General features: G+C 61.8%; 57 protein-coding genes and 1 riboswitch (2 of these 58 cut by a window edge). Of the genes, 45 read left to right on the top strand and 12 right to left on the bottom strand.

Annotation, left to right across the window (positions count from 1 at the left end):
- The 8 genes from PUT78_RS06565 to PUT78_RS06600 form a co-directional block, all read left to right on the top strand.
- Positions 1–503: the 3' portion of a FliH/SctL family protein gene (locus tag PUT78_RS06565; RefSeq protein ID WP_274351439.1), read on the top strand. Its footprint begins 88 nt before the window's first position; only the last 503 of its 591 coding nucleotides appear in the window; the start codon falls outside the window, past its left edge; the stop codon is at positions 501–503.
- Positions 504–505: 2 nt separating this feature from the next.
- On the top strand, positions 506–778 hold the full coding sequence (locus PUT78_RS06570) for a FliM/FliN family flagellar motor switch protein (RefSeq protein WP_274351440.1): 273 nt from the start codon (positions 506–508) through the stop codon (positions 776–778).
- 4 nt (positions 779–782) lie between these two features.
- On the top strand, positions 783–1,520 hold the full coding sequence (gene fliP, locus PUT78_RS06575) for a flagellar type III secretion system pore protein FliP (RefSeq protein ID WP_274351441.1): 738 nt from the start codon (positions 783–785) through the stop codon (positions 1,518–1,520).
- Between the two features lie 78 nt (positions 1,521–1,598).
- Positions 1,599–2,696 (top strand): redox-regulated ATPase YchF, encoded by a 1,098-nt coding sequence (ychF, locus tag PUT78_RS06580; RefSeq protein WP_274351442.1) that lies wholly within the window; start codon positions 1,599–1,601, stop codon positions 2,694–2,696.
- 69 nt (positions 2,697–2,765) lie between these two features.
- Positions 2,766–4,613, top strand: a complete 1,848-nt coding sequence (locus PUT78_RS06585; protein ID WP_274351443.1) for a sensor histidine kinase — start codon at positions 2,766–2,768, stop codon at positions 4,611–4,613.
- On the top strand, positions 4,610–5,986 hold the full coding sequence (locus PUT78_RS06590) for a sigma-54-dependent transcriptional regulator (protein ID WP_274351444.1): 1,377 nt from the start codon (positions 4,610–4,612) through the stop codon (positions 5,984–5,986). Before PUT78_RS06585 ends, PUT78_RS06590 begins: the two co-directional genes overlap by 4 nt.
- 198 nt (positions 5,987–6,184) lie before the next feature.
- Positions 6,185–7,159 (top strand): TAXI family TRAP transporter solute-binding subunit, encoded by a 975-nt coding sequence (locus tag PUT78_RS06595; RefSeq protein ID WP_274351445.1) that lies wholly within the window; start codon positions 6,185–6,187, stop codon positions 7,157–7,159.
- 151 nt (positions 7,160–7,310) lie between these two features.
- Entirely contained in the window at positions 7,311–9,524 is a 2,214-nt protein-coding gene (locus PUT78_RS06600; RefSeq protein WP_274351446.1) for a TRAP transporter permease, read from the top strand.
- 384 nt (positions 9,525–9,908) lie between these two features.
- Here PUT78_RS06600 and PUT78_RS06605 read toward each other — a convergent pair whose 3' ends face one another.
- Positions 9,909–11,462, bottom strand: coding sequence for a trimethylamine methyltransferase family protein (locus PUT78_RS06605; RefSeq protein WP_274351447.1), 1,554 nt, complete (start codon positions 11,460–11,462; stop codon positions 9,909–9,911).
- 365 nt (positions 11,463–11,827) lie between these two features.
- On the opposite strand from PUT78_RS06605, the gene nadA reads away from it, so the two are divergent.
- The 6 genes from nadA (at position 11,828) to PUT78_RS06635 (ending at position 18,454) form a co-directional block, all read left to right on the top strand.
- The gene (gene nadA, locus PUT78_RS06610; protein WP_274351448.1) at positions 11,828–12,877 is read left to right on the top strand and encodes a quinolinate synthase NadA; all 1,050 of its coding nucleotides are present in this window, start codon (positions 11,828–11,830) and stop codon (positions 12,875–12,877) included.
- A 4-nt stretch (positions 12,878–12,881) separates the two neighbouring features.
- Positions 12,882–14,444, top strand: a complete 1,563-nt coding sequence (locus PUT78_RS06615; protein WP_274351449.1) for an L-aspartate oxidase — start codon at positions 12,882–12,884, stop codon at positions 14,442–14,444.
- The gene (gene nadC / locus PUT78_RS06620) at positions 14,441–15,292 is read left to right on the top strand and encodes a carboxylating nicotinate-nucleotide diphosphorylase (protein ID WP_274351450.1); all 852 of its coding nucleotides are present in this window, start codon (positions 14,441–14,443) and stop codon (positions 15,290–15,292) included. Before PUT78_RS06615 ends, nadC begins: the two co-directional genes overlap by 4 nt.
- Before the next feature lie 156 nt (positions 15,293–15,448).
- Positions 15,449–16,117 carry a DUF1007 family protein gene (locus PUT78_RS06625; RefSeq protein WP_274351451.1) on the top strand — a complete coding sequence of 223 codons (669 nt, stop codon included), beginning with the start codon at positions 15,449–15,451 and terminating at the stop codon, positions 16,115–16,117.
- The gene (locus PUT78_RS06630) at positions 16,099–17,028 is read left to right on the top strand and encodes a nickel/cobalt transporter (protein ID WP_274351452.1); all 930 of its coding nucleotides are present in this window, start codon (positions 16,099–16,101) and stop codon (positions 17,026–17,028) included. The genes PUT78_RS06625 and PUT78_RS06630 overlap by 19 nt, the downstream gene beginning before the upstream one ends.
- A gap of 43 nt (positions 17,029–17,071) precedes the next feature.
- Positions 17,072–18,454: an MATE family efflux transporter gene (locus PUT78_RS06635; protein ID WP_274351453.1), complete on the top strand. Its 1,383-nt coding sequence runs from the start codon at positions 17,072–17,074 to the stop codon at positions 18,452–18,454.
- Between the two features lie 273 nt (positions 18,455–18,727).
- Here PUT78_RS06635 and PUT78_RS06640 read toward each other — a convergent pair whose 3' ends face one another.
- Entirely contained in the window at positions 18,728–19,111 is a 384-nt protein-coding gene (locus PUT78_RS06640; RefSeq protein WP_274351454.1) for a hypothetical protein, read from the bottom strand.
- 1 nt (position 19,112) lies between these two features.
- A complete protein-coding gene (locus PUT78_RS06645; RefSeq protein ID WP_274351455.1) occupies positions 19,113–20,315 on the bottom strand; it encodes a pyridoxal phosphate-dependent aminotransferase in 1,203 nt (400 codons plus the stop codon).
- Between the two features lie 113 nt (positions 20,316–20,428).
- Here PUT78_RS06645 and PUT78_RS06650 point away from each other — a divergent pair, with 113 nt between their 5' ends.
- The 3 genes from PUT78_RS06650 to PUT78_RS06660 all read left to right on the top strand — a co-directional run bounded on the left by PUT78_RS06650 (position 20,429) and on the right by PUT78_RS06660 (position 21,675).
- Positions 20,429–20,830 carry a helix-turn-helix domain-containing protein gene (locus PUT78_RS06650; RefSeq protein ID WP_274351456.1) on the top strand — a complete coding sequence of 134 codons (402 nt, stop codon included), beginning with the start codon at positions 20,429–20,431 and terminating at the stop codon, positions 20,828–20,830.
- Positions 20,831–21,103 carry a succinate dehydrogenase assembly factor 2 gene (locus PUT78_RS06655; RefSeq protein ID WP_274351457.1) on the top strand — a complete coding sequence of 91 codons (273 nt, stop codon included), beginning with the start codon at positions 20,831–20,833 and terminating at the stop codon, positions 21,101–21,103.
- A gap of 62 nt (positions 21,104–21,165) precedes the next feature.
- On the top strand, positions 21,166–21,675 hold the full coding sequence (locus PUT78_RS06660) for a MarR family winged helix-turn-helix transcriptional regulator (protein ID WP_420793475.1): 510 nt from the start codon (positions 21,166–21,168) through the stop codon (positions 21,673–21,675).
- A 99-nt stretch (positions 21,676–21,774) separates the two neighbouring features.
- Here PUT78_RS06660 and PUT78_RS06665 read toward each other — a convergent pair whose 3' ends face one another.
- The 4 genes from PUT78_RS06665 to cobO form a co-directional block, all read right to left on the bottom strand.
- Complete coding sequence (locus tag PUT78_RS06665) at positions 21,775–22,206, bottom strand: hypothetical protein (protein ID WP_274351459.1); 432 nt, start codon at positions 22,204–22,206, stop codon at positions 21,775–21,777.
- Positions 22,207–22,358: 152 nt separating this feature from the next.
- Entirely contained in the window at positions 22,359–23,306 is a 948-nt protein-coding gene (cbiB, locus tag PUT78_RS06670) for an adenosylcobinamide-phosphate synthase CbiB (protein ID WP_274351460.1), read from the bottom strand.
- Positions 23,303–24,112, bottom strand: a complete 810-nt coding sequence (locus PUT78_RS06675; protein ID WP_274351461.1) for a propanediol utilization protein — start codon at positions 24,110–24,112, stop codon at positions 23,303–23,305. The genes cbiB and PUT78_RS06675 overlap by 4 nt, the downstream gene beginning before the upstream one ends.
- Before the next feature lie 291 nt (positions 24,113–24,403).
- Entirely contained in the window at positions 24,404–25,018 is a 615-nt protein-coding gene (cobO, locus tag PUT78_RS06680) for a cob(I)yrinic acid a,c-diamide adenosyltransferase (RefSeq protein ID WP_274351462.1), read from the bottom strand.
- Positions 25,019–25,054: 36 nt separating this feature from the next.
- Positions 25,055–25,272: riboswitch (cobalamin riboswitch) on the top strand.
- 340 nt (positions 25,273–25,612) lie between these two features.
- On the opposite strand from cobO, the gene PUT78_RS06685 reads away from it, so the two are divergent.
- The 7 genes from PUT78_RS06685 to cobJ all read left to right on the top strand — a co-directional run bounded on the left by PUT78_RS06685 (position 25,613) and on the right by cobJ (position 33,579).
- A complete protein-coding gene (locus tag PUT78_RS06685; protein WP_274351463.1) occupies positions 25,613–25,978 on the top strand; it encodes a DUF1636 domain-containing protein in 366 nt (121 codons plus the stop codon).
- A 69-nt stretch (positions 25,979–26,047) separates the two neighbouring features.
- Positions 26,048–27,085 (top strand): cobalamin biosynthesis protein CobW, encoded by a 1,038-nt coding sequence (gene cobW / locus PUT78_RS06690; RefSeq protein ID WP_274351464.1) that lies wholly within the window; start codon positions 26,048–26,050, stop codon positions 27,083–27,085.
- A 7-nt stretch (positions 27,086–27,092) separates the two neighbouring features.
- Entirely contained in the window at positions 27,093–30,341 is a 3,249-nt protein-coding gene (gene cobN, locus PUT78_RS06695) for a cobaltochelatase subunit CobN (protein WP_274351465.1), read from the top strand.
- A complete protein-coding gene (locus tag PUT78_RS06700; RefSeq protein WP_274351466.1) occupies positions 30,334–31,470 on the top strand; it encodes a cobalamin biosynthesis protein CobG in 1,137 nt (378 codons plus the stop codon). Before cobN ends, PUT78_RS06700 begins: the two co-directional genes overlap by 8 nt.
- Positions 31,470–32,099, top strand: coding sequence for a precorrin-8X methylmutase (locus tag PUT78_RS06705; RefSeq protein ID WP_274351467.1), 630 nt, complete (start codon positions 31,470–31,472; stop codon positions 32,097–32,099). Before PUT78_RS06700 ends, PUT78_RS06705 begins: the two co-directional genes overlap by 1 nt.
- A gap of 11 nt (positions 32,100–32,110) precedes the next feature.
- Complete coding sequence (gene cobI, locus PUT78_RS06710) at positions 32,111–32,836, top strand: precorrin-2 C(20)-methyltransferase (protein ID WP_274351564.1); 726 nt, start codon at positions 32,111–32,113, stop codon at positions 32,834–32,836.
- Complete coding sequence (cobJ, locus tag PUT78_RS06715) at positions 32,833–33,579, top strand: precorrin-3B C(17)-methyltransferase (RefSeq protein WP_274351468.1); 747 nt, start codon at positions 32,833–32,835, stop codon at positions 33,577–33,579. The genes cobI and cobJ overlap by 4 nt, the downstream gene beginning before the upstream one ends.
- Positions 33,580–33,689: 110 nt before the next feature.
- Here cobJ and PUT78_RS06720 read toward each other — a convergent pair whose 3' ends face one another.
- On the bottom strand, positions 33,690–34,421 hold the full coding sequence (locus PUT78_RS06720) for a cobalt-precorrin-6A reductase (RefSeq protein WP_274351469.1): 732 nt from the start codon (positions 34,419–34,421) through the stop codon (positions 33,690–33,692).
- Between PUT78_RS06720 and cbiE the strand changes: the two genes are divergently transcribed.
- The 16 genes from cbiE (at position 34,420) to PUT78_RS06800 (ending at position 49,361) form a co-directional block, all read left to right on the top strand.
- Positions 34,420–35,622, top strand: a complete 1,203-nt coding sequence (gene cbiE, locus PUT78_RS06725) for a precorrin-6y C5,15-methyltransferase (decarboxylating) subunit CbiE (protein ID WP_274351470.1) — start codon at positions 34,420–34,422, stop codon at positions 35,620–35,622. The genes PUT78_RS06720 and cbiE overlap by 2 nt on opposite strands.
- Complete coding sequence (locus PUT78_RS06730) at positions 35,619–35,993, top strand: cobalamin biosynthesis protein (protein ID WP_274351471.1); 375 nt, start codon at positions 35,619–35,621, stop codon at positions 35,991–35,993. Before cbiE ends, PUT78_RS06730 begins: the two co-directional genes overlap by 4 nt.
- Entirely contained in the window at positions 35,990–36,775 is a 786-nt protein-coding gene (gene cobM, locus PUT78_RS06735) for a precorrin-4 C(11)-methyltransferase (protein ID WP_274351472.1), read from the top strand. The genes PUT78_RS06730 and cobM overlap by 4 nt, the downstream gene beginning before the upstream one ends.
- Positions 36,772–38,088, top strand: a complete 1,317-nt coding sequence (locus PUT78_RS06740; protein WP_274351473.1) for a cobyrinic acid a,c-diamide synthase CobB — start codon at positions 36,772–36,774, stop codon at positions 38,086–38,088. The genes cobM and PUT78_RS06740 overlap by 4 nt, the downstream gene beginning before the upstream one ends.
- Positions 38,089–38,221: 133 nt before the next feature.
- Positions 38,222–38,947 (top strand): uroporphyrinogen-III C-methyltransferase, encoded by a 726-nt coding sequence (cobA, locus tag PUT78_RS06745; RefSeq protein WP_274351565.1) that lies wholly within the window; start codon positions 38,222–38,224, stop codon positions 38,945–38,947.
- On the top strand, positions 38,944–39,690 hold the full coding sequence (gene cobF / locus PUT78_RS06750; protein WP_274351474.1) for a precorrin-6A synthase (deacetylating): 747 nt from the start codon (positions 38,944–38,946) through the stop codon (positions 39,688–39,690). Before cobA ends, cobF begins: the two co-directional genes overlap by 4 nt.
- A gap of 852 nt (positions 39,691–40,542) precedes the next feature.
- The gene (locus tag PUT78_RS06755; protein ID WP_274351475.1) at positions 40,543–41,394 is read left to right on the top strand and encodes a DUF6544 family protein; all 852 of its coding nucleotides are present in this window, start codon (positions 40,543–40,545) and stop codon (positions 41,392–41,394) included.
- Between the two features lie 267 nt (positions 41,395–41,661).
- On the top strand, positions 41,662–42,033 hold the full coding sequence (locus PUT78_RS06760; RefSeq protein ID WP_274351476.1) for a hypothetical protein: 372 nt from the start codon (positions 41,662–41,664) through the stop codon (positions 42,031–42,033).
- A 173-nt stretch (positions 42,034–42,206) separates the two neighbouring features.
- Entirely contained in the window at positions 42,207–44,717 is a 2,511-nt protein-coding gene (locus PUT78_RS06765) for a heavy metal translocating P-type ATPase (RefSeq protein WP_274351477.1), read from the top strand.
- Positions 44,718–44,729: 12 nt separating this feature from the next.
- Entirely contained in the window at positions 44,730–45,638 is a 909-nt protein-coding gene (locus tag PUT78_RS06770; protein WP_274351478.1) for a WD40/YVTN/BNR-like repeat-containing protein, read from the top strand.
- 38 nt (positions 45,639–45,676) lie between these two features.
- Positions 45,677–46,276, top strand: coding sequence for a hypothetical protein (locus tag PUT78_RS06775; protein ID WP_274351479.1), 600 nt, complete (start codon positions 45,677–45,679; stop codon positions 46,274–46,276).
- 70 nt (positions 46,277–46,346) lie between these two features.
- Positions 46,347–46,469 (top strand): hypothetical protein, encoded by a 123-nt coding sequence (locus PUT78_RS06780; RefSeq protein WP_274351480.1) that lies wholly within the window; start codon positions 46,347–46,349, stop codon positions 46,467–46,469.
- 13 nt (positions 46,470–46,482) lie between these two features.
- A complete protein-coding gene (locus PUT78_RS06785) occupies positions 46,483–46,638 on the top strand; it encodes a hypothetical protein (protein ID WP_274351481.1) in 156 nt (51 codons plus the stop codon).
- Positions 46,638–47,153 carry a hypothetical protein gene (locus tag PUT78_RS06790; RefSeq protein ID WP_274351482.1) on the top strand — a complete coding sequence of 172 codons (516 nt, stop codon included), beginning with the start codon at positions 46,638–46,640 and terminating at the stop codon, positions 47,151–47,153. Before PUT78_RS06785 ends, PUT78_RS06790 begins: the two co-directional genes overlap by 1 nt.
- Positions 47,154–47,339: 186 nt before the next feature.
- Entirely contained in the window at positions 47,340–48,002 is a 663-nt protein-coding gene (locus PUT78_RS06795; RefSeq protein ID WP_274351483.1) for a potassium channel family protein, read from the top strand.
- Between the two features lie 24 nt (positions 48,003–48,026).
- Positions 48,027–49,361, top strand: a complete 1,335-nt coding sequence (locus tag PUT78_RS06800) for a TrkH family potassium uptake protein (RefSeq protein WP_274351484.1) — start codon at positions 48,027–48,029, stop codon at positions 49,359–49,361.
- 25 nt (positions 49,362–49,386) lie between these two features.
- On the opposite strand, the gene PUT78_RS06805 is transcribed toward PUT78_RS06800, so the two are convergent.
- A complete protein-coding gene (locus PUT78_RS06805; RefSeq protein ID WP_274351485.1) occupies positions 49,387–49,590 on the bottom strand; it encodes a hypothetical protein in 204 nt (67 codons plus the stop codon).
- 175 nt (positions 49,591–49,765) lie between these two features.
- Positions 49,766–50,899 (bottom strand): Fic family protein, encoded by a 1,134-nt coding sequence (locus tag PUT78_RS06810; RefSeq protein WP_274351486.1) that lies wholly within the window; start codon positions 50,897–50,899, stop codon positions 49,766–49,768.
- A gap of 260 nt (positions 50,900–51,159) precedes the next feature.
- Between PUT78_RS06810 and PUT78_RS06815 the strand changes: the two genes are divergently transcribed.
- The 5 genes from PUT78_RS06815 to PUT78_RS06835 all read left to right on the top strand — a co-directional run bounded on the left by PUT78_RS06815 (position 51,160) and on the right by PUT78_RS06835 (position 54,204).
- Positions 51,160–51,969 (top strand): AraC family transcriptional regulator, encoded by an 810-nt coding sequence (locus PUT78_RS06815; RefSeq protein ID WP_274351487.1) that lies wholly within the window; start codon positions 51,160–51,162, stop codon positions 51,967–51,969.
- A 169-nt stretch (positions 51,970–52,138) separates the two neighbouring features.
- Complete coding sequence (locus PUT78_RS06820) at positions 52,139–52,750, top strand: LysE family translocator (protein ID WP_274351488.1); 612 nt, start codon at positions 52,139–52,141, stop codon at positions 52,748–52,750.
- A gap of 37 nt (positions 52,751–52,787) precedes the next feature.
- Positions 52,788–52,925: a hypothetical protein gene (locus tag PUT78_RS06825; RefSeq protein ID WP_274351489.1), complete on the top strand. Its 138-nt coding sequence runs from the start codon at positions 52,788–52,790 to the stop codon at positions 52,923–52,925.
- Between the two features lie 170 nt (positions 52,926–53,095).
- Positions 53,096–53,632, top strand: a complete 537-nt coding sequence (locus PUT78_RS06830) for a dihydrofolate reductase family protein (RefSeq protein ID WP_274351490.1) — start codon at positions 53,096–53,098, stop codon at positions 53,630–53,632.
- The gene (locus PUT78_RS06835; RefSeq protein WP_274351491.1) at positions 53,629–54,204 is read left to right on the top strand and encodes a TetR/AcrR family transcriptional regulator; all 576 of its coding nucleotides are present in this window, start codon (positions 53,629–53,631) and stop codon (positions 54,202–54,204) included. Before PUT78_RS06830 ends, PUT78_RS06835 begins: the two co-directional genes overlap by 4 nt.
- 38 nt (positions 54,205–54,242) lie before the next feature.
- Here the strand turns inward: PUT78_RS06835 and PUT78_RS06840 are convergent, their stop codons facing one another.
- A complete protein-coding gene (locus tag PUT78_RS06840; RefSeq protein ID WP_274351492.1) occupies positions 54,243–54,827 on the bottom strand; it encodes a YdeI/OmpD-associated family protein in 585 nt (194 codons plus the stop codon).
- A gap of 21 nt (positions 54,828–54,848) precedes the next feature.
- Positions 54,849–55,085, bottom strand: the 3' portion of a protein-coding gene (locus tag PUT78_RS06845) for a DoxX family protein (RefSeq protein ID WP_274351493.1). 129 nt of this gene lie beyond the right edge of the window; only the last 237 of its 366 coding nucleotides appear in the window; its start codon lies off the right edge, out of view; the stop codon is at positions 54,849–54,851.

Raw genomic sequence — 55,085 nt, forward strand, 5'->3', positions numbered from 1 at the left:
TGCGCGAAACCGCCTATGAGCAGGGCTATGGCGCGGGCTGGCAGGACGCGCTGGAGCAGATTCGCGATGAAGATACCCAGCGCCGGAACGCGGCACTGGAGGCACTTCAGGCGATAAGCTTCACCTATAATGAAGCGCATTCAACGCTGGAACAGTCCTTCCTGACACTGACACAGGCCGTGCTGGAAAGGCTGGTGCCGGAAGCGCTGCGGCTGTCGTTGCCGGGGTTGGTTCTGGACAGCATGCAGCAGATGATCACCCGCGACACCCGCACCGCGCTTCAGATCCTCTGCGCCCCCGGCATGCGTGCAGTGCTGGAGGATGTGACCACGGCAGTCCCCGGTCTGGAAGCCGAAATTCTGGAAGAGCCAAGCTACAGCGAGGCCCAGATATCCCTGCGTGTGCAGGACTATCAACGCAACATTGATCTGGACGCGATTCTGGCACAGCTCCATGCAGCTTTTGACCAGCAGGTCACCGCCAGAGAACAGAAAGAGGCATGACCATGGAAGACCGAGATATGAACACCGCCATACTGGAACAGGTGCCGGTGGAAATTGCCGTATCCGTCGGGCGCGCAAGGCCCATGGTGCGTGAACTGATGCGGCTGGACCGTGATTCCGTGTTGCCGCTGAACCGCCGGATTGAAGATCCGGTTGAATTGTTCATCGGTGACAAACTGATTGCGCGCGGCGTGCTTGAAGAGATGGAGGGCGAGAACGCGGGCTTTCTGGGCGTGCGCCTGACGGAGATTATCGACCTGAAAGCGGCGCTGTAGGGATATGTGGTTCAGGGGAATTCTTCCGCTTATCCTTCTTGCCGCAGGGCTTGCGTTGCCGGGCGCAGGCGCCTCCGCGCAGGAGGTGACGTTCAGCTTCGGCGATGACGGGTCATTGGCAGTGCGCAGTGTGCAGCTGATCGTGGTACTGACATTGCTGAGTCTGGTGCCCGGCATTCTGGTGATGGTTACATGTTTTCCGTTCATCGTGACGGTGCTGGCGATATTGCGGCAGGCTTTGGGGTTGATGCAGTCGCCGCCCAATATGCTGATTGTGTCGCTGGCGCTGTTTCTGACCTATTTCGTGATGGAGCCGGTGTTCCTTGCCGCCTGGCAGGGGGGGATTGTGCCGCTGAATGATGGCGAGATCGGGCTGGAGGATGCTTTCCTGCGCGTCGCGGACCCGTTTCGCCGGTTCATGGCGGCGCGGGTGGATGGCGCGACCTTTGACAGTCTGGTCAGTCTGCGCCCGGCAATGGATGGCGCGCTGTCCCCGGATGCGCCGCTGTCCGTGCTGGTGCCTGCCTTCATGCTTAGTGAGGTGGCGCGCGCCTTTCAGATCGGTTTCCTGATCTTCCTGCCGTTTCTGATCATTGATCTGGTTGTGGCCGCGGTCCTGATGTCGATGGGGATGATGATGGTGCCGCCCGCCATTGTGTCCCTGCCGTTCAAGTTGTCGTTTTTTGTCATCGCGGATGGCTGGCGTCTGGTCTCGGAGGCATTGGTGCGAAGTTACATGTAAATCCGGGCGGATGCCCTTGCCACATCTGCGGCCAAACCCTAAAAGCGGCCCTTGCGAATGCCAGTCAGGGGAATGGTGATGGGTTTCAAAATGGGAATCGTGGGTTTGCCGAATGTGGGCAAATCGACATTGTTTAACGCATTGACGAAAACCGCTGCTGCACAGGCCGCGAATTTCCCGTTCTGCACCATCGAACCGAATGTCGGTGACGTGGCTGTACCGGATGCGCGGCTGCAGAAACTGGCTGACATTGCCGGATCGCGAGAGGTAATCCCGACGCGCATGAGCTTTGTCGATATTGCCGGACTGGTGCGCGGTGCGTCCAAGGGCGAGGGTCTGGGCAACCAGTTTCTGGCCAATATCCGCGAAGTGGATGCCATTGCCCATGTGCTGCGCTGTTTCGAGGATGACGATGTCACCCATGTCGAGGGCAGGATTGACCCTGCGGCCGACGCGGAAACCATTGAAACGGAACTGATGATCGCGGATATGGATTCCATTGAGCGGCGTCTGGCGAACCTGTCGCGGAAGTTGCGCGGCGGTGACAAGGAAGCGGTTGAACAGGACGCGCTGCTGCGCCGGGCGCTGGTCGCACTGGAAGCGGGCAAACCCGCCCGCACAGTTGAAATCAGCGCGGAAGAAACCCGGAACTGGCGGATGTTGCAGTTGCTGACGGCCAAACCGGTGCTGTTTGTGTGCAATGTCGAGGAATCATCCGCCGGGACGGGAAACAGCCTTTCTGCCAAAGTTGCAGCAATGGCCGAAGCGCAGGGCGCCGCCCATGTCGTCATTTCCGCGCGTATTGAGGAAGAAATCAGCCAGCTTGATGCCGATGAAGCCGCCATGTTCCTGTCGGAAATGGGCCTGGAGGAAGCGGGCCTCGACCGGCTTATCCGTGCGGGCTATCAGTTGCTGGGCCTGCAGACATATTTCACTGTCGGCCCGAAGGAAGCGCGCGCCTGGACCATTCCGGTGGGCACCCTTGCGCCACAGGCCGCAGGTGTCATCCATGGCGATTTTGAACGCGGATTCATCCGCGCCGAAACTGTGGGCTATGACGATTACATCACCCATGCCGGCGAAGCGGGTGCCAAGGATGCCGGTAAATTCCGTGTCGAAGGGAAATCATACGAGGTCAGGGACGGTGATGTGCTGCATTTCCTGTTCAACGCCTGATTGCCCTGTTTGACATTGCTGTGGGCATGCGCTTGTGTGTGATACAGGCGTTTTGTCACAGGTAAGCCCATGCAACGGACCCGCCCATTCCCCCTGGTATTCGGCGCGATTGCGGCGTTATGTGTCGTGGGGGCGCTGGGCTGGTTTGCCTGGCAGCGCGCAACGGTCTATTATTTCACCGAATTGCATGACCGTGGGCAGAACACGCTGAATCTGGCGGAAGCGTCACTGCGCGGGCAATTGTCGCGTTTTGAGCGACTGCCGCAGCTTCTGGCGGATCAGCGCGTCATCCGGTCGCTGATACTTGCCCCGCGCGACCCGGATCTGGTGATGGCGGCCAATATCTATCTGCGCGACACCGCCGAAATGCTGGGCGCATCCGATATCTATGTCATGTATCGTGACGGGGTGACGCTGGCGGCCAGCAATTTTGATCAGGCCCATAGCTTTGTCGGCGGCAATTTCGCGTTTCGTCCGTATTTCTATGACGCATTGGGGCAAAAAGGGGCAGGGCGGTTCTATGCGCTGGGCACCACGTCCAACAAGCGGGGCTATTATTTCGGTGCACCCATCGATGTTGCGGGCCAGCGCCATGGTGTGATGGTCATCAAGATTGATGTGGACGGAATTGAACAAGCCTGGGCCTCTGATGAGATGCGCATCATCGTGACCGACCCTGAAAATATTGTGTTCCTGTCGAACCGGCCTGACTGGCTTTTCCGGTCCTTCGGGCCGATGACGCCAGCGCGCCTTGCGCGAACAGAACAGACGCGGCGTTATGCAAATGCCCGTATCGGCCAGATCGACTATGCCCGCGAAACTGATGCGAACGGGTTCGACCTGTTGCGCACTGCGGCTGATGACGGGGCAACGCTGGAATATCTGGTCGCGCGCGCGCCGATGCCGGATGCGGACTGGACAGTGCAGGTGTTGCTGAATGCCCGCCCCGCGCGGGTTCAGGTTGCCAGCGCGGTCGCACTTGGCGGGCTGGCGTTGGTTCTGCTGATGCTGACGGGTCTTATTCTGTGGCAACGGCGCCGGCAACTGGCGGAACGGCTGGCCGTGCAACAGGCGGCGCGCGATGAGTTGGAACTGCGCGTCGGGGAACGCACATCGCAACTGGCGGCGGCCAACGCGGCCCTGCGTGATGAGGTTGGTGAACGCCGCGCCACCGAGGACCGCCTGCGACAAACCCAGTCGGAACTGGTGCAGGCGGGCAAACTGGCCGCCCTTGGCCAGATGTCGGCAGCGCTGAGCCATGAATTCAACCAGCCGCTGGCGGCGGCGCGCAACTATGCCGAAAATGCGCAGCTGTTGCTTGATCGCGGGCGCAGCGCGGATGCGCATGACAATATTACCCGCATTCTGGGCATGATTGACCGCATGGGCCGCATCAGCCGCCATTTGCGCAATTTTGCCCGCAAGCCGCACCAGCAGATGCGGCCGGTTGATCTGGGCAGTGTTATTGCGGATGCGCAGGAATTGCTGGGCTGGCAACTGGACCGGTCCGGGGTGGTGCTGAATGTCGACCTTGGGTCTGACCCGCTGGTGGTGACGGCGGGTGCCGTGCGGTTGCAGCAGGTGCTTGTAAATCTGCTGGCCAATGCCATTGACGCGGTTGACGGGAATGAGACCAAGCAACTGGATCTTGTCGCGGGCCGGGTTGGCGACATGATAGAGTTACGCTTGCGCGACAATGGCCCCGGTATTGCGGAATCGGTTCAGGCGCGGATCTTTGACCCGTTCTTTTCGACCAAGGAGGTCGGTAAGGGGCTGGGGCTTGGCCTGTCGATTTCCTATAATATCATCCGGGATTTCGATGGGCGGATTTCGGTGCGCAACCATCCTGAGGGTGGCGCGGAATTCACCCTGCGCCTGCATGCCGCACAACCCCGTTCTGCCGAGGCTGCGGAATGACACCGCCTGTTGTCCTGCTTGTCGATGATGACGAGGATCTGCGCAATTCGACCACGCAGGCGCTGGATCTGGCGGGCCTGCAGGTGGACGGGTTTTCACGCGCAGAACAGGCGCTGGACCGTATTACCGCAGGGTTCAGCGGGGTGGTTATCAGCGACATCCGCATGCCCGGTCTGGACGGGCTGACCCTGATGAACCGTATTCATGAAATTGATCATGATGTGCCGGTCATCCTGATTACCGGGCATGGGGATGTGCCGCTTGCCGTGCGCGCCATGCGCGAAGGCGCACATGATTTCATTGAAAAGCCGTTTTCGGGCGCGCAGCTTGCATCAATCGCTGTACGGGCATTGGAATTCCGCCAGCTGGTGCTTGAAAACCGGCGGTTGCGGGCTGCCGCCGGGCAGGCTGATGATCTGGAAACGCGGCTTGTGGGTCGGTCGGAGCGCATGATTGCGCTGCGCCGCCAGATCCGCACGATCGGCCCGTCAGATGCGGATGTCCTGATTGTGGGGGACACGGGCACGGGCAAGGAAATTGTGGCGCGCGCCCTGCATGACCTGTCGCCGCGCGCTGCGCGCCCCTTCATTGCGATAACCTGTAGCGCACTGCCTGAAACGCTGATCGAATCCGAATTGTTCGGGCATGAGGCAGGGGCATTCCCCGGTGCGATCCGCGCAAGGATGGGTAAGTTCGACCATGCGCGCGGTGGCACCATCCTGCTTGATGATATCGGCGCAATGCCACTGGATGTGCAGGGCAAGCTGCTGCGCGTGATCGAAGACAGGCTCATCTCGCCGCTTGGGTCGAATGCGCAGCATCCGCTTGATGCCCGTTTCATTGCCACAAGTCGCGTGGAACTGGTCCGCGAAGTGGCCGCAGGCCGCTTCCGCGAGGATTTGCTGTACCGGCTGAACGTGGTCAGCCTGCGTGTGCCGCCGCTTTCAGAACGGCTGGAAGATATACCCCAGCTTTTCACCCGCCTGCTGACCGACGCCTGCCTGCGCCACCGGTTGCCCGCGCGCATGGCCAGCCCCGCCTTTCTGGCTGAATTGTCGCGCAATGACTGGCCGGGGAATGTACGCGAATTGCGCAATGCAGCAGAACGTTTCGCCCTGGGAGTACAAAAGACTGATGCGCCATCCGCAAGCCATGACACATCCGGCAAGCTGGCGGATATGATGGCCGTGCATGAACGCAAACTGCTGGTCGACGCGCTGATCCGCCATCAGGGGGCGTTGCGGCCGGTCTATGAAACGCTGGGGCTGTCGCGCAAGGCCCTCTATGACAAGCTGGTCCGGCACGGTATCGACAAGGGGCATTTCCTGCCCGCCGGACCGGATGCAGCCGATACGCCGCATGAAGATGTGTAGAAAACGACACGTCGATTTGCCTGCATGTGTAGATTTCTACACATAGGTGCAAATTGCGTGGAAAAAACTGCGATCTGCCGGTCTGCGTGCTTGAATTCGCCGCTGGAACCGTCTGCTGTGCAGCTAGTGCCTGCGACACCGAGTGAGGGGTGGAGCAAGTGCAATGCAAAATACGCAAAACCAAAGGGGAGGTTCCCAATGCGTTATACCAATTTCGCGGCTCTGGCCGCTGCTTCGATCATGGCTGTCTCAGCTGCGTCAGCACAGGATCGTGACGGCTGGCCATCTGAGCTGACCGTCGGCACCGCCAGCCAGGGTGGCGTTTATTTCGTTTACGGCAATGGTCTGGCCGGGTTTCTGGCCGAAGAACTGGGGCTGAACGCTTCGGGCGAAGTGACCGGCGGTCCCGTGCAGAACGTGACGCTTGTGCAGATGGGTGACCATGATATCGGTCTGGTGACCATGGGTCCGGCATTCGAAGCATGGACAGGCGTTTCGGAACTGGCACCGGGGCTGGAACACAGCGAAATCCGCGCCCTGTTCCCGATGTATGAAACCCCGTTCCAGGGTGTTGCGCTGCGCAGCTCTGGCATTTCATCGGTCAGTGATTTCGATGGCAAGCGGATTGGCGTCGGCCCTGCAGGTGGTACGCCCGGCACCTATTGGCCGCGCTTCATGGATACGCTGGGCGTAAATGTCACCGTGTCGAATGCTGGCGCTGCCGATACTGCGGGCCAGCTGAAGGATGGTCTGGTTGATGCGTTTGTCTTTGCGGCTGGCCTGCCGATCGGTGCCTTCTCGCAGCTTGCTGCGGAATCGGATGTCGTGATGTTCGGCTTCACCGAAGAAGAACTGGCCACCATCACCGAAGCGCATCCTGAAGTGTCGCCCTTCACCATTCCGGCGGGCACCTATACCACGCAGGACGAAGACCAGCATTCGGTCGCGATGTGGAACTTTGCCATTGCGCATGCCGACATGCCCGAAAGCTTGGCCTATGAAATCACCAAACTGGTGATGGAAAACAACGACCGCATGCTGCAAATTCACGCCGCAGCGGCCGCGACCCTGCCAGAGAATGTCGGCAACAACTCGTTCCTGCCATTCCACCCCGGCGCAGTGCGGTATTTCGAGGAAATGGGGATCGAAATCCCTGATGACCTGAAGGGCTGATCTTGCGATCTGACTTGTGATCCAGGGTCAGAGCGTGCCGCGCTCTGACCCGTTTTGGGAACCGCGTCCTTATGCGGTTTTGACATTTGCGGTGCGTATTCACGCCCCTTGATGGCCCAGTCATCGCAGCAATTCCGGATTTGGGGGAAGCATGTCTCAAACTGCCGCGCAGGACGCGCAAACAGAAGCCGATAACATTGCCAAAGGCGTTGACAATGAAATCGTCACCGGAAACCAACGTGTTTTTGCCGGTGTGGTCGGAATTGTTGTCACAACTTTATGTATTCTCTACACGGTGTTCCATGTTGGTGCGATGAATGGTCTGCATGACCGCATCACCGATTTTCTGGGCCTCGCGTCGATTGACCTGACAGAACCCTGGCGCTACCGCCTGATCCATGTCGCCGGTGGTCTGGCACTTGGGTTCATCCTGTTTTCGGCGCGTGCCTTGCATGATGAAAGCACGGATGCACCGCTGTCAATTGCCGAAAAGGGCCTGCTGGCCGCTGGTGGCGCGCTGATCCTGCTGGCGCTTGGTCAGGTGTCGGTCATGTTGCTGACAGGCGATAGGGTGACCACTGGTGCGCCTGCTGGCAAATATATCATGACCTTTGGGTATCCGCTGATCGGGGGCACCGTTCTGGTGCTGCTGGCAAGCTGGATTCAACCCATCCGCAACCGCACGAACCTGTCGGTGGCAGATACGCTGCTTGCCGTCGCGGCCATTGTCGTCGGTATCTATATCATTGGCCATGCCGATTTGCTGCGCACCCGCGCGCAGGTCTTCCCGCATGCCAATGACATGTGGGCATCTATCGCGGGGATCATCCTGATCCTTGAATTGACGCGGCGTCTGGCGGGGCTGGCGCTGGTTATCATTGTTGGTGTGTTTCTGGCCTATGGGTTTGTCGGGCCGTGGTTGCCGGGTGTTCTGAACCATCGCGGTTATGCGCCTGCGCGCTTCTTTGGCTTCATTTATACCGATAATGGTATTCTTGGGCCGACAACCGCAATTTCATCCACCTATATCATTTTGTTCATCACCTTCGCCGCGTTCCTTCAGGCCAGCCGCGTGGGCGAGTATTTCGTGAATTTCGCCTTTGCGGCGGCAGGTGGCACGCGCGGGGGGCCCGCCAAGGTGGCGGTGTTCGCATCCGGCCTGATGGGCATGATCAATGGCACATCGGCAGGGAATGTTGTGTCCACCGGCTCACTGACCATCCCGCTGATGAAGAAGGTCGGATACCGCCCCCAGACCGCCGCCAGTGTCGAGGCGGCGGCCAGTTCCGGCGGACAGATCCTGCCGCCCATCATGGGCGCGGGCGCCTTCATCATGGCAGAGATTACGGGCATCGCTTACCGTGACATCGTGATTGCCGCGATCATTCCGGCGATCCTGTATTTCACATCCGTCTATTTTATGGTCGACAAGGAAGCACTGAAAAAGGGCATGAAGGGCCTGCCGCGCGATATGCTGCCGCGTTTTGACGTGCTGGCGCGGCGGGTGTTCCTGTTCATCCCCATCATCATCCTGATCGGTGCGCTGTTCATGGGGTATTCGGTCATCCGTGCAGGCACCCTTGCGATGGCGTCGGCGGCAGTGGTCAGCTGGTTCACGCCGCACAAGATGCTGGTGAAGGAAATCCTTTATGCGTTCGAGATTGCCGCGCGCATGTCGCTGCAACTGGTGGCGGTCTGTGCGGCAGCAGGGATTATCGTTGGTGTTATCGCCCTGACAGGTGTGGGCACGCGGTTTTCGTCCATGCTGCTGGGCCTTGCGGGGCAAAGCCAGCTTCTGGCGCTGGTTTTTGCGATGCTGGTGGCGATCATCCTTGGCATGGGCATGCCGACAACGGCGGCCTATGCGGTGGCAGCGGCGGTTATCGCGCCGGGGCTGATCCGCATGGGGATTGAACCTCTGACGGCGCATTTCTTCATCTTCTACTATGCGGTGATGTCGGCCATCACCCCGCCGGTTGCGCTTGCGGCCTACGCGGGGGCTGCGATTGCGCAGTCAGATCCGATGCGCACATCGGTTGAAAGTTTCAAGATTGGTCTGGCCGCGTTTATCGTGCCCTTCATCTTCTTCTTCAACGATGGCCTGCTGATGCAGGGGGACTGGTTCAACATCATCCATGTGTTCTTTACCGCGCTGTTGGGTATCTATCTTCTGGCATCTGCGGTGCAGGGGTGGCTGTTCGGCGACATTGGCTGGCCGCTGCGCCTTGTCGTGGGCGCGGCTGCGATTGCGATGATTTCGGGCGGGTGGATTTCAGATGCGCTCGGCCTTGGTGTGGCGGCGCTGGTGTTCTTTATCCAGCGCGGGTTGATCACACCCAAAAACGTGGTCAAAGGCCACGACTGACCCTGACAGGGGGTAACGGTGCGAAGGGCCGCGTCATGCATGTGACGCGGCCCTTTTTCATGGTTGTGTTGCTGCGATGTGTTGTTGTCGCCGGATAGAGACGGGGCAGGGGCAATTGGCCTGAAGGGGACGTTCGCGCTTGGATCAAGCCCGCGCTATCGGTGGGCCGGGGTCTGCCGGTCCGGCGTATGAGGAGTTCACTTTATGCAGGCTCCATATTCCGGCTTTCAAGGTTTGAATCAGCATCAGCCAAACCGGCAGGCCGCGGGACGGCCCACCGGTAGCGCGGCGGCCTGCGGCCTTTGCTCCGCGCTTCTGACACTCCCAAATGTCCTCAACAGCCCAATACCGGACACGCCCCTTGCATGTCCGGCTTGTTCAGCCCTACCCGAATGCGTCGGGTTCGGATGCCTTGCGCTGGTCGATGAATGCCTGAATCGCTTCTGCGATGGCGGGGTCAAGGGCGGGCTGCTGATAATCGCCCAGCATTTTTGCGACCCGCGCGCTGGCCAGCGCCTGCGTGTCGCGCGCACCTTCTTCGTCCCATGTCTCGAAGGGTTTGTAATCCAGCAGATCGGACCGCCAGAACGCGGATTTGAAATTGTCCTGCGTATGGCTGCATCCCAGAAAATGCCCGCCCGGCCCGACTTCGCGCAGGGCATTCATGGCCTGACCGTTTTCGGACATGTCGATCCCGCGTGCCAGATGGTGCAGCGCACCAAGCTGGTCGGCATCCATGACGAATTTCTCATAGGATGCAACCAGCCCGCCTTCCAGCCAGCCACAGGAATGCAGCATGAAGTTCACGCCCGCCAGCAATGCCATGTTCAGGCTGTTGGCGGTTTCATATGCAGCCTGCGCATCTGGCAGTTTGGACCCGCAGAATGACCCGCCGGACCGGTAAGGCAGCCCCATTCGCCGCGCCAGTTGCCCCGCGCCATAAGTGATCAGCGCTGCTTCGGGTGTCCCGAAGGTGGGTGCGCCGGAATTCATGTCGATGGATGTCACGAACGCGCCGAATATGACCGGCGCACCGGGGCGGACCAGCTGGCTATAGGCAACGCCCGCCATCACCTCTGCCAGAACCTGGGTCAATGTGCCAGCCACAGTGGTCGGTGCCATAGCACCCCCAACAATGAAGGGCGAGATGATGCAGGCCTGATTTGCCCGCGCATAGATTTCCAGCGCGCCCATCATCACGGAATCAAATGTCAGCGGGCTGTTGATATTGATCAGCGAGGTCATGACCGTGTTCTGGTCCACGAAATCCGAGCCGAACAGCAGTTTTGCCATTTCAACGGAATCGGCTGCGCGCACAGGTTCCGTGACCGACCCCATGAAGGGCTTGTCGGAATACAGCATATGCGCCTGCAACATATCCAGATGGCGCTTGTTCACGGCAATATCAGTGGGTTCGCAGACAGTGCCGCCGGAATGGTGCAGCCATTTCGACATATAGCCCAGCTTCACGAAATTGCGGAAATCTTCCATCGTGGCATAGCGGCGGCCACTCTGGGCATCGCGCACGAAAGGCGGGCCATAGACCGGGGCCAGCACCAGATTGCGCCCGCCGATTTCGACATTGCGTTCAGGGTTGCGCGCATGCTGGGTGAAGCCCGAAGGGGCAGTTGCACAAAGCTGCCGGGCCAGCCCGCGCGGAATGCGCACCCGCTCGCCGGTGATTTCGGCCCCTGCAGCACGCCAGCGGTCCAGCGCTTCAGGGTTGTCCACGAAATTGACACCGATTTCGGCCAGAACGGTTTCGGCATTGGTTTCGATGATGGACAGCGCTTCTTCGTTCAGCACGTCCAGATTGGGGATATTGCGGCTGATATAGCGCGCGGTTTCCACGCTGACCGCGCTGCGTGCTGCGCGTCGTGCAGCGCCGCCACCCCCGCGTCCACGCCGCCCTGCTGCCTGTTCTGCTGCTTCTGTCATCGGTCCGGCACCCCATAGCCATATGTGATTGCCGCGCAACGCGGGCATACCGGCGGCGCGCGACGCTTTTTCCTGTTACCTTGATACTGCCCTTCGTGGCCCGTCAATCGCCGGTTTGCGGCGCAATAGGGTGCAAAGCGACATCGCATTGCGGCGCTTGGCTGGACAGCGCGAATGCAAAGGGTTAAGTGCGGCATAAGACCTTGGGTCAAAGGCAACAGGAGGAATTGCCACCCCCCCGATGCTGCGGGTCAACCCGTGCAGATTCCGGCCTTGCTGGCTTGATTTGCCTTGATCTGCATCGTTTTCTCACCATATCAAACCTTCTCGCCCGAAAGGGCGCCGATTGTCACCGGAGCCTTGCCATGCTGGATATGCCTGCCATCCGCCAGGACTTAAACGCCCTATATGATCTGGCGCCAAACCCCGAACTGGCGGCCAGTATGGGGGCGGAATATGCACGCATGTCGCGGGTGGTCTCGCCTGTGGACTGGGCCATTCATGCACCCTATGTCGCCGCGATCAACACCCTGAAAAAGCAGCGTAATGCCACCATTCTGGCGCATAATTACATGACGCCGGAAATCTTTCACGGGATTGCCGATGTGGTGGGCGACAGCCTGCAACTGGCGATCGAGGCCACGCGCACGAAGGCCGATGTGATCGTGCAATGTGGTGTGCATTTCATGGCCGAAACATCCAAGATCCTGAACCCCGCGAAAATGGTGCTGATGCCCGATATGGGCGCGGGCTGTTCGCTGGCCGACAGCATTACCGCCGAAGGCGTTGCGCAGATGCGCGCGCGTTATCCCGGCGCGCCGGTTGTGACCTATGTCAACACCACTGCCGAAGTGAAGGCCGCATCCGACATATGTTGCACATCGTCCAATGCAGTGCAGATTATACGCGCGCTGGATGCTGATACCATCATCATGACGCCGGACAAATATCTGGCGCAGAATGTGGCCGCGCAGGTTCCGGAAAAACGCATCGTCTGGTGGGACGGGTCTTGCATCGTGCATGAACAATATACCGCGCGCGATATTCGCGAATTCCGCGACTGGAACCCCGGCACCCGCATTATCGCCCATCCCGAATGCCCCCCCGATGTGGTGGCAGAGGCCGATTTTTCCGGCTCCACCTCTGGCATTCTGGAGTATGTCAGCCGTGAACGCCCGGAACGCGCCATGCTGGTGACAGAATGTTCCATGGCGTCCAACATCTCGGATGCACACCCGGAAGTGGAATTCATCGGCCCGTGCAATATGTGCCCCTATATGAAGATGATCACGCTGGAAAAAGTGCTGTGGTCGCTGCACACCATGACCACCGCAGTAGAGGTTGACCCTGCAGTTGCCGACAAGGCGCGTCTGGCGGTGCAGCGCATGATCGACCTTTCCGCGAAAAAGGCCTGACCACGTGCTGCGCACCGACCGCGTGGTGATTGTTGGTGCGGGCCTTGGCGGGCTGTATGCGGCCCTGTCGCTGGCCCCGCATCCGGTTCTTGTCATCTCGCCCGAGGCATTGGGCGAAGGGGCATCCTCGGCATGGGCGCAGGGCGGGGTTGCCGCCGCGATGGCGGCCCATGACAGCCCCGAATCCCATGCCAGCGACACGCTTGCCGCAGGCGCGGGCACTGTTGATGCTGGCGTGGCCAATATGGTCACACAGGCCGCGCGCGACCATATTCTGGACCTGGCGGCGCGGGGCACCCCTTTTGATCGCGATGCGGACGGGCAGTTTCAGCTGAACCACGAAGCCGCGCATTCCACCGCACGGGTTGTGCGCGTCAAGGGCGATCAGGCCGGCAAGAAAATCATGGAAACATTGATTGCCACTGTGCGCGCCACCCCGTCTGTACAGGTGATGGAAGGAGTTGTCGCGCAGGCACTGGATGTCGAAGACGGGCGCGTGACGGGCATCTGGCTGGCGCGCGCTGCGGGCGGGTCACAGTCTGTGCGGCTGCATGCACCTGCGGTGTTGCTGGCCGGGGGCGGGTCAGGCGGGCTGTATGCGCTGACCACGAACCCGCCGCGCATTCGCGGGCAGGTGATGGGGCTTGCCGCGCGGGCCGGGGCCATGATGGCGGATATGGAATTCATCCAGTTCCACCCCACCGCAATGGATCTGGGTCTGGACCCGGCCCCCCTAGCAACCGAAGCGCTGCGCGGGGCAGGGGCCAGGCTGGTGAATGCGCAAGGCGTGTATTTCATGGATGGCCAGCACCCGCAGGCTGATCTGGCACCGCGCGATATTGTGGCGCGTGCGGTTTTCGCGCAGACGCAGCGCGGATTGCGACCCATGCTGGATATGCGTGCCGCTGCGGCTGGCGCCGATCTGGCCGCGCGGTTTCCTGCGGTTCATGATGCCTGCATGCGCGCCGGGCTGGACCCTGCGCAAGTGCCCGTGCCTGTGGCCGCTGCGGCGCATTACCATATGGGTGGGGTCGCAACTGACCGGATGGGGCGGTCCAGCCTGCCGGGGCTTTGGGTCTGTGGTGAAGCGGCATCCACAGGGCTGCACGGGGCGAACCGGCTGGCATCGAACGGTGTTCTGGAAGCGCTGGTCTTTGCGCGCGCGGCGGCGGCGGATATCGCGCTGACCCTGACCGGCCCTGCCGATACGCCGGTGGTCGCGCTGGATTTCCCCGCAGGCGGGGTGGCACTGGACGCGGATGGCGTGATGCAACTGCGCCGGACCATGAGTGCGCATGTCGGTGTCCGGCGCAGCGCGCAGGGGCTGGCACAGGCGCTGACGGTGCTGAATGATCTGGAAACCACCTATGCGGACAGTCCCGATTTCAGCAATATGTGCGCCACTGCAACCCTGATTGCTGCATCTGCCTATGCCCGGCGCGAAAGCCGTGGCGCGCATTGGCGTGATGATTTTCCGCAATCCGACGCCGCGCAGGCCATGCGCAGTTTCATGACATTGACCCAGGCGCATCAGGTGCGCGCCACTGCGATGACGGAGCATTCATGACCCATTCCCCGCCTTTGCCCGATCTGTTGCTGGAACCGCTGGTCCGCGCGGCCCTGATCGAAGATCTTGGCCCGAACGGCGATGTGACGACGCGCGCGGTCATTCCTGCGGACGCGCAGTATAAAGCGCGGCTGAATGCAAGGGATGCGGGGGTGGTGTCCGGCGTGCAACTGGCCTGTATCGCCTTCCGGCTGATGGACCCGGCGCTGAAGATCGGGATTTTGACCACGGATGGCACGCAGGTCGCAGCCGGTCAGACCATCATGACAATCGAGGGGTCTGCCGCGTCGATCCTGTCGGGGGAACGGGTGGCGCTGAATTTCGCAGGCCGACTGTCGGGCATTGCGACCCTGACTGCGGCATTCGTGGCGCAAACCGCAGGAACAAAAGCGCGCATCACCTGCACGCGCAAAACCACACCGGGGTTGCGCATGGTGGAAAAGCAGGCGGTGCTGCATGGCGGCGGCTCGGCGCATCGCTACGGGCTGTCCGATGCGATCCTGATCAAGGATAACCATATTGCCGCCGCAGGCGGGATTGCCCCTGTTCTGTGTGCAGCCCGCGCGCAGGCCAGCCATATGATGCGGATTGAAATTGAAGTGGATACGCTGGAGCAGTTGCAGGATGTGCTGGATACCGGCGGTGCCGATGTCGTGCTGCTCGACAACATGGATACTGAAACGCTGTCGCGCGCCGTATCGATGGCGGCGGGCAGGTTGGTGACAGAGGCTTCGGGTAATATGCGCCTGAACCGTATTGCGGAGGTGGCCGCAACCGGTGTTGATTATATTTCAGTGGGGGCACTGACGCATTCCGCGCAAGTGCTGGATCTGGGTCTGGATTTTTAGGCGGGACCATCCCGGCGGCAGCCTGCCCGTGCGGCGGCACGCCCCACCCGCCCACCCATGCGCGCCCCCGCACGGGCAGGCTGCCGCCGGAACACGGATGCGTGGGTTGAACCGATCAGCGGTGCAGGGTAATCAGCCTTCAGAAGGTGGCATGGGATGGCGGCAATAAAAACACAGGCGTTGGCGGCGGGGTTGATCCTTTGTGCCGGGGCACAAATGGTGCAGGCGCATCCGCATATTTTTGTGGATTCGGGGCTGGAAGTGCTGTTCGACGAAAACGGGCAGCCGGAAGCCCTGCGCATTTCATGGCGCTATGATCCGTTCTTTTCGATGCTTCTGGTCAGCGATATGGGGCTGGACCCTGATTTCAGCGGCACAGTCACAGAGGCGGAGCAGCCGCTTCTGGACGGTTTCGACATGCAGTGGATTGCAGGCTATCATGGCGACACTCATGTCACGCAGAACGGGCAGTCACTGGCGCTGAGCGGGCCGGTGGAATGGACATCGGAGTATCGCGACGGCCGGTTATATTCCTCGCATCTGCGTGAATTCGTCGAGACGCCGGACCCGGCTTTGGAATGGACCGTCTCTATCCATGATCCCAGCTATTACACCAGTTATACCATCAATGATGCGCCGCAGATCACGGGGCGCGATGATTGCCGCGCGCGCATTTTCGAGCCTGACTGGGACGCCGCAGGCGCGCAACTGGAGGCCGCGCTGGATGAAGTGCTGGGGGCCGGTGGCGACATCGAGGTCGAATTCCCACCCGTCGGTGCATTGTTTTCCGAGGAGGTCCGCATCACATGCGCACAGCCATCCTGAGTATTGCGGCCCTTGCTGCATTGGTGCTGCTGGTGTTGTGGGGCATGGGCGGTCTGGACGGGATGAGCGATTGGGCGCAGGCCGCACAGCGCCGGTTTCAGGCGCAGTTGGCGGATGGGTTACGCGCGCTGCATGCGGGCCAGCCCGGCGCGCTGTTGGCGCTATGGGGGATGTGTTTCGCCTATGGATTCGTGCATGCGGTCGGGCCGGGGCATGGGAAATTCCTGGTGGGGGCCTATGGTGCCGGTACGCAAGTACCGCTGCGGCGATTGATGGGGGTCAGTCTGGGGGCGTCGCTGGCGCAGGGGGCAAGTGCTGTCGCGCTGGTCTATGGTGGCGTGCTGATTTTCAACGCCACGCGCGCAGGCCTGCAACATACCGGCGATATCTGGCTGGACCGGGCCAGCCTTCTGGCGATTGCGGCTATCGGGTTGTGGCTGTTGTGGCGGGGCGCGCGCCGTCTGGTCGCGCAGCGGCATCTCCAGCCTGCACACGCCCATGACCACGCGCACAACCATGACCACATGCATAACCATGATGACGGGACCTGCGAAAGCTGTGGTCACCGCCACGGCCCGACCATGTCAGAGGTGGCGCAACTGCATGACTGGCGTGACACAGCTGCCCTGATCAGCGCGATTGCCATTCGGCCCTGCACAGGTGCATTGTTTCTGCTGATCCTGACATGGCGCATGGGGCTGGTCTGGCAGGGGATGGCAGGGGCAATGGTCATGGCCCTTGGCACGGCATCGGTGACAATGGCGGTTGCTGCACTGGCCGTCATGGCGCGCGAGGGCGCGCTGGGCTGGGCAAGCCGCATGGGGCGGCTGACGGGCTTGATGCCGCTGTTCGAGGTGGTGGCCGGGGTATTCATCGTCATTCTGGCCCTGAACATGTTAAAAACTTTCTGACCCCCCTTGCCGTGGGTGCTGAAGGGCGCGTAAAGCGTGAAACATGACAGCGCGGACGCACCCATTCGGAAAAGACCTGCGGGCAGTACTGGCCCTTGGGGTGCCGTTGGCAGGCAGCCATCTGGCGCAATTCCTGCTGGCGGTGACCGATACCATCATGCTGGGGTGGTATGGGGTGCTGGACCTTGCTGCCGGTGTCATCGGGGCGGCGCTGTTTTTCACGGTGTTCATTTTTGGCACGGGTTTTGCCAATGCTGTCATGCCCATGGTGGCGACGGCTGCGGCGTCTGATGACGATACCGAAGTGCGCCGCAGCACGCGCATGGGGCTTTGGCTGTCCATTGCATTTGGTATTGCGGTGTTGCCGTTCTTCTGGTTCTCGGGCACGTTTCTGACCCTTGCGCAGCAGCCCGCCGATGTGGTGCCGCTGGCAGAAGTCTATCTGCGCATCATCGGTCTGTCGCTGGTGCCAGGGCTGGCTGTCATGGTGTTGAAGAATTATCTGGCGGCGCTGGGGCGCACGCAGGTTGCGCTATGGCTGACACTGGGTGCTGTGGTACTGAATATCGGGCTGAACTGGATCCTGATTTTCGGCAATCTTGGTGCGCCGGAACTGGGGGTCCGGGGGGCGGCGCTGGCATCCATTGCGGTCCAGATCGCCACGGTTCTGGGACTGGCGCTTTATTGCGCGCTGCTGCCATCCTTGCGCCGCTATGCGCTGTTTCAGCGCTTCTGGCGGCCGGATTGGGCGGCGATGGGCCTGGTCTGGCGGTTGGGCTGGCCGATCGGGGTGGCGCTGGTTGCCGAAACCGCGCTGTTTTCTGCCGCTGCCATCATGGTGGGCTGGATTGGCACGCATGAACTGGCCGCGCATGGCATAGCGCTGGAAATCACGGCCTTGCTGTTCATGGTGCATCTGGGCTTTTCCAATGCGGCGACTGTACTTGTCGGGCGCGCGCGCGGGCGGCGCGACCAGCAGGCATTGCGCGGGAATGCGCGGGCGGCCACATTCCTGTCCATCAGTTTCGCGCTGGCGACGATGGTGGTTTATATCGTGTTCGGTCCGCAGCTTGTGGGGGTGTTTCTGTCCCCTGATGAACCCGCGCGCGATGTTATCATCACGATCGGCGCGTCATTTCTGGTGATTGCGGCTGTGTTTCAGCTGGCGGACGGGGCGCAGGTCATGGGGATGGGGCTGTTGCGCGGGGTGCAGGATACGCGCGTTCCGATGTGGATTGCCGCATTCAGCTATTGGGGGCTGGGTCTGCCTGTGGCCTATGTGTTCGGCATCCGGCTGGGCTGGGGCGGTGAAGGGGTCTGGGCTGGCCTTGCCGTGGGGCTGAGCGCTGCGGCGCTGGCGCTGATGTGGCGGTTCTGGCGCGGGCCGGGGCGCAGCGATGCGGCCCCCTGGGCACTGGCCAGATAGCGGTCGAGAAGGGCCTGAAGGGGACATTTGCACTCGGATCAAGCCCGCGCTATCGGTGGGCCGGGGACTGCCGATCCCACGTTCAAAGAATGCAGTTTATGCAGGCGGCATCCTTCTGAGCTCAAAGGACTGAACTGCCCTTGGATCATCGGCAGGCCGCGGGACGGCCCGCCGATGGCGCGGCGGCCTGCGGCCTTGATTCCGCGCCTTTGGGTGACTGCTTCAGGCCAAAACCACCCGCAAACGGCCACCTTAACCTGATCTGATCGCCTGCTACTCCGTGCTGCGCCGCGCCAGTTTGCGTACCAGAACCTCGCGCAGGTCCTGCATGGCCCACAGCAGTTCATCGGTGGCAGACTCGAGTTCTTCGGCAGTGGCGCGGAATTGGGCCCAATGCGCGATATGGCCGATATCGGAAACCGCGCGCGCCGCGCGCCCGTCCAGCCCGGTGCCATTGGCCAGCCAGTCGGCAATCAGGGCTTGTTCTTCATCAGTCAATACGTGGTTTTCAGCAACGCGCACGTCACCCGTTGCGGTATCAATCCCCGCGATCCGGTGCATTTCCGTGCGCCGCAGGCGCGGGTCATGGCGGATTTGCAACAGCATCGCGCCATTCGGGCGCGGGCGAAAGTAATATCCGCGCGCGCCCTTGGTCATGTCACTTCAGCCCTGCGCAGAATGCCTGAATGCGCGTGCAGGCCTCGCGCAAGGCCTCGTCCGAGGTGGCGTAGCTGACGCGGAAGCACGGCGATGTGCCAAAAGCCGCACCGAACACCACAGCCACACCGGTTTCTTCCAGCAGAGCGGTTGCAAACGCTTCGTCGTCGGCGATATGCGCGCCGCCCGCAGATGTCTTGCCAATGCAGCCCGCGATCATGGGATAGACATAGAACGCCCCTTCCGGCACCGGGCAGTCGATCCCTTCCGCGGCGTTCAGCATCTCCACCACCATGTCACGGCGGCGCTGGAAGATCTTGTTGTTCTCGGCAATGTAATCCTGCGGGCCGGTCAGTGCTTCGACCGCGGCCCACTGGCTGACCGAACAGGGGTTCGATGTGGATTGTGACTGAATCTTGCCCATCGCCTTGATAAGTTCAACCGGACCTGCGGCATAGCCAATCCGCCAGCCGGTCATCGCATAGGCTTTGGACACACCGTTCACTGTCAGGGTGCGGTCATAAAGTTGCGGTTCCACTTCTGCAGGGGTGCAGAAGGTGAAATCATCATAGACAAGGTGCTCATACATGTCATCGGACATGACCCAGACATGGGGGTGGCGCAGCAACACATCTGTCAGCGCCTTCAGCTCGTCCCGGGTATAGCCCGCGCCCGTGGGGTTGGAGGGCGAGTTGAAGATCAGCCATTTGGTTTTCGGTGTGATCGCGGCTTCCAGCTGGTCCGCCGTCAGCTTGTAGGCGGTCTGGCTGGAGGATTCTGCAATCACCGGCTCGCCGCCCGCCAGCAGCACCATATCCGGGTAGCTGACCCAATAGGGGGCAGGGATCACCACTTCATCGCCGGGGTTCAGCGTGGCCATCAGCGCGTTATACAGAATTTGCTTGCCGCCAGTGCCGACACTGACCTGCGCGGGCGTGTAATCCAGCCCGTTGTCGCGCTTGAATTTGGCGCAGATGGCCTTTTTCAGCTCCGGAATCCCGTCAACTGCGGTATACTTCGTTTTTCCCCCATCGATGGCCGCTTTTGCCGCGTCCTTGATATTGGCGGGCGTGTCAAAGTCAGGCTCACCAGCGCCAAGTCCGATGACATCCTTGCCTGCGGCCTTCAGCTCTGCCGCCTTGGTTGTCACTGCGATCGTCGGCGAGGGTTTCACGCGGGAGAGAGTGTCGGACAGGAAGGCCATGAGGCATACTCCGTTGCAGGTCAGAAATTTGTATCTCGGGCGTGCATGTCATAAGTTGCCCGCGACACCCGTTCAAGCGCTAATCAAGAACATTCAGACCGGAAGGAAGAGATATGACCGAAGAGACGCAGGCAACTGACTGGTATGCACCTGATCACGCGACATTCGGTGACCGGCTGACCGCCGCCCGCGAAGCACAGGGGCTGACACAATCGCAGCTGGCAGGACGGTTGGGGATCAAGTTGCAGACGTTGCAGGGCTGGGAAAACGACCGCTCGGAACCGCGGGCCAACAAGTTACAGATGGTCGCAGGGCTGTTGAACGTATCCATGGGCTGGTTGCTGACCGGCGATGGCGAAGGGCTGGCCGAACCCGCCAGCGCCGAAGAACTGGCAGAGGATACGCAGGAGTTGCTGAAGGATCTGCGCGCCATGCGTGCCGAAACAATGCGGCTTGCAACCCGGATGGGAAAAGCCGAAAAGCGGTTGCGGATGATCCTGAAAGAGACAGTCTGAATGACGCTTTCCCCCGAACAGGCCCGGCTGAAGATGCTGCGCATGCGCTCCTGGCGGCGCGGCATGAAGGAAATGGACCTGATCCTTGGCCCCTTTGCCGATGCCCATCTGGACAGGCTGACAGGCCCGGAACTGGACGCATATGACCGGCTTCTGGCCGAAAATGATCAGGATCTGTATCTGTGGGTCACAGGGGCGCAGACCGCCCCTGAATGGCTGCAGCCGATGCTTGGCAAGGTCGCTGTCGCCGCAGGTGTTGCAGATGCCGGATAGCGATTCTGTGAATTAACACAATCTTCGGGTGTTGCTGCCATTCTTGCCATTGTCCCGGAATGATGGAGAAGACGGTGAGTTTGCAGCAAACCCTTGGAACAGCGGCGCGGTCAGAATACCTGCGGCGCTATCTGGAAAACCTTGCATTGCTGGAACGGCTGCACAGGTTGATGCTTGACCTGATCAAGGATGAATTCGAACGCTTGGGCGTGGTCAATGTGAACCCTGTGCAGGCATTGCTGTTGTTCAATATCGGCGAAAACGAAGTGACCGCCGGTGAATTGAAATCGCGCGGCTACTATCAGGGGTCGAACGTATCCTATAACCTGAAAAAACTGGTGGAGCAGGGCTATATGCACCATCAGCGCTGCCCGGTGGACCGTCGCGCGGTGCGTGTGCGCCTGACACCCAGGGGGATAGCGGTGCGCGACCGTGTGGGCGCACTCTTTGAACGACATGCAGGTGAATTGCAGGCCGAAGGCATGATCGATTTCGACGCGCTGGACGGAATCGCCCGCAGCCTGCGCCGCATTGAGCGGTTCTGGGGCGAACAGATCCGGTATATTTATTAGCGCATCGCGCAAAACCGGAAACTGTTTTTGCGCGTTCCGGATGTGGGGAAACAAGATGACAGCGCCTTTCGCGTGGATGCAGAAATACGCAGGCAGGCCCTAATAACGGCAATTCGTGTAGATACCCGTTCCGATACATCTGACCTGCCGTCCATAGGGCATCTGGACCGGCGCAACGCTGGGCGCTGAATACCGGGGCAGGGGCTGACCCATCTGGCCCGCGTTTTGCCAGGCTTGGGCCGTTTGCTGCAATTCCATGGTGAACTGCTGCATCTGTGCCTGCTGAACCTGCTGATGATGGATGTACATCTGCATCTGCTGCATACTCATCGCCTGCCTGTAGCCGGTGGCCTGTCCTGTCTTGTCATGACACATGACGCGATCAGGGGCAATTTGCTGTATCTGGACGCATGTTTCATCACCGGCCATATAATAGTTTCCGTTCAGGAAATTTGGTGCAGCGGCCATTCCGCCTGCACAACCGGCAAGGGCCATCGCCGCAAGAATGCGCAATATTATAAAGGGCTTCATCTGGATCTTTCTGTGTGACTGACGGTCCCGGTTGCAGAAACACGCGGCACCTGCACATCAGTATTCACCAGCAATATGCCCATATTCTGACCCGAATGCGGCGCAGGAAAGCGCGCGCACCTGCCGCCGGGGCGGGCAGATATCTTCCCTTGTCAGATTCCTGCGACAACAAGCACGGCAACCGCCGCAGCCAGCGCCAGAATCCCGCGTCGGTAAAGTGCCAGCCCCTTGCGCAGATCCCCGGCAGTGGGGTCGGGGCAGATGGCGTTGACAAACGGATCGCCGGTCATCTCGCCCGCATAAGCGCGGGGGCCGGACAGCCGGATTCCCAGCGCGCCCGCCATCGCGGCTTCCGGCCAGCCTGCATTGGGTGACCGGTGCTGCCCGGCATCGCGCAACATGCAGGCCAGTGCCGCGCGCGGGCGCGTGGACACCAGTGCGAAAACCAGCCCTGTCAACCGCGCCGGTATCAGGTTTGCCAGATCGTCAATACGCGCAGAGGCCCATCCGAAGTCCGCGAATCTGGGGGTGCGATACCCGACCATCGAATCCAGCGTGTTGATGGCCTTATATGCGGCAACTCCCGGCAGTCCGGCAACCACACCCCAGAACAGCGGGGCCATGATCCCGTCAGACGTGTTCTCGGCCAGACTCTCGGTTGCGGCGCGGGCAATACCTGCGCTGTCCAGTTGCGACGGATCGCGCCCGACAATCATCGACACAGCCCGGCGCGCGCCAGGCAGGTCACCCGACGCCAGCGGGCGCAGCACTGCCGCGACATGGTCATGCATGGACCTGATCGCCAGCAAGGGCCAGGCAAGCAGACCACCGAGTACCGCGCCAACCCAGCCGGCAGGCAGCATCCATTGTATTGTCAGGGCCAGCCCGCCGGCGCAGGTGATCACCAGAACCGCAGCCGCGACTCCGCGCCGCTTGCGCGCGGCCGCACTGGCCGTGCCGACATTCCACGATCTTTCCAGATGGCTGATCATGGCCCCGATCCATGTCACGGGATGGCCGATCCTGCGATACAGCCAGTCCGGCCAGCCCAGGAGCACATCCAGTGCCATTGCAACCAGCATCATTGCAGCAAAACTCATGCAGCGCCCCCGCCCTGAAACCGCATGACACCATGATACCCGGCCGCGCGCATCCTGTCGGTCGCGTCGGGCGGGCAGGTTCCCGGCGCGAAAATCAACCCGCGCGCGGCACCCGTATGTGCGATATTCCAGCCCAACGCCCCGGTTGCCGCAGCCAGCGCCGCTGTCGGGTCAGGCACGCGGCCACGCAGCGCCAGACAGCGCCGCGCGCTTTCACTGGCAAGCTGCGCGAATTCTCGAAGATGCCGCGCCGCGCGCCACGCACCCACCAGATCGGCAATATCGGGAAAGTCATTGTCGCGGGCATCGGTCCGTGAGGGGCCGCCCCGGAACCCGCCCACCACCTCGAACTGCGGCAGGCCGGGAAGATGCGCATATGTGACCCCTTCACGCGATGCCCAAAGCAATCTTTCGGGTGCGGGAAACATCAGCGGATCGCTCGCGCCCTCTGCCTGAATGCAGGCCCGCGCCAACGCATCCGGCGTTCCGCGCCACTGCGCAAGATCCGCGAGTGCAAGAAGCGTGGCAGTCGAAACACCAGTACCAAGGCCTGCGGGCACGCGCGGCACCAGCCGGACATTCCCTGCAAGGTGAATATCCAGCGCCGCACTGAACCGCTGCATAATATCCGTTGTCGCAGGCGGGGCGCCGGTGGCGCCGTCAGGGTCGTCCTGCGCAGCAAGATGCGCATCCACCCCGGTTCGCGTGCAGGGCATGGTGATCAGCACCACAGGCCCGCCGGGGCCAAGCCGACCCTGAATCCATTCACCGAAATGCCCGTCAATGCTGACGGATGCGCGTGTCATGCCAATGCGCATGATGGCAAGGCATGCGCCCGGTTTTTAACCTGCGCCTCCGGCGGGGATATTTTTGCCAGAATGAAATACATGATTTCTTAACCTGTTTCAGCGATCATGAAAAAGCGGTACAGGGAGGGATCCCGATGACCGCCCAGAGTGAAAGCGCCGCGTCTCCCCTGTTTCGGCAGCCCGAGGCGCGGCGCCCGTTTCACTTGCATGCCATTTTCATTCTGGGTCAAATATCCTGGGGGTCGGGGGGCTAGCCCCCCGTCGTACCGGCACGCAGATGGCGGGCGTTCAGAATTCGATACCTTTCTGTGCCTTGATCCCCTGACGGAACGGGTGTTTCACCAATGTCATCTCTGTCACCAGATCGGCAAGTTCTATCAGTTCAGGTCTGGCATTTCGTCCGGTCAGAACCACATGGGTCATGGGCGGCTTTTCGTCGCGCAGAAAGGCCAGCACGTCGTCCAGCGCCAGATAATCGTTGCGCAGCGCGATATTGATTTCATCCAGTAGCACGAAGCGGATTTCGGGGTCGCGGATCAGTGCCTTCGCCTGTTCCCATCCTGCTTGTGCTGCGGCGATGTCGCGGTCGCGGTCCTGGGTTTCCCATGTGAAACCTTCGCCGGACACGACGAATCGGCATTGGCTGGAAAAATGGTGTTGCAGGAAGCTGCGTTCCCCCGTGGACCAGTTGCCCTTGATGAACTGGACCACGGCGCAGGGCATGTCATGGGCAATGCAGCGCATGATCATGCCGAACCCGGAAGAGGATTTTCCTTTGCCGGTGCCGGTATTGACGATAATCAGACCTTTTTCGTCGGTTTTCGTTGCCATCATCCGGTCCCGCGCGGCCTTGATTTTCTGCATCTTGTCGCGGTGGCGGGTGGCGTCGGCATTCTGGGTCAACGTGGCGTATCCTTGCTTGACTTGCGTGGCGGCGCGGCGCATCACTGTGGCGCTGGTGCCTGTTCTTGACAGGTGAAAAGGGAATGTGACAAGGCCGGACCGCAAGGTCAAGCCTGAAGCACAGCCGCCCCCGCGACCGTGACCGGAGAGGTTGCCCGATGCCACTGGCCGTATTAAGGCCGGGAAGGTGGGCAGACCGACAGGGAAACCTGACATCCGCAAGCCGGGAGACCTGCCAGCAGAAAAACGCCGCTCCCCTTGCGTTCCGGGGGGCATATCAACCGGCGGGGTGTCTGGTTGGGTTGTGTCGGGGTCTGCGCAATGGCGCATCGCCCGGGCCCTGCCGCAGCATCCCGCGTCAATGCGTGCGACGGGTGGTCGTGCGGGAAAGTGGGAAAATGACGCTACCTTCCGGTTCTGTTGCGGGGTCTTGCGTGCCAGCGGTGTTTCATGCCAGTGCCGCCGGGGTTATCTGCTGTGGATGTGCGCCGTCATGGTTCCCACGATCTGGCAGATGATGCCGGGTACCGGGTCACGCGCCCGCGCCGCGCCGTCCCTTGCCCCCGATGCCCCCGTGAACGGAGTTTTTGTCTGATGTCTTCTGAATTTGTCGATGTGCTGGTCTGCACCACCTGTCGCGCGGCGAACCTGCGCCCCGTTCCGGATGACGCGCAGCGGCCAGGTGCCGTTCTGGCCCGGGCCCTGCGCGACAATGCCCCGGAGGGGCTGCGCGTGATGGAGGTGGATTGCCTGTCGAACTGTTCCCGCGGTTGCACTGTGGCGCTGCGCAAGCCCGGCGCCTGGACCTATGTCTATGGTAATCTGGACCCTGACATGCATGTCGCAACTGTGATCGCCGGGGCAGACAAATACCGCGACGCTGAACAGGGCCTTGTCCCGTGGCGTGAACGGCCAGAACATTTCCGCAAGAACTGCATCGCGCGCATTCCGCCCCTGTAGTCCTGTTTCCGTCAATTTATGTCGCAAAACCGTTTCACATGGCGGACGGTTTTGCCCTAGAGGTATCCAATGTCTGATCTGTCAAAAACCCCTGTTACCATCATCACCGGCTTTCTGGGCGCGGGCAAAACCACGTTGATCAGTCACCTGATCCGCAATGCGGGCGGGCGCAGGCTGGCGGTTGTGGTTAATGAATTCGGCACTGTGGGCGTGGATGGGGACATCCTGAAATCTTGCGCCATTCCGGATTGCCCGGCAGAAAATATCGTCGAGCTGTCGAATGGCTGCATCTGCTGCACTGTCGCGGATGATTTCATTCCCACGGTAGAGGCGCTGCTGAAGCTGGACCCGAAGCCTGACCATATCCTGATTGAGACTTCTGGCCTTGCGTTGCCAAAACCCCTGCTGAAGGCCTTTGACTGGCCCGCGATCCGGTCGCGCATTACAGTGGATGGTGTGATTGCGCTGGCCGATGCCGAAGCCGTCGCTGCTGGTCGTTTCGCCCCTGATGTGGCCGCCGTTGATGCGCAACGCGAAGCGGATGACAGCATTGATCACGAAACGCCCCTGTCAGAGGTATTTGAGGATCAGATCGCCTGTGCCGATCTGGTGCTGCTGACCAAGCCCGACCTTGCCGGTCCCGATGGTGTGTCGCGCGCGCGCGACATCATTGCCGCCGAAGCGCCGCGCCCGTTGCCGGTGATCGAGGTGGCCGAAGGCGTGGTTGATGCAGCCGTGCTTCTGGGGCTGGAGGCCGGCGCAGAGGATGATCTGGCCGCGCGCCCGTCGCATCATGATGGCCATCATGACCATGAACATGATGATTTCGACACGATCATGATCGAGATGGGTGAAATCACCGACCCTGCTGATCTGGCTGCCCGCGTTCAGCATCTGGCGCAGACGCAGAATATCCTGCGCGTCAAGGGCTATGCCGCTGTGGCTGGTAAACCGATGCGGTTGCTGGTGCAGGCCGTGGGCGCGCGGGTGCGCCATCAGTATGACCGCCCATGGCGCGCAGATGAGGCGCGCATCACACGCCTTGTCGTGATTGCCGAGCATGACCATGTGAACGCCGCCGCCATCCGGCAGGCGCTGGAGGGATAGGCCCGCCATGCATGTCATCTTCCGCGAAAGCCACGGGCTGGAGGAAACCGCCACTCCCACTGATCTGGGCCAGACGCCGGCTGATCTGGTGGTGTTGTCGTTTTCTGACAGTGACCTTGGCGCATTCGCGGCGGGGTGGGCGCGGGGGCGCGATGGGTTGCCATCCTTGCGGCTGGCCAATCTGGCGGCGCTGACACATCCGCTGTCGGTCGATACCTATGTCGAGGATACGCTGTCGGGGGCCCGGGGCATTCTGATCCGTCTTATCGGGGGGGCGGGGTACTGGGCCTATGGGTTGCAGCAGGTGCAGGCGCTGGCGCGGCAAAAGGGCCTTGCGCTGGCGGTGTTGCCTGCCGACGGGCGGCCTGATCCCGCGCTTGACGCGGCTTCGACCCTGCCGGTCAGCACATTGCGCCGCCTGCAGCATTTATGCGAAACGGGCGGCGCGGTGTCAGCACAGGCCGCGTTGCAGCAGCTTGCCCTTGCGGCCGGGCTTTATGCGGCCCCTGTGCGCGGCGCGCGCGGAGTGGCGCAGGTGGGGGGCTGGACTGCGGACGGGGTAAGCTGCCCCGCTGCCTTTGCGCTGGGGTCAACCCGCCCGCGCGTGGCTCTGACCTTTTACCGCTCCTACATGGCTGCTGCGGATCTGGACCCGGTCCGCGCATTGGCGCAGGCGCTGGACGCGCAGGGGTTCGATGTGCTGGGGTTGTTCGTGCCATCACTGAAAGACCCGCAGGCGCGGGCGTGGCTGGCACGCTGGATCGGGGTTCTGGCCCCGCAAGCGGTGCTGAACGCAACGGCATTTTCTGCGCAGGGTGCAGGTGATGGCGCGGTGCTGGAAGCTGCGGGCGTGCCGGTCTTTCAGGTGGCGCTGGCCACCAATGACCGCAAGCGCTGGCTGGACGCGGAACGCGGGTTGTCACCGTCCGATCTGGCCATGCATGTGGTATTACCGGAAGTGGACGGGCGGCTGTTTGCCGGGGTCGTCAGCTTCAAGGAATTTGCCCCCCCCGACCCGGACCTGCAATTCGCCCGCGCCGGGCATCGCGCGGATATTTCCCGCGTGCGTGCGATTGCCGCGCGCATTGCCGGATGGGTGCGGCTTGGTGCGCGGCCCGCCGGTCAGCGGCGGCTGGCGCTGGTGCTGTCCACCTATCCGGGCAAGGGCTGGAATATGGCCCATGCGGTGGGGCTGGATGCGCTGGCAAGCGCGGATGCGATTCTGGCTGATCTGGCGCAGGCGGGCTATGACGTGCCGCCTGATGCGGGCGGCGATGCCGGCATCGGGCAGGCATTGCCAAGCGCGCGTATATATTGGCCGCTGGCCGCCTATCAGGCCGCGCTGGCGGCATTGCCGGAAACCCTGCGCAATGATCTGAACGCCGCTTGGGGCAACCCCGCGAACGACCCCGCCTGTACCGGGGGCAGTTTTGAATTCGCGGCACTGCGTCGTGGCAATGCCCTTGTGGCGCTGCAACCCGAACGCGGCACGCCCCAGACCCGCGATGATGACTATCACGACCTGTCGCGCGTCCCCCGTCACGCCTATGTCGCCTTCTATCTGTGGCTGCGCGAACAGGTGGATGCGCTGGTCCATATCGGCGCGCATGGCACGCTGGAATGGCTGCCCGGCAAATCCGTCGCGCTGTCAGATGATTGCTGGCCCGAAGCGCTGGTGCGCGATCTGCCGGTGATTTACCCCTTTATCGTCAATGATCCGGGTGAAGCTGCGCAGGCCAAACGCCGCATCGGCGCGGTCACGCTGGGCCATGTCCCGCCGCCGATGATCGCGGCGCAGTCCGGCACCGGCATGGTGCGGCTGGAAGCGCTGCTTGATGAATTTTCCAACGCAGATGGCCTTGACCCGGCCCGCCGCGACCGGTTGCAGGCCAGCATTCGCGATGAAGCCGAAGCGCTGGGTCTGGGGGCCGAACTGGGCCTTGAGCGTGCATCCTGCCTGAACGAGGCCATTTCCCGCATTGACCGTTTCGTGTGCGATATAAAGGAAAGCCAGTTCGGCGAAGGGCTGCATGTTTTCGGGCGGGGTGAACAGGGTGCCGCCGAACGCGCCGGTCTGCTGGCGGCGCTGTCGGGGCGTTTCGTGCCCGCTGGCCCGTCCGGTTCCCCGCATCGCGGGCGGCAGGATGTGCTGCCCACGGGGCGCAACATGTTCACAACCGACCCCCGTGCCGTGCCCACACGCGCGGCCTTCGCGCAAGGGGTGCGGCTGGCGGATGAACTGGTCCGTCGCCATTTGCAGGATCATGGCGACTGGCCGCGCGCATTGGTGCTTGATCTGTGGGGCAGTGCAACCATGCGCACAGCCGGCGAAGAATTCGCCATGGCGCTGCATCTTCTGGGCGCGCGCCCTGTCTGGGACGCGGGGTCTGAACGGGTGTCCGGTGTGGAAATCCTGCCGATTGCCGAACTGGACCGCCCGCGGCTGGATGTGACCTTGCGGGTATCGGGGCTGTTCCGCGATGTGTTTCCGCAACTGGCCACGCTGTTCGGGCAGGCCGTGCAGGCGCTGGCCGGGCGCGATGAAGCGCCGGACTGGAACCCGTTTGTGGGCAAGACCGGTGCGCGCGTCTATGGCCCGGCACCGGGGAATTATGGTCTTGGCATGGGGCAGGCGCTGGAAAATTATACCGACGCCGCCCGGCTTGAAGCCGGACGCGCCTGGCTTGCCGCGTCATCGCATGCCATGGATACCGGCGCGTCCGACCCCGAAGGGATTGCGGCGCGTGTGGCGGGGGCAGATGCCTTTGTCCATTTGCAGGACTTGCCGGAAACCGACCTGTTGCTGGCACAGGATTATGCCGCGCATGAAGCGGGATTTGCCGCAGCCCAGTCCGTGACCGGTGGCAAGGCCGCGCTTTATCATATCGACAGCACCAACCCCGACACCCCGCATGCCCGCCCCCTGCATGAAGAAATCGCGCGGGTGGTGCGTGCGCGGGCCGCCAATCCGCGCTGGATCAGGGGGATGATGCAGCACGGGTTTCGCGGTGGTGCGGAAATTGCCGCAACGCTGGACCATCTGGGCGCGTTTGCGCATCTGGCTGGCGCGGTTCCCCCGCAGCTTTTTGACCTCTATCATGATGCCACGCTGGGCAATGATGATGTGCGTGATTTCCTTGCCCGCGAAAACCCCGAAGCGTTGGCCGCGATGATTGCGCGATTTGTCGCCTTGCATGACGCCGGTCTTTGGGTGACACGGCGCAATTCCATTCTGGCGGGGTTGATGCATGACTGAGTTCGACGTCAAAGGCTGGTGTCCCGGTGCGCTGCGGCCCATGCGTTCGGGTGATGGCTGGGTGGTGCGGGTACGCCCGCGCGCGGCCCGGCTGACACGCGCGCAGGCGCTTGGGCTATGCGCGGCGGCACAGGCCCATGGCGCGGGGCTGATTGACCTGACCAACCGTGCCAATCTGCAGATCCGCGGTGTCAGTGACGCAGGCCTTGTTCCGTTGCAGGCCGATCTGGGCACGCTGGGCCTGCTGGACCCCGACCCGGAAAGCGAAACGCGCCGCAACATCCTGATTGCCCCCGACTGGCGGGATGGTGATGACAGCGCAGGGCTCTGGTCAGAACTGGCGGCCCGTCTGCACGAATTGCCCGCGCTGCCGCCCAAAATGGGCTTTGCCATGGATGCAGGGCCTGCGCCCGTCCTGTCACAAGACCCCGCCGATTTCCGCATTGAACGCGGGCAGGGCGGGTTGATCCTGCGCGCCGAAGGGCGCGTGCGTGGCATGGCGCTGGAACCGGGGCATGAAATTGACCAGCTTATCCGCCTGTGCCAGTGGTTTATCGCAACCGGCGGCGCGCAGTCCGGCCGCATGGCCCGTCATCACGCGCCGCTGCCCGACTGGGGCACATGGACCGCGACACCCGCGCCCGCGCGTGCGCGGTTTGCGCCCGGCTCTGCGCCGGTCGGGGTGATCCTTGGTGCCGCTTTCGGCCAGATTATCGCGCGTGAACTGGCGCAGGTGCTTGTGGCCAGCAGCACCACAGCGTTGCGTGTCACGCCCTGGCGCATGGTCATTCTGGAAGGGGTTGAGACCCCGCCGCATGACCTGCCCGAAGGGCTGATTGCCACGCCCGATGATCCCGCGCTGCGCGTGGATGCCTGCGCGGGGGCGCCGCTCTGTCCGCAGGCCAGCGTTGCCACGCGCGGACTGGCCAGGCAGATCGCGCCGCATGTCGCGGGGCGGTTGCATGTGTCGGGCTGTGCAAAGGGTTGCGCGCGGGCACAGGCTGCGGATATCACGCTGGTCGGGCGCGCAGGCGGCTTTGATCTGGTCCTGCGCGGGCGGGCCTGCGACCCACCAACACAAACAGGGCTGAGTGCAGCCCGGATCCTGACCCGTTTCGGAGCAAGCTGATGCCCTATACCTATGAAACCGATGGCGCGGCGATTTACCGCCAGTCTTTTGCGACCATCCGCGCGGAAGCCGATCTTGCGCGTTTTTCCCCCGAGGATGAACCCATCGCGGTGCGCATGATTCATGCCGCCGGCATGGTCGGGCTGGAACGCTTTGTCCGGATTTCACCGGATTTCACGCAACATGCCCGCGCGGCATTGGAGCAGGGCGCACCGATCCTGTGTGATGCGCGCATGGTGTCCGAAGGGGTGACCCGCGCGCGCCTGCCCGCACAGAATGACGTGATCTGCACCCTGCATGACCCAACCGTGCCCGGCCTTGCGCAGCAGATGTCCAACACCCGTTCTGCGGCCGCACTGGAATTGTGGCGCCCCCGTCTGGCAGGCGCGCTGGTCGCCATCGGCAATGCCCCGACGGCCCTGTTTCACCTGCTGAACATGCTGGAAGATCCCGACTGCCCGCGCCCCGCCGCCATCATCGGCTGTCCGGTGGGGTTCGTGGGGGCCGTGGAATCGAAAGATGCGCTGTGGCAGGCGCAACCAGTGCCGTGCTGCATTGTCGAAGGGCGGCTGGGCGGAAGCGCCATCACTGTTGCGGCCATCAATGCGATTGCGAGTCGCACAGAATGAGTACGCTGAATATGAATACCGGCAGGATATACGGTGTGGGCCTTGGCCCCGGCGCGCAGGATTTGCTGAGCGTGCGCGCCGACAGGCTGGTGCGCGGCGCAGCGCATGTGGCCTATTTCCGCAAGGCTGGCCGCAATGGGCAGGCGCGCGCCATCGTCGAGGGCATGCTGCGCGCGGATGTGACCGAGTTTGCGATGGAATACCCTGTCACCACTGAAATTCCGCTGTCTGATCCGCGCTATAACAAGGCGCTTGCGGGGTTTTATGCCGATTGCACCGCCCATCTGCGCGCGCTGGCGGGCGCGGGGTCAGATGTTGTCGTGCTCTGTGAAGGTGACCCGTTTTTCTATGGGTCATTCATGCATCTTTATACCCGGCTGAAAGATACCACCCCGATAGAGGTTGTCCCCGGCATTACCGGCATGTCGGGCGCATGGACGGCTACCGGTGCCCCCTTCACATGGGGCGATGATGTGCTGAGTGTGGTGATGGGCACCTTGCCCGAAGATACGCTTGCTGACAGGATTGCCCATACTGATGCGCTGGTTGTCATGAAGATCGGGCGCAACCTGCCGAAGGTGAAACGCGCCCTGCAAACCGCCGGGCGGCTGAGGGACGCATGGATCGTGGAATATGCGCAGATGCCCGGCCAGCGTGTCAGGCGGTTGGCCGATGTGGAGGAGGTGACGCCGTATTTCTCGATCGTGCTGATCCATGGTCAGGGGCGCAGGCCATGACCGGTTGGGTGGCCGTTGCGGGCCTTGGGCCGGGGGATGAGGCATTGGTGACCCCGCAAGTGCGCGCGGCACTGGATGCGGCAACAGATATCGTGGGCTATATTCCTTATGTGGCGCGCATCGCCCCGCGCGCGGGCCTGGTGCTGCATGCCAGCGATAACCGCGTGGAACTGGACCGCGCCGCCCATGCCTTGCAGATGGCCGCTGACGGGCGGCGGGTCGTGGTGGTGTCATCGGGCGATCCGGGGGTGTTTGCCATGGCATCGGCGCTGTTTGAAGCGCTGGAACATGGCCCCGCCGACTGGCGCGCGCTGGATATCCGCATCCTGCCGGGTATCACCGCGATGCTGGCGGCGGCTGCAAGCGCGGGTGCGCCGCTGGGTCATGATTTCTGTGCCATCAACCTGAGTGACAATCTGAAACCCTGGGCACTGATCGAAAAGCGCCTGCGGCTGGCCGCAGAGGCGGATTTCGCCATGGCGTTTTACAACCCACGGTCAAAATCGCGCCCCGAAGGGTTCGCGCGGGTGCTGGAAATCCTGCGCGACTGCTGTGACGAGGACCGCCCCGTGCTGTTTGCCCGCGCGGTCAGCACACCTGAGGAAGCGCTGCGCATTGTGCCGCTGGGCCGCGCGCGCCCCGATATGGCGGATATGCGGACAATGGTGATTGTCGGATCAAGCCTGACACGGATTGTCGAGACCCCGCGCGGACCGGTCCTGTATACGCCGAGGTCAGCATGACTGCGCCGGGGACGGTAGGGGGGCTGCCTGCCCCCCTCTTGGGCCTGATGGCCCAATTCACCCCCCGGGGATATTTTTGCCAGACTGAATGCAGGCACAGTGAAGGGGGGTCAGACGCGCACCCAGTCAAGGACGGTTGCGATGTCTTGGGTTTGCGCGCGTTCGGGCAGGGCCGGGCGGTCGATCATCAGGACCGGGATCTGCAACTGGCGCGCAGCGGTCAATTTGGCCAGCGCGCCTGTGCCGCCCGCGTTCTTGGCAACGATCAGGCTGATGTCATGCGCCTGCATCAGGGCGGCATCGGCAACTGCGTCAAAGGGGCCGCGATCGATGATGATGTGATGATCGGGCAGGGGTGGCGGGGTTTGCGGCGGATCGACAAGGCGCAGCAGGTAGCGGTGCTGTGGCTGCGTGGCGAAGGCTGCAAGATGCATCCGCCCCAGCGCCAGCATGATGTTGCGCCGCGGCATGCCGAGGGCGGCCACGGCCGCAGGAATGTCGGGGACATGGGTCCACTGATCACCATCGCGCGCAGTCCAGGGCGGGCGGGTCAGCGCCAGCAGGGGCGTGTCGGCAAGCGTTGCTGCGTGCAGGGCGTTGCGGCTTATTGTGTCCGCGAAGGGATGGGTCGCATCGACAAGATGGGTGATGTGGTTTTCGCGCAGGTAGCGGGCCAGCCCGTCTGCGCCGCCAAAGCCACCGACGCGCACCGGCACCGGCTGGGGTTTCGGGCGTGCGACGCGGCCGGCATAGCTGAGGGTCGTGGGCAGGCCTGCGCGGGCAAGGTCTGCGACAAGGCGGGTCGCTTCGATGGTGCCCCCGAGGACAAGGATATTCGGCATGGCTGATGGTGCCCCGTGGCTGACGATCATTGGTCTGGGGGAAGATGGCCTGAAGGGGCTGGGGGATGCAAGCCGTGAAGCGCTGGAAAAGGCTGAACTGGTTATGGGCGCGCGGCGGCATCTGGCCCTGTTGCCGGGGCTGGACTGCGCGGTGATTGAATGGCCGGTGCCGTTTGCGGATGGTATTGCCGGATTGCTGGCGCAGCGCGGGCGGGCTGTGGTCATGCTGGCATCGGGGGACCCGTTCTGGTTCGGGGCGGGCACCAGCGTGACGCGGCATCTGGACCCGGGCGAATGGGTGGCGCTGCCCGCGCCGTCGACATTTTCGCAGGCGGCGGCAAGTCTGGGCTGGCCGTTGGAAAATGTAGCCTGTCTGGGGTTGCATGCAGCGCCCTTGACGCGGTTGCGTCCCTGTCTTGTGGCGGGGGCGCGCGCCGTGGTCCTGTTGCGCGATGGTGATGCAGTGGCCGGGCTTGCGCGTTATCTGGATGGGCTTGGCTTCGGGGCAAGCCGGATGCATGTGCTGGAAGCGCTGGGCGGGCCGCGCGCGCGCCACCGGATTGCCACGGCGCAAGGCTACGCGCTGCATGATGTTGCCCATCCGGTCGCTGTGGGGCTGGAGGTCGCGGGCGACGGCCGGGCGCTGCCGGTTACTGCCGGGTTGCCCGATGATATGTTTCTGCATGATGGGCAGATCACCAAAAGGGCGGTGCGCGCGCTGACGCTTTCGGCGTTGGCCCCGCGTGCGGGTGATCTGCTGTGGGATATCGGTTCGGGATCGGGGTCGGTCGGGATTGAATGGCTGCTGGCCCATCCGCTGAATACCGCCACCGGGTTTGAGGCCGACCCGCAGCGCGCCGCGCGCGCGCGCGAAAATGCCGCAACGCTGGGCGCGGACCGGTTGCAGGTGGTGGAAGGGCGCGCGCCGCAGGTGCTGCGCGGCCAGCCCTTGCCCGATGCGGTGTTCATTGGCGGGGGGCTGTCGGAGGCGCTGCTGACGGAGTTGTGGCACCTGTTGCCGCAAGGGGTGCGCGTGGTGGCCAATGCCGTGACACTGGAAAGCGAGGCGTTGCTGGGCGCGTGGCACAGGCGGGCGGGCGGCACTTTGCTGCGGTTTGATCTGGCCGAGGCCGCGGCGCTGGGGCAGAAACGTGGCTGGCGCGCGGCCTATCCGATTGTGCAATGGAGTGTGACGCGATGATGGTTGCGGGATTTGGCTGTGCATCCCGTGTCACGGATGACAGTCTGCGCGCGCTTCTAGGCCGTGCGAAAATGGCCGGGAAGATTGATGCGCTGGCCTGTCCGGAAGCGCGCGCAGCAGTGCTGCGACCCTTGGCGCTGACCACAGGCGTGCCGTTGATCGCGCTGCCTGCGCAGGCACTTGCGGGTGTCACCACGCCCACGCAATCACCCCGCATGCTGGACACTTTCGGCACTGGCAGCGTGGCGGAGGCCTGCGCGCTTGTGGCCGTCGCACGGGCGGGCGCTATGGGCGCGCGGATTGTGGTTGCGCGCATGACATCAGAAGACGGGCTTGCGACCTGCGCTGTGGCAGAGGGAGAACAGCAATGAGCGTTCATTTCATCGGGGCCGGGCCGGGGGCGGCCGATCTGTTGACATTGCGCGGGCGCGATCTGATCGCGGCCTGCCCGGTCTGCCTTTATGCGGGATCGCTGGTGCCGCAGGCGGTGCTGGCGCATTGCCCCGAAGGCGCGCGGATCATCAATACCGCACCGCTGTCGCTGGACCAGATCATGGATGAAATCAGCGCCGCCCATGCGCAGGGCCAGGATGTGGCGCGCCTGCATTCGGGCGATCTGTCGGTCTGGTCCGCCATGGCCGAACAGCTGCGTCGGCTGCGCGCACTGGACATTCCTTATACTGTGACACCGGGTGTGCCCGCGTTTGCGGCGGCGGCGGCGGCGCTTGGCTGCGAACTGACCCTGCCGGAAGTGGCGCAATCGCTGGTGCTGACACGCACGCCCGGTCGCGCCAGCGCCATGCCCGCGCGCGAGTCGCTGCGCAATTTTGCCGCCACTGGCGCAACGCTTGCCATACATCTGTCGATCCAGAACCTTGCCCAGGTGGTGGCCGATCTGACACCGCATTACGGCGCGGACTGCCCGGTGGCGGTGGTCTGGCGGGCAAGCTGGCCCGATCAGCGGATTATTCGTGGCACATTGGCCAGTATTGAAGCCGATGTCGCGGGTAGCATGGAACGCACAGCGCTTATCCTGGTGGGGCCTGCATTGGGCGCTGACGGTTTTGCGGAAAGCGCGCTTTATGCGCCTGATTATGACCGCCGGTTCCGGCCGCAGACCGCAGATTCAATCTATAAGGACAGCATCGAATGATTCCAGGACTTATGGTTTCCGCGCCGGCCTCTGGTACTGGCAAGACAACGGTTATGCTGGGGGTGTTGCGGGCCTTGCGCGATGCGGGTGTCACAGTGCAACCGTTCAAAAGCGGGCCGGATTACATTGACCCAGCCTTTCACCGCGCAGCCAGCGGGCGCGAGTCGTATAATCTGGATAGCTGGGCGATGGGTCATGCATTGACAGATACGATTGCGGCAGAAAGTGCGGGCGCCGATATCATATTCGCCGAAGGGTCCATGGGCCTGTATGACGGGGTGGCGAAACCGGGGGCTTCGGGGCATGGGACCGGCGCGGAACTGGCGCTGCGGATGGGCTGGCCGGTGGTGCTGGTGGTCGATGTGTCGGGACAGGCGCAATCGGCAGCGGCGGTGGCGCTGGGTTTTGCACGTTACCTGCCGGACCTGCCCTTTGCCGGGGTGATCCTGAACCGGGTTGCCAGCCCGCGCCATGAACGCCTGATACGGCTGGGCATGGAGGCGGCGGGCTTGCGTGTGCTGGGGGCCTTGCCGCGGCGCGGGGATCTGGTGTTGCCCGAACGCCATCTGGGGTTGGTGCAGGCGACAGAACACCCCGATCTGGACCGCGCGATTGCCGATTACGCGACATTCCTGCGCGATCATGTTGATCTGGATGCGCTGATGCAATGCGCAGGAACCACTGGTCGTCCCCCCCCACGCGCCACCGGTTTGCCCAAACCGCCCGCGCAGCGCATTGCGCTGGCGCGTGATGCGGCGTTTTCTTTTACCTACCCGCATTTGCTGGAAGGGTGGCGGCGCGCAGGTGCGGAAGTGATGCCCTTTTCGCCGCTGGCAGATGAAGCGCCCGATCCGGGTGCCGATCTGGTCTGGCTGCCGGGCGGATACCCCGAATTGCATGCCGGGCGCCTGGCAGCGGCCACGCGGTTTCATGCAGGCCTGCAAGCCCATGCGGGCCGCGCGCGCCCGGTGCATGGGGAATGCGGTGGCTATATGGCGCTGGGGGAGGCCTTGATTGACAAGGATGGCACGCGCCACCAGATGGCGGGGCTGCTGGGGCTGGTGACATCCTATGCGAAGCGCAAGATGCATCTGGGCTACAGGCGTGCGCAATTGCGCCGGCCGATGCCGGGGTTTTCGGTGGGGGCGGCGCTGCGCGGGCATGAATTCCATTATTCCAGCATCCTGGCACAGCCCGACACACCGCTGGCCGAAGTGCGCGACGCGGAAGGGACGATTGTGCCAGAGACCGGATCGGTGCGCGGGCCGGTGACGGGGACATTCTTTCACCTGATCGCAGAGGATCAGGGATAGCGGGCAGGCGTGACGGGTGACGCGGCGGGTTGCCTTGACGTGGGGCATGGCAAAAGGATAGGGGGCTGTCTGCCCCCTCGGGCCTTCGGCCCTCACCCCCGGAGGATATTTTGACCAGAATGAAAGGGCGATGATGCGCGGGTTTGTTTCGTTTGTCGGTTCCGGGCCGGGCGATCCGGAATTATTGACAGTGAAGGCCGTGACGCGGTTGAAACAGGCAGATGTCGTGCTGTTCGATGACCTGTCTTCGGGGCTGATACTGGGGCAGGCGCGGCAGGGGGCCGAACTGGTGGCCGTGGGCAAGCGGGCAGGCCGCCCGTCGCCGAAACAGGACCATGTCAGCCGGTTGCTGGTGGATTATGCGCTGGAAGGCGCGCGGGTTGTGCGGCTGAAATCGGGCGACCCGGGCGTGTTCGGGCGGCTGGAGGAAGAGATCATCGCCTGCCGCGGTGCCGGGATCGGGTTTGAGGTGATTCCCGGTGTCACATCGGCGAGCGCGGCGGCGGCGGCGGCGGGTATTCCGCTGACCCGGCGCCTGAGTGCGCGGCGGGTTCAGTATGTGACCGGCCATGATCTGCGCGGTGCCTTGCCCGAAGGGTTGCATATGGCGGCTTTGGCGGATGCGCAGGCCACGACAGTCGTGTTCATGCCCAAGCGGACATTTCCCGAACTGGCCGATGCGCTGCTGGCGGCAGGACTGCCATCCGACACACCGGCGCTGCTGGCGGAGAATGTCAGCCATGCAGATCAGAAACTGACATGGTCCACAGTGGGATTGCTTGCTGCCGCCTTGCGCGATGTTGCCGGGGAGGGGCCTGCATTGATTCTTTACGGGCCGTTGTTCCGGGGGGATACATGATCGAGCTGTCGCTTGTCGGAATCGGAACCGGCAATCCCGAGCATCTGACGCGCGCCGCGATCCGGGCGTTGAACGATGCTGATCTGATCCTGTTGCCGCGCAAAGGGTCGCAGAAGGCGGAATTGCTGGAACTGCGCCGTCTGGTCTGTGCCGACATTCTGACCCGTCCTGTCACGCTTGCGGAATTCGACCTGCCGGTGCGGTCGGCATCCGGGGAGTATCTGGGGGGGGTGCGGGACTGGCATGCGGCTATTGCGCAGGCCTGGGCGGCGCAGATTACGGCCCATCTGCCGCAGGGCGGGCGCGTCGCGCTGATGGTCTGGGGCGATCCGTCACTTTATGACAGCAGTCTGCGCATTGCCGCGCGTCTGGGGGCAGGCGGGATGGCGTTGCGCGTGTCCGTGGTGCCGGGCATTACCAGCCTGTCGGCGCTGACCGCCGCGCATGGGGTGGCGCTGAATACGCTTGGTGCGCCGGTGATGATTACCACGGGGCGGCAGTTGCGGGACGGGGGCTGGCCCGCCGGGGTGGACAGTGTTGCGGTGATGCTGGATGCAGGCAGCGCCTTCGAGGTGCTGGACGCGCAGGGGGTGCATATCTGGTGGGGGGCCTATCTGAGCATGCCGCAACAGGTATTGGTGGCTGGCCCACTTGCGGATGTCGGCGCGCGGATCACGGCGTTGCGGGCAGACTTGCGGGCGGAGCATGGCTGGATCATGGATATCTATCTGCTGCGCCGGTAGTGCGTTCCGCAGGAGATGAGTCTGCGCGGTTGCGCACAGCGTGACATCCGTTTCAGCCGAGGAGGATATCTGCGGCGTATAGGGCCACGAATTCCGCGCCGGGTTCAATTGGTGTCATCACCTCTATCCGGACGCAGCTTAGGTCATGTGTGCCATCCCGGCGTCAATGAACAGGATGCGCGACAATCGCTACTGCGGGGGGGGGGCGTCCGTTTGTGGCAGATCCGGATCAGGAAATCGCCTTCCAGAGCGTCTTGCCGACACGGATAAGGGTGCTGTTGACCGCGCAGCGTGTCGTTGTGCCGCGCGGGAATGGCGCGGCGCGTTTCGCCTGAAAAGGACTGCAGGAAGCCTGCTTCAAGAACCGGATCAGTCCTGATACCAGCCGCCCGGGTTTCCAAACGCATAACGCAAGATGACAACGGGCGGCACGATTACATCGCGGGATCATGGCCGACAATCCACATGCGCGGATATGCCTTGACCCGGCAGATATTCATTCACGATGACCCGACAAGGGAGAGAGCCGGAATAACCTGCATGTGCCAGTCTGACGTAGCAAAGCTTCGGTTTCGTCAGCCGGAATGACGTCCGGCAGGTATTTCAGCCCCGAAGGCTGTGTGCTTATCTGTCGCCTGCTCCTCCTCTGCTGCGGCGGGGGCCGGAATGCATATGTCATGACTGGCGGTCCCCCGATAAACCTGAAACAAGGCGATGATACCGGGTTCAGGTTAACAAGCTATTTAGCGGGTATTGGTTCGGGCCTTTTGGCGCGGATTGCTGTTTTCCTTGCTGCCCATGCCCCGCCGGATGCAGAATGACGGCACCTTCCCCCGTTCAGGATTCCAGCCCATGACAGCCGTCAAGATTATTCTTCTCGCCCTTGCAGCGCTTCTGATCGCAGCCATTGCCGTTGGTCTGTGGGTACATTCCCGCGACAGGGCGCAGGCGGATCGGGTCTGGGTGGCGCTGGAGGGAGCGCGCGCGACCGACCCGCCGCGCTATGACCCTGCGATGGTGGATGGCCTGCCAGAGGTTGCGCAGCGCTATTTCGCCCGCGCCATCGCGCCCGGCACACCCCTGCATCGCGTGGTGCGGCTGGAAATGGCGGGCAGTTTCATTATGAACGGCAATGCCATGCCGATGCGTGCGCGCCAGATACTTGCGCCACCCGCGCAAGGTTTCGTGTGGCGGGCGGATATCGGCGCGGGTCTGATGCGTTTTGGCGGCTCGGACGGGTATTATCATGCGGGCGCGCGCGCGCAAAGCTGGACCAAGTTCTGGCTGCACGGCCTGATCCCGCTGGCCCGGATCGGCGGGACCGGGGATCATGCCCGCGCCGCAGCAACCCGGATGATGCTGGAGGCGATCTGGGCCCCGGCGAGCCTGCTGCCGCAATTCGGCGCGGAATGGACGCAGACCAGCGCCGACAGTGCCGAGATCCGCTTTGCCGATGCGCCTGTGCCTGAACCCATGCAGATCACTTTCGACAGCGAAGGAAACCCGCTGGAGGTCTGGGCCATGCGCTGGACCGATGCCAACCCTGAAAAGACCTATCGCCTGCAACCTTTTGGCGGGCGGATGCTGGAGATGACGCGCCATCAGGGTTTCCTGATCCCGCGCCGGGTGGAACTGGGCAACATGTGGGGCACGCCGGATTACGTTCCCTTTTTCATCGCCACGATCACTGGCGCTGAATTCTGACATGTCCACCCCGGCGTGGTTGCGGCCCCGGTTTCGCTGCTGGCTGTGAAGAGGGGGCTACGGCAGGGCCGGGCCATGGGCTGGCGGATCTGCGTCTTCTGTCGCATGCCATTCCGGCGGCGAAAGGGTGACATTCCGGCTGTGGAAAGCCCTGTCTGGCAGCGTCTGATTGTTGGACCGCTGTTTTCCGTGGCTTGATCCATATCATACCGGATCAGGTGAATTCGTGATAATTGTTCCAGACCGTTTCGAAAGGAAACCTGTCTGTTGCCAATGCGAATCCGGATATCACGGTGTCTGCCCCGCGCGTTCGTTATGCTGATGCGGGCCTTCGTGCTGTTCGTTCTTGTTGGCCTTGCCGGTACGTCCACCGCACATGCGCATCAGACGGAAGTGTTCACATCCGTTGCCGTGCAGACATCCGGGATGGTCTTGCCGGATGCGTGTTGCCATGTGGCGGATCAGGGCGGGCAACATGCCGATTGCGCCTTGTCGATGTGCTGCAGTTTGTCGGCGCTGCCCGGAAATGGCGGACGCGACATCCGGTTGGCCGCTGCCTTCATGCGGCCGCTGATCGGCCCGATGGGTGTCGCGGGCCGGTCCCATCCGCCGTTCTTGCACCCTCCCACCGCGACCTGACTCCACAGCCTGCGCCCCGTGCGCACGCAATGGCAGACATGCCGGAACTCTGCGCCGCTGGCGTTCCCCCAAAACAATGCGCGTAGCCGGTGTCCAAGAGGACAAGGTAACTCGTGGTTTCGCTGCGCATTTCAGGAACACCCGTCCGCGTGGAAGAATATCGGAGATGAGAGATGAAAAATGATGTGAAAAGTCAGCGCGACCAAGCGACCGCCGCGCTTATCGTTCCCGGGATGGGGAGTGATCACTGCGCGGGGATCGTGCGCAGGTCGCTTGTTCGGCTGGATGGGGTGCGCGACATAGAGACCAGTATCGCCGCGCATCGTGTCCGCGTGAGTTATGATGCGGGCCGCCTCAACCCGGCCGATCTGAAGGCAGCGATCGAGCGTGCGGGGTATGAAGTCGAGGATGCTGGCGGCACCGGCGGCGCGCGCGAGGTTCGCCTGACGGTGCCGGGCATGGGCAGTGACCATTGTGCAGGCCTTGTGGCGGGGTCCATCCGCCGCCTGCCGGGAATCGGGAGCCTGGACACCAACATCAGCAATCACCGGGTGCGTGTGTCATTCGATGCAGGCCAGACCGACGCGCAGACCATCCGCGCCGCGATTGAGCGCGCGGGGTATGAGGTGGACGCATTCGAGGAAGGTCAGATGCCCGACCATGCAAGTGATACCGCGTCGGAGGACCGCTATCTTGCGCGCGCATGGAAACGGCTATGGATTGCGGCCATCCCGGCCACGCTGATCATGGTGCTGATGGTCCCGCATATGTTCTGGCAGCCGATTCCGGGATATCTGGCAATCGTTGCGGTGCTGGCCTTCCCGGTGGTGTTCCTGTTTGGCGGCTGGGCCACGCATGTTTCTGCCTGGCGGTCGCTGACCAACCGCACGGCGAACATGGATGTGCTGATCTCGATGGGCAGCCTGCCGCCCTATCTGATCGGGCTTGCGGGGTTCATCTGGCCGATGACGTCTTTCATCGAGATGGCGGCGACCATCATGACCTTCCACCTAGTCGGGCGGTATCTGGAAGCGCGCGCGAAGGGCCGCGCCAGTCAGGCCATCAAGCGGTTGATCACCATGGGCGCCAAGACAGCCGCAGTGCTGCGCGATGGCGCTGAGGTCGAGGTGCCGGTGGCCGAGTTGCAGCTTGGTGACGTCATGGTGGTGCGCCCGGGGGCCAAAGTACCAACCGATGGCGAGATTGTGGATGGTAACAGCCATCTGGATGAATCCATTGCCACAGGGGAATCCGTACCTGTCGAGAAGGGACCGGGAGACACTGTGATCGGTGCCACGATCAACAAGGAAGGCGTGCTGAAGGTCCGCGCGACCCGTGTGGGCGCTGACACGTTTCTGGCGCAGGTTATCAGGCTGGTGGAGGAGGCGCAGGGGTCGAAAGTGCCGATTCAGGAACTGGCAGACCGGCTGACGGGCTATTTCGTGCCTGCGGTGCTGATAATCGCGCTTGGCACCTTCGCCACGTGGCTGGCTTTCGATGATATCTTCCGCCCGATCCTTGCATGGGGTGCGGATTTCCTGCCCTGGGTCAACCCCGAGATATCGGCCCCGATGGGGGCGATCCTTGCCATGATCGCTGTGCTGGTTATTGCCTGCCCTTGCGCGCTGGGGCTGGCCACGCCCACAGCACTTATGGTGGGGTCGGGGATGGGGGCCGAACGCGGTGTGCTGATCCGCTCGGGTGAGGCGATCCAGACGCTGAAAGACATCAAGGTGGTGGTGCTCGATAAAACCGGCACGATCACGCGCGGCAAGCCTGCGTTGACCGATGTCCATGCCTTGCTGGGTTTTGATGAGGGCCGCGTGCTGCGCGCCGCTGCATCGGTCGAGGCAGGGTCTGAACACCCGTTGGCGCAGGCCATCGTGACGGGGGCGCGCGAACGCGGGTTGGACGTGCCAGATGTGGCGCTGTTCAAATCGATCACCGCGCGCGGTGTGCAGGGCGAGGTCGACAATGAAACCGTGCGCGTGGGCAGCAGGCGGCTTTTGAATGAGGCCGGAATCGACCCCGATGCGCTTGAAGAACGGCTGGTCGCGCTGGAGACAGAGGGCAAGACTGCCATGCTGGTCGCCATCGGCGACAAGGCGGCGGGGCTCGTCGCGGTGGCGGATACAGTGAAGGCGGATTCAAAAGCCGCCATCGCCGCGATGCACGCCCTTGGCATCCATGTCGTCATGGTCACCGGCGACAATGAGCGCACCGCGAAATATGTCGCAGCACAAGTCGGGCTGGATGAGGTCAGGGCCGGGGTGCTGCCCGAAGGCAAGGTCGCGGCCATCCGCGAATTGCAGGAGAAGCATGGCCAGCATGTTGCCATGGTCGGCGACGGGATCAACGATGCCCCGGCGCTGAAACAGGCCAATGTCGGCATTGCCATCGGCGCAGGTGCAGATGTCGCGATCGAGGCCGCGGATGTCACGCTGGTCACGGGAGAGCTGACCAAGGTGGTCGAGGCGATCCGCCTGTCGAAGGCCACCTTCCGCAAGATCGTCGAGAACCTGTTCTGGGCGTGGTTCTACAACCTGGCCGCCATTCCGGTGGCCGCCCTTGGCCTGCTGCACCCGATGATCGGCGTTATCGCGATGACGGCGAGTTCGCTGTCAGTCATCGGCAATTCACTGCTGCTGAAACGCACGAAACTTACTGTCGATACCAAGAAGTAAAAGGAAAACACTATGAATGGTAAAACATATACCTTCCTGTCGCGGCGTGCCCTGCTGGTTGGCGGTGTGCTTGCTATTGCAGGTGCCGGGCTGTTTGTGACCCTTGGGGCAGGCGCGCGCGCCGGAACCCCGTTGACCGATTTGCTTGCGCGCACGCATATCCACGGTCTTGCGGTCGACGGCCAAGACAGCGGGCGGTTGCTGATCGCCACCCATCACGGGTTGCATGCGCTGGATCTGGATACGGGCCTGACCGTCCAGATATCGGACCATAGCGACGATCTGATGGGGTTTGTCGCCGACCCGGTGGCGCCAGCTGGGTTCCTTGCCAGCGGACACCCTGCACATGGTGGCAATCTGGGGGTAATCGCCAGCAGTGACGGGGGCGCGAGTTGGACGAAACTTTCGGACGGGGTGAACGGGCCGGTGGATTTCCATCAGATGGACATCAGCAAGGCCGATCCATCTGTGGTCTGGGGCAATTATGGGGGCTTGCAGCGCAGCCGCGACGGGGGCCGGATATGGGAACAGGTCGCGGATGCGCCGCCCGGCCTGATCAGTATCGCCGCATCGGCGCAGTCCGCAGAACGGCTTTATGCCGCGACGGAGACAGGGCTTTTTGTCAGCGACGCGGATGCACGCGACTGGCAGTGCGCCCATCCCACAGACGCGCCTGTCACCTTCGTAGAGGTGCTGGCAGACGGGATGATCCATGCCTTCATTCTTGGCGAAGGACTGGTGCGCAGAGCAGAGGATGGCAGTGCATGGGAACAGCTGCATCCCGATTTCGAACAGCGCTTCGTGCTCCATTATGCCGCTGATCCGGCCAATCCTGACCGCGCATTCGCGGCAACGCAACTGGGCGAAATCCTTGCTTCAGATGATGGCGGGCGCAGCTGGCATCAGTTCGGCACGGACTGAGCCACACCCATTTCACCACCCAACCTTGGAGAAGACCAATGAAAACACGTACCGGACCAACACAGATCCTTGCTGCAGCGATGATCTTTGCATTCAGCGCACCGGCATTTGCCCAGGCAAGCAGTGATGATCACGCAGCCCATCACCCCGATGCCGGGAACGGCGCGGCCGCGCCGGATGATGCGCAGATGCATGGCATGATGGACATGATGTCGCCGGATATGATGCAGATGATGATGCGCATGATGCGTGAAAGGGGGATGCAGGGCGACGATAACATGCCCGCAAGAATGGGCGGCATGCCGGATGGCCCCATGGCGCATGGAATGATGGGCCAAGGCGGAATGCCCATGGGGCGGATGATGCGTGGCCAACAAGGTGCGATGGGCGGGCACGGCCTTGGCCCGGATGCGATTTATGGCATGCCGCAGGGGGGCGTCACCGAAATGACGCCTGCGCGCGTTGAAGCGTTCTTGTCGCAACAGCTGGAACGCCACGCCAACCCGCGCCTTGAACTGGGAGAAGTCGCGCAAGCGCAAGACGGCAGCATCACAGCCGAAATTGTCACGACCGACGGATCGCTGGTTCAGCGCCTGTCATTCAACCGCTACCCGGGCTTGTTCCGGCAGATCGACTGAACCTGTCCGGCGCGACTGCCGACGGTTTGCTGTCGGCAGTTCCGGACCCCGGAAAAAGAAGGAGGCAATCATGATGAACGGATCAGGAATGATGGATGGCTGGAACATGGGGTTGCACTGGATCTGGATGGTCCTGATCGCGGCGGTTCTGGTCCTCGTGATCGCTGCGTTGATCAAATACCTGATGACATGAAAAGGAACAGGCCATGAATACGACACATGACCGGAGGATCGAAGATGCCGTCATCAAGGATGTGGACAGGTGCGTTCGCCTGACCCGCGCGGGGCGGGGGGCGGGTGTTCTGGCCAGAACCGGCACCGGGATAAGGCTGATGCTGGTCGGGTCGGTCGAGGCCGCCTGATGGATGCTGAGAATGACATCGCGGCGCGTACTGGGCCAGGCACCCGCCCGCCAGCCCTGTGGGAGGTGCCCGAACTGCCCGTCGCCTTCTTTTCCTTCCTGCTGCATTTCGTCTGGGAGTTCGTGCAGGTGCCGACCTATACCGGAATGGCCGCGATGGCGCATTGGCAGGCGATCAAGCTTTGCATATCGGCAACATTCGGGGATGTCGGTTTCGCGCTGACCGCCTTCTGGACCGCCAGCATTGCGGCGCGCAGCCGCGACTGGATTTGCCGGCCCACGCGCCTGCCCGTCGCGATATTTGTGGCTGTGGGGGTCGCCCTGACCATCGGGTTCGAATATTACTACACCAATATCAGCCTGCGCTGGACCTATTCGGACGCAATGCCGCTGGTGCCGCCCTTCGGCACGGGGCTAAGCCCGCTTCTGCAATGGCTGATCATTCCAGCGCTTGTGATATGGCTGACACGCCGTCATCTGATCGGCGCGCGCGTGATCCGTGAATCGGACGCATGAGATGATGATGCCCGCGCGCATGCGGTTGAACGTGACGTGCGTCAGGGCCAGCGAAAGAGGTGGCCTGAAACTTGACATAAACAGCCATCGGGTCGGTTGCGGATTGACGACAAAAGAACCGGTTCCCCTTGACACTGCGTGTGCTGCGATGCAGCGTGCCGTTCAAGTCAAAAGAAGGATTGGCGGATGAGCCGTGAAACACGGAGCTTTGCTGTCATTGGCCTCGGGGCATTTGGAAGTGCTGTCGCCACAGAATTGGCACGGTTCGGAAATCAGGTCATTGGCGTGGACAGTGATGAGCGTCGGGTGTCCCAGTTGTCAGACGTGCTGACATCCACAATGATCCTTGATACCACGGATGAGGCGGCATTGCGCGAAGCGGGAATCGACCGCTATGACGTGGCGCTGATTGCGATCGGCCGCGATATTCAGGCCAGCATCCTGAGCACGATGAACCTTAAAATGCTGGGGATCAGTACGATCTGGGTAAAAGCGTCGAACAAGGCCCACCACAGGATCCTGACCAAACTGGGTATAGACCGCGTGATCCTGCCTGAACAGGAAATGGGTCGGCATATCGCCCAGATGCTGAACAACCCTGTCGTTCAGGATTATGTCAGCCTTGGCAACGGGTTCAGTGTTGTGAACATCCTTGTGCCCGAACGGATGGACGGAAAGGAGCTTGCCGCCCTTGGCGTGGGCAAGAAGCATGACCTGCGCCTGCTTGGTCTGATGCGCGGAACTGAATTTCATGCCTGTGATCAGGCTGGTCTGGCGCTGAAGAAAGATGACAAGCTTATCCTTCTTGGCAAGCGTGCGGATTTGCGCCGCTTTGGCGACACGCTTTAGTCGCTTCTGAATCAGATCAACCCTATGTCACGCCGCCTGTCACAGCGCTTTCGCCGGACGCCGCCGCCATTGATCCTCGCGGCGCTTTATGGTGTTCTGATTGTCATCGGGGCCAGCCTGCTGAAGCTGCCCTCTGCGGCCACAACCACCATAACATGGTCAGATGCGCTGTTCACCGCGACATCTGCGGTAACGGTCACCGGGCTTGTGGTTCTGGACACAGGGGCTGATCTGACGCTCTTTGGTCAGATTGTCGTCGCCACCCTGATCCAGCTTGGCGGTCTGGGGCTGATGACATTTGCTGTGCTTGTGCTGGCTGCCTTGGGCCTTCCGGTGGGCATTACCGGGCAGCTTTATCTGCGTGATGACCTGAACCAGAGTGCCATGGGCCAGTTGATGAAGCTGGTGCGCACGATCCTGAAAGTTGTCGCTGTCTGTGTTATCGTGGGTGCGGTGGCGCTCGCTGTCAGTTTCGTGCCGCGTTTCGGGCTGTGGCAAGGGCTGTGGGAGGCGCTGTTCCATTCCATCTCTGCCTTCAACAACGCGGGTTTCTCGACATTTCCCGACGGGCTTGTTCCTTTCGCCACTGATCCGGTTGTCAATATCGTGATCCCCGCGCTCTTCATTATCGGGGGCATCGGCTATGTCGTGCTGCATGATGTGTTCACGAAAAAGACATGGCGCAAATACTCGTTGCATACCAAGATCATGCTGGTGGGCACGGGCATTCTGATACCGTGGTCAGTGGCCATGTTTGCTGCCCTTGAATGGAGCAATCCGGGCACGCTGGGCCAGCATGACACCGCGGTGGCGCGACTGGTCGTCAGCTGGTTTCAGGGGGTGACAACCCGCACCGCAGGTTTCAACACGACAGATATCGGGGCAATGCATGACAGCACGTCGATGATGTTCATCTCGCTGATGCTGATCGGGGGTGGGCCGACATCAACTGCAGGCGGGATCAAGGTGACAACCTTTGTCATCATGCTGATTGCCACGATTGCCTTTTTCCGGCGACAGACACAGTTGACGGCCTTCGGGCGCAGTATCGGGCTGGAGCAGGTTCTGAAAGTCATGGCGCTAACCGCGATCAGCGTGATCCTTGTCTTTGTAGGGGTGTTCCTGCTGACCCTCAGCCATGATGGTGACTTCCTCGATATTGCGTTTGAGGTTGCCAGCGCCTTTGGCACCGTCGGTCTGTCGCGCGGCTATACGGGCGAACTTGATGATTTCGGCCGCGCCGTCATCATGGCCGTTATGTTTCTGGGCAGGGTCGGCCCATTGACGCTGGGGTTCTTTCTGGCGACACGTGTCACCCCGCGTGTGCGATATCCCGAAGGACAGGTGCATCTGGGTTAAAAATCCCGGTGACTGCTGACTGACTTCAGTTAGGTATGAAAAGCTTGCCGCTATAAAAATGCTCGAATTTCCCGCCAAGTGGCGCAACCGGTGATCCGTCCGCCAGTGAGAATTCCTTGCAGCAGGCGTGCTTGTTCCGGATGCCGTCGGCCTGAATGCTCCACTCAATTACAACGGCATCATTGCCCGCTTCGTCATGACATGGAAATTCCCTGACCTTGGTTCGCATCCACGCATCTCCATCCATTGAGCACATTATGCGGCCACCAACTATGCCATGACGCGCGTGAGAACAATCGATTCATGGGCAGAAAATGGCTGTTTTTGCGTCTATGCATGATTGCCGCGCTACAAGGCGGCTGACAATTGCGCAAACGTTTCTGACGTCGGACATGTAAATGGCGTCAGACATCCAGCAGATCGAGCAGCGGGTCGAAGGCATAGAGCGCGGCGCGCCGCCCGGACGCTGGTTCCAGTGTGCGCAACAGACCTGCGTCGACAAGGCGTCGCGACAGGGCACGCGCTGAGGATGCCGGAATGCCGGACCGGTCCACGAAACGGTCGTTCCGAAACACCGGGCTGGCAAACACGAAGTCCAGCGCCTGATCATGAAATTGCGAGTTCAGTACGTCGCGGAATCGCTCGCGCATTTCACTGTGAAGGGCGAGGATTGCATCGGCTGTCTGGATGTTGACCGTGGCCTGCGCGTGCATCGCCTGCAGAAAGAAGACCACCCAGCCTGTCCAGTCACCGCTGGCGGAAACGCTGCGCATCCGTTCGGTATATTCGTTTTTGTTGGCTTCGAAATACCCGGAAACGAAGAAGTTCGGCTGGCTGAGAATACCTAGTTTCCATAGCATAAGCGTGATCAGCATCCTGCCAATCCGGCCATTTCCGTCTTCGAACGGATGCAGCGCCTCAAATTCGACATGGGCGATTGCGGTCCGGATAAGGGGGCGCAAGGCGCTTTCGTTCATGAAACGTACCAGTCCGGCCATCGCCGGTGCCAGATGTTCGGGCGCGATCGGGACATACTGGATTTTTCCCTGCTGCTTGTCCCCGATATAGTTCTGCTCCAGCTTGTAGCTGCCGGGCCGTTTACGGGCACCGCGACCGAAAGACAGAAGTTGCTGATGCGCGGTCCTGATCAGATGCTCGCCAAGTGGCACCCCTTCTGCGAGCGCCTGTTGCGCGTTGCGAAGCGCGCGGGAGTAAAGGTAAGTCTCGACATCGTCGTTCCGTGCTTCCCTGTAAGGGTCGGCGTGCCCCGAGTCTTCTTCTGCCTCAAGGCGGTAAAGATCCTCTATCGTTGAAATCGTTCCCTCCATCCGGGACGATGTCACGGCATCCTGGCGTCGCAGCGGTGCCAGAAACAGTTCACTGTTCACCATGCCCGACATTTTGGCGTCATACCTGGCGATGGCGGTTGCTGCCTCCTCCAGCGGGCCGAGCAAACGCTCATAATCCAGCGTTGCCGGTGGGAAATCGCCGGTGTGGTAGGTTACTGCATTTGTCAGGTCGAGGGGTTTGACGCTCATTTTCTGTGCAATTCTGTTATCAACGACAATAGGTGCGAAGGTACTGACAGCAACGCAGCTTGGCAACAGAATTGTCCTTAATTCTGACATCAAAGGATTTTGCTGCCATTTCTCTGTCTCCAAACAGATTTGACGACGAAATTTGGCCCTTGGCTGGCGTCTATTGCCAGATTTATTGATGGCCACAGCGCGGGAAACAGCTGAGTGGGGCAACCTTCGGGCACTTGTCACGCGCGGCCATTGACAGGTATTCTCAGAAAATGGAGAGCGGTCAGTTCCAGGTTTTTCGCTGCACGATGCCGGGCGTTATGGCGGTTTCGGCGGACACGCCGCATCGATTTAACCGGCATGTGCATGATCAGTTCGGAATCGGGGTGATTCAGCGCGGAGCACAGAAATCGATGAGCGGGCGCGGGCTTGTCGAAGCGCAGGCCGGTGATGTGATTACGGTCAACCCCGGCGAGGTTCACGACGGTTCTCCTGTGGACGGGAGCGGGCGTAGCTGGCGCATGCTCTTTTTTGACCCGGAACCCATTGCGCGGCTTATGGCTGTAGTTACGCAAGAAAAATGCCCCCCTGACGAACTGGCACATCCGACATTGCGTGACCCAATATCTGCGGCACGGTTCCTGGCCCTTTTCCGCGCGATGACAGATCCCTCTGGTGGGCATAGCGAGATCGAAAGCAGGCAAGCTCTGATCCTGCTGCTGGCGCGGCTGATTGACCGGCCCGTGCAAGCAACGCCAGCGTCAGCACCAGAGGCGATAGCGCAGGCCCGCGCGCGTATAGACGATGATCCGGCCACTCTGGTCACATTGTCGGAACTGGCGTCGCTCAGCGGATTGAGCGAATTCCAGCTTCTGCGCGGGTTCGCGAAAGAAACCGGTCTGACCCCGCATGCCTACCTGATACAACGACGCCTGCAACAGGCGCGCAGGCGAATAGCTGCGGGTGCCGCGCTTGCCGATGCGGCGGTTGAATCCGGATTTGCCGATCAAAGCCATATGACCCGGCTGTTCGTTCGCACCTATGGCATGACGCCCGGCCGGTTTGCAGCGGCGATGTGCTGATCTGCAATTTCGTTCAAGACCGGGCACATCTTTGCATTGCACATATGGCAACATGTAATCGCGTCATAGGAATACCCATGCAGTTTTACCATGATCCGGATATCCGCTCCCGCTTGCCCCACCTGCGCGCCGCATGGCCGCACATAGTCACGGCGCAGGTGACGCGGCCATGACATTCGAGTTTCTTCTGACTTCACTGATCATCGTGGCTTCGCCCGGGACGGGGGCAATTTATACTATCGCGGCCGGTCTGACTGGTGGTGCGCGTTCAAGTGTCGTTGCGGCGCTTGGGTGTACATTGGGTATTGTTCCGCACATGCTGGCCGCGATCAGCGGTCTTGCGGTCCTGTTTCATACCAGCGCACTGGCCTTTCAGGCCCTGAAATACCTGGGTGTTGTGTATCTGCTTTATATGGCATGGACGATTCTGAAAGACCGCAGCATGCTTAGCGTCTCCGCGGCGGGGGGGGATAAGACGTGGATGCAGGTGATCGTATCGGCGGTGTTAATCAACGTTCTGAACCCGAAACTGTCGATATTTTTCTTTGCGTTCCTGCCGATTTTTGTCGCCCCGGATGATGTTGACCCCATAGGCCGCATGATCGCGCTGAGCCTTGTTTTCATGGCGCTGACCTTTGTCATCTTCGCGGCCTATGGCGGGATGGCTGCAGCGCTGCGGCAGCATGTCATCCGCAGTGCAACGGTCCAGACCTGGATGCGGCGTGGCTTTGGCGCAGCCTTTGCCATTCTGGCTGTGCAACTGGCGGCGACACAACGATGATGAACGAACGCGCCTTTGACACAGGATAACCGGAAAAATGACCGTGGAAATGTTTCAATCATCGATTTCATCGGCACCCGCGACAGGATTGACAAGTTTTCCTGATGCCGGTCGCGAACGGCCCCTCATCGCCCCCGTGCTTTTTGCAATGGTGGCCGTCGTGGCGCTGAACTGAACATTATGGGCGGCTGTCAGCGTCATGCCGCGACGTTTCGGCGGCATGCGCGCCAGTGCTATGGCTTCGGCGCCATTTTCCAGAGCCTTATTTGCTGACCAAGACAACTGGTTGACGAATGGCGAATCTGCCATTAATTAATTATACATTGTATAATTAATGAGGCTGAAATGATCAGTGGGCATGTGTTCATCGCGACCAGTCTGGACGGTTTCATCGCACGCAAAAACGGCGATATCGGATGGTTGCTGGAGAGGGACGACCCGTCCGAAGATCATGGATATGATGCCTTTATCAAGGACATCGATATGATCGTCATGGGGCGCGGCAGCTACGAATGCATGCGGGATGTCAGGCCATGGCCCTATACGCGCCCGGTTCTTGTCCTGTTCTCCTCATTGAAAGATGAGCAGATACCTGAGGAGCTTGCAAGCAAGGTGCGGTTCTCGGACAAGTCACCGGAAGTGACGATGGCCATGCTTGACGCCCAGGGAATTCGCCGCGTCTATGTCGATGGCGGGCGCGTGATCCAGTCATTTCTGCGCGCCGGGCTGATTGCCGACATGGTGATCACCCGCGTGCCGGTGCTGCTTGGGCAGGGCCGCCGCCTGTTCGGCACGCTTGCTGCGGATATTCCGCTTGTTCATGAGAACACCTGTGCCTTCGGGTCCGGCCTTGTCCAGTCACGCTACCGGATCGCCGCATGAACCGCCCGAGAGGACGCCCGCCACGCGACAGTCCGACCGTATCACGCGACGATATGCTGACCGCTGCGCTGCATCTGTTGGATACAAAGGGCGTCGCGGCCTTCACCATGCGTGCGCTGGCGACGCGGCTGCAGGTCAATCCGATGACGATCTACCATCATTTCGGGGATCGGGACGCTTTGGTCGCGGCGATGGCGGAACGTGTCTATTCCAGCGTGTCCGCGCCTGATTCAGGGGGAAGCCTTCGTCGGATCGAAGCCCTTATGCGCGCCTATCATGGTCAGGTTCTCCGGCATCCCGGCCTTACATTGCTTGTTTTCAGCCTTCCAGAGGTCTTTCCGCAGCAGGCACGACGGATCACCGACGATATTGCCCAACTGCTTATTGATGCTGGCCTGACGGCGCAAAAGGCGCGGCTTTGGGTCAACATCCTTGTAGATTTCACCCATGGGGCCGCAATTGCCACCGCGATGGGTGCGCATGCAGAACCAAAAGACCGCGACGCATTCTGCGACGATGACTATGCCGATGCGCTTCGTGCGTTGTTGACCGGGTTGCAGGGCGGATCATGACATATCTGCAGCGATGGGCTACCGCGCGGAAACCAATGTCACCGATCGGTCAGCCCCCGGCCTTTGATGATATTATCCCGCCATTTGTCGATCCGGCGGATGCGTGTTTCTGACTGTCTGGCATCCGCGATATGCAGCACATAGCCGCGCTGGCGACCCGGTGTCAGTTGCCAGAACGCTTCCGCCAGTTCCGGGTCGTGGTCCAGCGCATCCTGGAACTCGTCGGGGTAATGAAGATTGTGTTTCGCGCTGAAATCAACCTGCAGCCCGTCTTTCTCTGCCTGAATGGCTTTTTCGATGAATGCCGTGACGGAATGCGCGTGTTCCCTGATCTGATCAAGGTTTTTGAACCGAAGCTGCCGCATTGCCTGCGAATGTTGTCCCGGCGCCACCAGATGGCCCGCAGTGTCTTCCAGCAGCGAACCCTTGAAAAACCCAAGGGCGCAGAAGTCCTTCATCCCGAAGATGATGGCAACATTGCTGCCCGTATGGGAATAACAAAGCTTGCCCCATTTCACATGTTCTTCCAGACCACTGTCAAGGGCGAGGGAACGCAGCATCCTGCGTTCATCGTGCCAGTCCGGCTTGGCCAGCAATGTGGCGACTGTTGAAATATTCGACATCTCGTTACGCTTCTGGTCGCTTCATAACGGGGCGAGGAACCACCGGCCAGCCGCTATGATTGCACAGATCACCACGACTCCCAGCCAATAGTATACCGGGCCATACCCTTCAGTGCCTGACCGAAGATGAAGACCCGCAAACATCAGCATTTCGCCGACGATCACTGTTGCAGCCAGCGGAACGACATAGCCGATGGCGGGCGCGATAGCAGGCGCAAGCAGCCCGAGCGCGCAAATCAGTTCGATGGGGATCAGGAG

Origin of the sequence: Roseinatronobacter alkalisoli (assembly GCF_028745735.1) — a bacterium.
GTDB classification, from domain to species: Bacteria; Pseudomonadota; Alphaproteobacteria; order Rhodobacterales; family Rhodobacteraceae; genus Roseinatronobacter; species Roseinatronobacter alkalisoli.

What these genes read in the sequence shown, in the direction of transcription:
- PUT78_RS06705 (WP_274351467.1), top strand. Translation starts at nt 31,470, where the DNA reads ATGCCCTATACCTATGAAACCGATGGCGCGGCGATTTACCGCCAGTCT.
- PUT78_RS06605 (WP_274351447.1), bottom strand. Translation starts at nt 11,462, where the DNA reads ATGACAGAAGCAGCAGAACAGGCAGCAGGGCGGCGTGGACGCGGGGGT.
- PUT78_RS06770 (WP_274351478.1), top strand. Translation starts at nt 44,730, where the DNA reads ATGAATGGTAAAACATATACCTTCCTGTCGCGGCGTGCCCTGCTGGTT.
- PUT78_RS06805 (WP_274351485.1), bottom strand. Translation starts at nt 49,590, where the DNA reads ATGCGAACCAAGGTCAGGGAATTTCCATGTCATGACGAAGCGGGCAAT.
- cobW (WP_274351464.1), top strand. Translation starts at nt 26,048, where the DNA reads ATGTCTGATCTGTCAAAAACCCCTGTTACCATCATCACCGGCTTTCTG.
- PUT78_RS06820 (WP_274351488.1), top strand. Translation starts at nt 52,139, where the DNA reads ATGACATTCGAGTTTCTTCTGACTTCACTGATCATCGTGGCTTCGCCC.
- PUT78_RS06780 (WP_274351480.1), top strand. Translation starts at nt 46,347, where the DNA reads ATGATGAACGGATCAGGAATGATGGATGGCTGGAACATGGGGTTGCAC.
- PUT78_RS06685 (WP_274351463.1), top strand. Translation starts at nt 25,613, where the DNA reads ATGTCTTCTGAATTTGTCGATGTGCTGGTCTGCACCACCTGTCGCGCG.
- PUT78_RS06825 (WP_274351489.1), top strand. Translation starts at nt 52,788, where the DNA reads ATGACCGTGGAAATGTTTCAATCATCGATTTCATCGGCACCCGCGACA.
- cbiB (WP_274351460.1), bottom strand. Translation starts at nt 23,306, where the DNA reads ATGAGTTTTGCTGCAATGATGCTGGTTGCAATGGCACTGGATGTGCTC.
- PUT78_RS06655 (WP_274351457.1), top strand. Translation starts at nt 20,831, where the DNA reads ATGACGCTTTCCCCCGAACAGGCCCGGCTGAAGATGCTGCGCATGCGC.
- PUT78_RS06775 (WP_274351479.1), top strand. Translation starts at nt 45,677, where the DNA reads ATGAAAACACGTACCGGACCAACACAGATCCTTGCTGCAGCGATGATC.
- PUT78_RS06730 (WP_274351471.1), top strand. Translation starts at nt 35,619, where the DNA reads ATGATGGTTGCGGGATTTGGCTGTGCATCCCGTGTCACGGATGACAGT.
- cobM (WP_274351472.1), top strand. Translation starts at nt 35,990, where the DNA reads ATGAGCGTTCATTTCATCGGGGCCGGGCCGGGGGCGGCCGATCTGTTG.
- PUT78_RS06645 (WP_274351455.1), bottom strand. Translation starts at nt 20,315, where the DNA reads ATGGCCTTCCTGTCCGACACTCTCTCCCGCGTGAAACCCTCGCCGACG.
- cobN (WP_274351465.1), top strand. Translation starts at nt 27,093, where the DNA reads ATGCATGTCATCTTCCGCGAAAGCCACGGGCTGGAGGAAACCGCCACT.
- PUT78_RS06800 (WP_274351484.1), top strand. Translation starts at nt 48,027, where the DNA reads ATGTCACGCCGCCTGTCACAGCGCTTTCGCCGGACGCCGCCGCCATTG.
- PUT78_RS06755 (WP_274351475.1), top strand. Translation starts at nt 40,543, where the DNA reads ATGACAGCCGTCAAGATTATTCTTCTCGCCCTTGCAGCGCTTCTGATC.
- PUT78_RS06795 (WP_274351483.1), top strand. Translation starts at nt 47,340, where the DNA reads ATGAGCCGTGAAACACGGAGCTTTGCTGTCATTGGCCTCGGGGCATTT.
- PUT78_RS06595 (WP_274351445.1), top strand. Translation starts at nt 6,185, where the DNA reads ATGCGTTATACCAATTTCGCGGCTCTGGCCGCTGCTTCGATCATGGCT.
- PUT78_RS06650 (WP_274351456.1), top strand. Translation starts at nt 20,429, where the DNA reads ATGACCGAAGAGACGCAGGCAACTGACTGGTATGCACCTGATCACGCG.
- PUT78_RS06835 (WP_274351491.1), top strand. Translation starts at nt 53,629, where the DNA reads ATGAACCGCCCGAGAGGACGCCCGCCACGCGACAGTCCGACCGTATCA.
- PUT78_RS06700 (WP_274351466.1), top strand. Translation starts at nt 30,334, where the DNA reads ATGACTGAGTTCGACGTCAAAGGCTGGTGTCCCGGTGCGCTGCGGCCC.
- PUT78_RS06600 (WP_274351446.1), top strand. Translation starts at nt 7,311, where the DNA reads ATGTCTCAAACTGCCGCGCAGGACGCGCAAACAGAAGCCGATAACATT.
- PUT78_RS06765 (WP_274351477.1), top strand. Translation starts at nt 42,207, where the DNA reads ATGAAAAATGATGTGAAAAGTCAGCGCGACCAAGCGACCGCCGCGCTT.
- PUT78_RS06840 (WP_274351492.1), bottom strand. Translation starts at nt 54,827, where the DNA reads ATGTCGAATATTTCAACAGTCGCCACATTGCTGGCCAAGCCGGACTGG.
- fliP (WP_274351441.1), top strand. Translation starts at nt 783, where the DNA reads ATGTGGTTCAGGGGAATTCTTCCGCTTATCCTTCTTGCCGCAGGGCTT.
- PUT78_RS06660 (WP_420793475.1), top strand. Translation starts at nt 21,166, where the DNA reads ATGGAGAAGACGGTGAGTTTGCAGCAAACCCTTGGAACAGCGGCGCGG.
- PUT78_RS06830 (WP_274351490.1), top strand. Translation starts at nt 53,096, where the DNA reads ATGATCAGTGGGCATGTGTTCATCGCGACCAGTCTGGACGGTTTCATC.
- ychF (WP_274351442.1), top strand. Translation starts at nt 1,599, where the DNA reads ATGGGTTTCAAAATGGGAATCGTGGGTTTGCCGAATGTGGGCAAATCG.
- PUT78_RS06590 (WP_274351444.1), top strand. Translation starts at nt 4,610, where the DNA reads ATGACACCGCCTGTTGTCCTGCTTGTCGATGATGACGAGGATCTGCGC.
- PUT78_RS06785 (WP_274351481.1), top strand. Translation starts at nt 46,483, where the DNA reads ATGAATACGACACATGACCGGAGGATCGAAGATGCCGTCATCAAGGAT.
- PUT78_RS06720 (WP_274351469.1), bottom strand. Translation starts at nt 34,421, where the DNA reads ATGCCGAATATCCTTGTCCTCGGGGGCACCATCGAAGCGACCCGCCTT.
- PUT78_RS06640 (WP_274351454.1), bottom strand. Translation starts at nt 19,111, where the DNA reads ATGACCAAGGGCGCGCGCGGATATTACTTTCGCCCGCGCCCGAATGGC.
- PUT78_RS06625 (WP_274351451.1), top strand. Translation starts at nt 15,449, where the DNA reads ATGGCGGCAATAAAAACACAGGCGTTGGCGGCGGGGTTGATCCTTTGT.
- nadA (WP_274351448.1), top strand. Translation starts at nt 11,828, where the DNA reads ATGCTGGATATGCCTGCCATCCGCCAGGACTTAAACGCCCTATATGAT.
- nadC (WP_274351450.1), top strand. Translation starts at nt 14,441, where the DNA reads ATGACCCATTCCCCGCCTTTGCCCGATCTGTTGCTGGAACCGCTGGTC.
- cobJ (WP_274351468.1), top strand. Translation starts at nt 32,833, where the DNA reads ATGACCGGTTGGGTGGCCGTTGCGGGCCTTGGGCCGGGGGATGAGGCA.
- PUT78_RS06635 (WP_274351453.1), top strand. Translation starts at nt 17,072, where the DNA reads ATGACAGCGCGGACGCACCCATTCGGAAAAGACCTGCGGGCAGTACTG.
- PUT78_RS06630 (WP_274351452.1), top strand. Translation starts at nt 16,099, where the DNA reads ATGCGCACAGCCATCCTGAGTATTGCGGCCCTTGCTGCATTGGTGCTG.
- PUT78_RS06815 (WP_274351487.1), top strand. Translation starts at nt 51,160, where the DNA reads ATGGAGAGCGGTCAGTTCCAGGTTTTTCGCTGCACGATGCCGGGCGTT.
- cobA (WP_274351565.1), top strand. Translation starts at nt 38,222, where the DNA reads ATGCGCGGGTTTGTTTCGTTTGTCGGTTCCGGGCCGGGCGATCCGGAA.
- PUT78_RS06675 (WP_274351461.1), bottom strand. Translation starts at nt 24,112, where the DNA reads ATGACACGCGCATCCGTCAGCATTGACGGGCATTTCGGTGAATGGATT.
- PUT78_RS06790 (WP_274351482.1), top strand. Translation starts at nt 46,638, where the DNA reads ATGGATGCTGAGAATGACATCGCGGCGCGTACTGGGCCAGGCACCCGC.
- PUT78_RS06740 (WP_274351473.1), top strand. Translation starts at nt 36,772, where the DNA reads ATGATTCCAGGACTTATGGTTTCCGCGCCGGCCTCTGGTACTGGCAAG.
- cbiE (WP_274351470.1), top strand. Translation starts at nt 34,420, where the DNA reads ATGGCTGATGGTGCCCCGTGGCTGACGATCATTGGTCTGGGGGAAGAT.
- PUT78_RS06585 (WP_274351443.1), top strand. Translation starts at nt 2,766, where the DNA reads ATGCAACGGACCCGCCCATTCCCCCTGGTATTCGGCGCGATTGCGGCG.
- PUT78_RS06570 (WP_274351440.1), top strand. Translation starts at nt 506, where the DNA reads ATGGAAGACCGAGATATGAACACCGCCATACTGGAACAGGTGCCGGTG.
- cobI (WP_274351564.1), top strand. Translation starts at nt 32,111, where the DNA reads ATGAATACCGGCAGGATATACGGTGTGGGCCTTGGCCCCGGCGCGCAG.
- PUT78_RS06665 (WP_274351459.1), bottom strand. Translation starts at nt 22,206, where the DNA reads ATGAAGCCCTTTATAATATTGCGCATTCTTGCGGCGATGGCCCTTGCC.
- PUT78_RS06810 (WP_274351486.1), bottom strand. Translation starts at nt 50,899, where the DNA reads ATGAGCGTCAAACCCCTCGACCTGACAAATGCAGTAACCTACCACACC.
- cobF (WP_274351474.1), top strand. Translation starts at nt 38,944, where the DNA reads ATGATCGAGCTGTCGCTTGTCGGAATCGGAACCGGCAATCCCGAGCAT.